This is a genomic window from Bradyrhizobium sp. Ghvi (assembly GCF_900115265.1).
Taxonomy (GTDB): Bacteria; Pseudomonadota; Alphaproteobacteria; order Rhizobiales; family Xanthobacteraceae; genus Bradyrhizobium.
On the sequence record NZ_FOVU01000009.1, the window covers coordinates 1 to 55,385 of the forward strand.

The 55,385-nt window shown below is 63.4% G+C and carries 57 protein-coding genes (1 of these 57 running past the window's edge); 24 read left to right on the plus strand and 33 right to left on the minus strand.

Annotated features, from left to right (window positions below; genetic code table 11):
* The coding region (locus BM374_RS28070) for a helix-turn-helix domain-containing protein (RefSeq protein WP_283807094.1) at nt 1-279 on the minus strand (279 nt) is incomplete at its 3' end.
* 408 nt (nt 280-687) lie between these two features.
* Between BM374_RS28070 and BM374_RS28075 the strand changes: the two genes are divergently transcribed.
* Nucleotides 688-990 carry an HU family DNA-binding protein gene (locus BM374_RS28075; RefSeq protein WP_008139488.1) on the plus strand — a complete coding sequence of 101 codons (303 nt, stop codon included), beginning with the start codon at nt 688-690 and terminating at the stop codon, nt 988-990.
* Between the two features lie 72 nt (nt 991-1,062).
* On the opposite strand, the gene BM374_RS38785 is transcribed toward BM374_RS28075, so the two are convergent.
* From BM374_RS38785 to BM374_RS28090, 4 genes are all read right to left on the minus strand, one after another.
* Entirely contained in the window at nt 1,063-1,218 is a 156-nt protein-coding gene (locus BM374_RS38785) for a hypothetical protein (protein WP_177248575.1), read from the minus strand.
* Between the two features lie 5 nt (nt 1,219-1,223).
* Nucleotides 1,224-3,617: an endopeptidase La gene (lon, locus tag BM374_RS28080; protein ID WP_092299956.1), complete on the minus strand. Its 2,394-nt coding sequence runs from the start codon at nt 3,615-3,617 to the stop codon at nt 1,224-1,226.
* Nucleotides 3,618-3,625: 8 nt separating this feature from the next.
* The gene (locus tag BM374_RS28085) at nt 3,626-4,009 is read right to left on the minus strand and encodes an Hsp20/alpha crystallin family protein (RefSeq protein ID WP_092299959.1); all 384 of its coding nucleotides are present in this window, start codon (nt 4,007-4,009) and stop codon (nt 3,626-3,628) included.
* Nucleotides 4,010-4,194: 185 nt separating this feature from the next.
* A complete protein-coding gene (locus BM374_RS28090) occupies nt 4,195-4,764 on the minus strand; it encodes a YciE/YciF ferroxidase family protein (RefSeq protein WP_092299962.1) in 570 nt (189 codons plus the stop codon).
* 150 nt (nt 4,765-4,914) lie between these two features.
* Between BM374_RS28090 and BM374_RS28095 the strand changes: the two genes are divergently transcribed.
* The 3 genes from BM374_RS28095 (at nt 4,915) to BM374_RS28105 (ending at nt 8,166) form a co-directional block, all read left to right on the plus strand.
* Complete coding sequence (locus tag BM374_RS28095; RefSeq protein WP_092299964.1) at nt 4,915-5,541, plus strand: MarC family protein; 627 nt, start codon at nt 4,915-4,917, stop codon at nt 5,539-5,541.
* Between the two features lie 171 nt (nt 5,542-5,712).
* The gene (locus tag BM374_RS28100; protein ID WP_177248576.1) at nt 5,713-6,366 is read left to right on the plus strand and encodes an L-fuculose-phosphate aldolase; all 654 of its coding nucleotides are present in this window, start codon (nt 5,713-5,715) and stop codon (nt 6,364-6,366) included.
* Nucleotides 6,367-6,378: 12 nt separating this feature from the next.
* Nucleotides 6,379-8,166, plus strand: coding sequence for a chloride channel protein (locus tag BM374_RS28105; RefSeq protein ID WP_092299967.1), 1,788 nt, complete (start codon nt 6,379-6,381; stop codon nt 8,164-8,166).
* A 73-nt stretch (nt 8,167-8,239) separates the two neighbouring features.
* On the opposite strand, the gene BM374_RS28110 is transcribed toward BM374_RS28105, so the two are convergent.
* The gene (locus BM374_RS28110) at nt 8,240-8,497 is read right to left on the minus strand and encodes a DUF2798 domain-containing protein (protein WP_092299971.1); all 258 of its coding nucleotides are present in this window, start codon (nt 8,495-8,497) and stop codon (nt 8,240-8,242) included.
* A gap of 287 nt (nt 8,498-8,784) precedes the next feature.
* Between BM374_RS28110 and BM374_RS28115 the strand changes: the two genes are divergently transcribed.
* From BM374_RS28115 to uraD, 5 genes are all read left to right on the plus strand, one after another.
* Nucleotides 8,785-9,171 carry a hypothetical protein gene (locus tag BM374_RS28115; RefSeq protein WP_092299974.1) on the plus strand — a complete coding sequence of 129 codons (387 nt, stop codon included), beginning with the start codon at nt 8,785-8,787 and terminating at the stop codon, nt 9,169-9,171.
* A gap of 816 nt (nt 9,172-9,987) precedes the next feature.
* Entirely contained in the window at nt 9,988-10,263 is a 276-nt protein-coding gene (locus BM374_RS28125) for a hypothetical protein (protein ID WP_177248577.1), read from the plus strand.
* Nucleotides 10,264-10,352: 89 nt separating this feature from the next.
* Entirely contained in the window at nt 10,353-10,766 is a 414-nt protein-coding gene (locus BM374_RS28130) for a DUF3830 family protein (RefSeq protein ID WP_092299981.1), read from the plus strand.
* Nucleotides 10,767-11,702: an allantoinase PuuE gene (gene puuE, locus BM374_RS28135; protein WP_092299984.1), complete on the plus strand. Its 936-nt coding sequence runs from the start codon at nt 10,767-10,769 to the stop codon at nt 11,700-11,702.
* A gap of 7 nt (nt 11,703-11,709) precedes the next feature.
* Entirely contained in the window at nt 11,710-12,597 is an 888-nt protein-coding gene (gene uraD, locus BM374_RS28140) for a 2-oxo-4-hydroxy-4-carboxy-5-ureidoimidazoline decarboxylase (RefSeq protein WP_177248578.1), read from the plus strand.
* Here uraD and BM374_RS28145 read toward each other — a convergent pair.
* Both BM374_RS28145 and BM374_RS28150 read right to left on the minus strand, forming a co-directional pair.
* A complete protein-coding gene (locus tag BM374_RS28145; protein WP_092299989.1) occupies nt 12,594-15,314 on the minus strand; it encodes a molybdopterin-dependent oxidoreductase in 2,721 nt (906 codons plus the stop codon). The two genes, uraD and BM374_RS28145, sit on opposite strands and share 4 nt — an antisense overlap.
* A complete protein-coding gene (locus BM374_RS28150; protein WP_092299992.1) occupies nt 15,311-16,138 on the minus strand; it encodes an FAD binding domain-containing protein in 828 nt (275 codons plus the stop codon). The genes BM374_RS28145 and BM374_RS28150 overlap by 4 nt, the downstream gene beginning before the upstream one ends.
* Nucleotides 16,139-16,291: 153 nt before the next feature.
* On the opposite strand from BM374_RS28150, the gene BM374_RS28155 reads away from it, so the two are divergent.
* Nucleotides 16,292-17,641, plus strand: a complete 1,350-nt coding sequence (locus BM374_RS28155; RefSeq protein ID WP_177248579.1) for an 8-oxoguanine deaminase — start codon at nt 16,292-16,294, stop codon at nt 17,639-17,641.
* 103 nt (nt 17,642-17,744) lie between these two features.
* On the opposite strand, the gene BM374_RS28160 is transcribed toward BM374_RS28155, so the two are convergent.
* The 4 genes from BM374_RS28160 to BM374_RS28175 all read right to left on the minus strand — a co-directional run bounded on the left by BM374_RS28160 (nt 17,745) and on the right by BM374_RS28175 (nt 22,451).
* A complete protein-coding gene (locus BM374_RS28160; RefSeq protein WP_177248580.1) occupies nt 17,745-18,821 on the minus strand; it encodes a BMP family ABC transporter substrate-binding protein in 1,077 nt (358 codons plus the stop codon).
* Nucleotides 18,822-18,900: 79 nt separating this feature from the next.
* Nucleotides 18,901-19,818 carry an ABC transporter permease gene (locus BM374_RS28165; RefSeq protein ID WP_092300001.1) on the minus strand — a complete coding sequence of 306 codons (918 nt, stop codon included), beginning with the start codon at nt 19,816-19,818 and terminating at the stop codon, nt 18,901-18,903.
* Entirely contained in the window at nt 19,805-20,896 is a 1,092-nt protein-coding gene (locus BM374_RS28170; protein WP_092300004.1) for an ABC transporter permease, read from the minus strand. The genes BM374_RS28165 and BM374_RS28170 overlap by 14 nt, the downstream gene beginning before the upstream one ends.
* Nucleotides 20,880-22,451 (minus strand): ABC transporter ATP-binding protein, encoded by a 1,572-nt coding sequence (locus BM374_RS28175; protein WP_092300006.1) that lies wholly within the window; start codon nt 22,449-22,451, stop codon nt 20,880-20,882. The genes BM374_RS28170 and BM374_RS28175 overlap by 17 nt, the downstream gene beginning before the upstream one ends.
* A gap of 570 nt (nt 22,452-23,021) precedes the next feature.
* Here BM374_RS28175 and BM374_RS28180 point away from each other — a divergent pair.
* A complete protein-coding gene (locus BM374_RS28180; protein ID WP_092300009.1) occupies nt 23,022-24,128 on the plus strand; it encodes a hypothetical protein in 1,107 nt (368 codons plus the stop codon).
* A gap of 83 nt (nt 24,129-24,211) precedes the next feature.
* On the opposite strand, the gene BM374_RS28185 is transcribed toward BM374_RS28180, so the two are convergent.
* Genes BM374_RS28185 through BM374_RS28210 form a run of 6 tightly spaced genes read right to left on the minus strand, consistent with a single transcriptional unit; the run spans nt 24,212 to nt 30,085 of the window.
* Nucleotides 24,212-24,700, minus strand: coding sequence for a nucleoside deaminase (locus BM374_RS28185; protein WP_092300011.1), 489 nt, complete (start codon nt 24,698-24,700; stop codon nt 24,212-24,214).
* A gap of 13 nt (nt 24,701-24,713) precedes the next feature.
* Nucleotides 24,714-26,246, minus strand: a complete 1,533-nt coding sequence (locus BM374_RS28190; RefSeq protein WP_092300013.1) for an ABC transporter ATP-binding protein — start codon at nt 26,244-26,246, stop codon at nt 24,714-24,716.
* Nucleotides 26,243-26,926, minus strand: a complete 684-nt coding sequence (gene biuH, locus BM374_RS28195) for a biuret amidohydrolase (RefSeq protein ID WP_092300017.1) — start codon at nt 26,924-26,926, stop codon at nt 26,243-26,245. The genes BM374_RS28190 and biuH overlap by 4 nt, the downstream gene beginning before the upstream one ends.
* An 11-nt stretch (nt 26,927-26,937) precedes the next feature.
* Nucleotides 26,938-27,864: an ABC transporter permease gene (locus BM374_RS28200; RefSeq protein ID WP_092300020.1), complete on the minus strand. Its 927-nt coding sequence runs from the start codon at nt 27,862-27,864 to the stop codon at nt 26,938-26,940.
* Nucleotides 27,864-28,976: an ABC transporter permease gene (locus BM374_RS28205; protein ID WP_092300023.1), complete on the minus strand. Its 1,113-nt coding sequence runs from the start codon at nt 28,974-28,976 to the stop codon at nt 27,864-27,866. The genes BM374_RS28200 and BM374_RS28205 overlap by 1 nt, the downstream gene beginning before the upstream one ends.
* Nucleotides 28,973-30,085: a BMP family ABC transporter substrate-binding protein gene (locus tag BM374_RS28210; protein ID WP_092300026.1), complete on the minus strand. Its 1,113-nt coding sequence runs from the start codon at nt 30,083-30,085 to the stop codon at nt 28,973-28,975. Before BM374_RS28210 ends, BM374_RS28205 begins: the two co-directional genes overlap by 4 nt.
* A 328-nt stretch (nt 30,086-30,413) precedes the next feature.
* Here BM374_RS28210 and BM374_RS28215 point away from each other — a divergent pair, with 328 nt between their 5' ends.
* The gene (locus tag BM374_RS28215) at nt 30,414-31,787 is read left to right on the plus strand and encodes a hypothetical protein (protein WP_092300029.1); all 1,374 of its coding nucleotides are present in this window, start codon (nt 30,414-30,416) and stop codon (nt 31,785-31,787) included.
* Between the two features lie 80 nt (nt 31,788-31,867).
* On the opposite strand, the gene BM374_RS28220 is transcribed toward BM374_RS28215, so the two are convergent.
* Nucleotides 31,868-32,089 (minus strand): hypothetical protein, encoded by a 222-nt coding sequence (locus tag BM374_RS28220; protein ID WP_092300032.1) that lies wholly within the window; start codon nt 32,087-32,089, stop codon nt 31,868-31,870.
* A 353-nt stretch (nt 32,090-32,442) separates the two neighbouring features.
* Between BM374_RS28220 and BM374_RS28225 the strand changes: the two genes are divergently transcribed.
* Nucleotides 32,443-32,625: a hypothetical protein gene (locus BM374_RS28225; protein ID WP_092300527.1), complete on the plus strand. Its 183-nt coding sequence runs from the start codon at nt 32,443-32,445 to the stop codon at nt 32,623-32,625.
* A gap of 21 nt (nt 32,626-32,646) precedes the next feature.
* On the opposite strand, the gene BM374_RS28230 is transcribed toward BM374_RS28225, so the two are convergent.
* From BM374_RS28230 to BM374_RS28240, 3 genes are all read right to left on the minus strand, one after another.
* Entirely contained in the window at nt 32,647-34,023 is a 1,377-nt protein-coding gene (locus BM374_RS28230) for a vWA domain-containing protein (protein ID WP_092300529.1), read from the minus strand.
* Nucleotides 34,024-34,028: 5 nt separating this feature from the next.
* Complete coding sequence (locus tag BM374_RS28235; RefSeq protein WP_177248581.1) at nt 34,029-34,976, minus strand: AAA family ATPase; 948 nt, start codon at nt 34,974-34,976, stop codon at nt 34,029-34,031.
* Nucleotides 34,977-35,121: 145 nt separating this feature from the next.
* Nucleotides 35,122-35,322: a hypothetical protein gene (locus BM374_RS28240; protein ID WP_092300034.1), complete on the minus strand. Its 201-nt coding sequence runs from the start codon at nt 35,320-35,322 to the stop codon at nt 35,122-35,124.
* A 224-nt stretch (nt 35,323-35,546) separates the two neighbouring features.
* Here BM374_RS28240 and BM374_RS28245 point away from each other — a divergent pair, with 224 nt between their 5' ends.
* Nucleotides 35,547-36,521 carry a quinone oxidoreductase family protein gene (locus BM374_RS28245; RefSeq protein WP_092300037.1) on the plus strand — a complete coding sequence of 325 codons (975 nt, stop codon included), beginning with the start codon at nt 35,547-35,549 and terminating at the stop codon, nt 36,519-36,521.
* A 39-nt stretch (nt 36,522-36,560) separates the two neighbouring features.
* Here the strand turns inward: BM374_RS28245 and BM374_RS28250 are convergent, their stop codons facing one another.
* Both BM374_RS28250 and BM374_RS28255 read right to left on the minus strand, forming a co-directional pair.
* Complete coding sequence (locus BM374_RS28250; protein WP_092300535.1) at nt 36,561-36,836, minus strand: hypothetical protein; 276 nt, start codon at nt 36,834-36,836, stop codon at nt 36,561-36,563.
* A gap of 97 nt (nt 36,837-36,933) precedes the next feature.
* Nucleotides 36,934-37,542: a S24 family peptidase gene (locus tag BM374_RS28255; RefSeq protein WP_092300040.1), complete on the minus strand. Its 609-nt coding sequence runs from the start codon at nt 37,540-37,542 to the stop codon at nt 36,934-36,936.
* A 163-nt stretch (nt 37,543-37,705) separates the two neighbouring features.
* Between BM374_RS28255 and BM374_RS28260 the strand changes: the two genes are divergently transcribed.
* Complete coding sequence (locus BM374_RS28260) at nt 37,706-38,245, plus strand: GcrA family cell cycle regulator (protein ID WP_092300043.1); 540 nt, start codon at nt 37,706-37,708, stop codon at nt 38,243-38,245.
* Nucleotides 38,246-38,287: 42 nt separating this feature from the next.
* Nucleotides 38,288-38,851 (plus strand): hypothetical protein, encoded by a 564-nt coding sequence (locus BM374_RS28265; protein WP_092300046.1) that lies wholly within the window; start codon nt 38,288-38,290, stop codon nt 38,849-38,851.
* A 45-nt stretch (nt 38,852-38,896) separates the two neighbouring features.
* Here the strand turns inward: BM374_RS28265 and BM374_RS28270 are convergent, their stop codons facing one another.
* A complete protein-coding gene (locus BM374_RS28270; protein ID WP_092300049.1) occupies nt 38,897-39,253 on the minus strand; it encodes a hypothetical protein in 357 nt (118 codons plus the stop codon).
* A gap of 192 nt (nt 39,254-39,445) precedes the next feature.
* On the opposite strand from BM374_RS28270, the gene BM374_RS28275 reads away from it, so the two are divergent.
* The 3 genes from BM374_RS28275 (at nt 39,446) to BM374_RS28285 (ending at nt 40,974) form a co-directional block, all read left to right on the plus strand.
* Nucleotides 39,446-39,910 carry a hypothetical protein gene (locus BM374_RS28275; RefSeq protein ID WP_092300052.1) on the plus strand — a complete coding sequence of 155 codons (465 nt, stop codon included), beginning with the start codon at nt 39,446-39,448 and terminating at the stop codon, nt 39,908-39,910.
* 392 nt (nt 39,911-40,302) lie between these two features.
* On the plus strand, nt 40,303-40,488 hold the full coding sequence (locus BM374_RS28280; RefSeq protein ID WP_092300538.1) for a hypothetical protein: 186 nt from the start codon (nt 40,303-40,305) through the stop codon (nt 40,486-40,488).
* Nucleotides 40,489-40,632: 144 nt separating this feature from the next.
* Nucleotides 40,633-40,974 (plus strand): phasin, encoded by a 342-nt coding sequence (locus BM374_RS28285; protein ID WP_092300055.1) that lies wholly within the window; start codon nt 40,633-40,635, stop codon nt 40,972-40,974.
* Nucleotides 40,975-41,166: 192 nt separating this feature from the next.
* Here the strand turns inward: BM374_RS28285 and BM374_RS28290 are convergent, their stop codons facing one another.
* From BM374_RS28290 to BM374_RS28300, 3 genes are all read right to left on the minus strand, one after another.
* Entirely contained in the window at nt 41,167-41,487 is a 321-nt protein-coding gene (locus BM374_RS28290; protein WP_092300058.1) for a c-type cytochrome, read from the minus strand.
* Nucleotides 41,488-41,759: 272 nt separating this feature from the next.
* Nucleotides 41,760-42,590 carry an alpha/beta hydrolase gene (locus tag BM374_RS28295; protein WP_092300061.1) on the minus strand — a complete coding sequence of 277 codons (831 nt, stop codon included), beginning with the start codon at nt 42,588-42,590 and terminating at the stop codon, nt 41,760-41,762.
* A 127-nt stretch (nt 42,591-42,717) separates the two neighbouring features.
* On the minus strand, nt 42,718-44,514 hold the full coding sequence (locus tag BM374_RS28300; protein ID WP_092300064.1) for a ShlB/FhaC/HecB family hemolysin secretion/activation protein: 1,797 nt from the start codon (nt 44,512-44,514) through the stop codon (nt 42,718-42,720).
* Between the two features lie 129 nt (nt 44,515-44,643).
* Between BM374_RS28300 and BM374_RS28305 the strand changes: the two genes are divergently transcribed.
* Nucleotides 44,644-45,858 (plus strand): FecR family protein, encoded by a 1,215-nt coding sequence (locus tag BM374_RS28305; protein WP_092300067.1) that lies wholly within the window; start codon nt 44,644-44,646, stop codon nt 45,856-45,858.
* Nucleotides 45,859-45,917: 59 nt separating this feature from the next.
* Nucleotides 45,918-48,656 (plus strand): EAL domain-containing protein, encoded by a 2,739-nt coding sequence (locus BM374_RS28310; RefSeq protein ID WP_177248582.1) that lies wholly within the window; start codon nt 45,918-45,920, stop codon nt 48,654-48,656.
* Nucleotides 48,657-48,772: 116 nt separating this feature from the next.
* Here the strand turns inward: BM374_RS28310 and BM374_RS28315 are convergent, their stop codons facing one another.
* The 3 genes from BM374_RS28315 to BM374_RS28325 all read right to left on the minus strand — a co-directional run bounded on the left by BM374_RS28315 (nt 48,773) and on the right by BM374_RS28325 (nt 51,448).
* Nucleotides 48,773-49,891: a DUF1236 domain-containing protein gene (locus BM374_RS28315; RefSeq protein ID WP_092300073.1), complete on the minus strand. Its 1,119-nt coding sequence runs from the start codon at nt 49,889-49,891 to the stop codon at nt 48,773-48,775.
* Between the two features lie 159 nt (nt 49,892-50,050).
* A complete protein-coding gene (locus BM374_RS28320; RefSeq protein WP_092300076.1) occupies nt 50,051-51,106 on the minus strand; it encodes a glycosyltransferase family 4 protein in 1,056 nt (351 codons plus the stop codon).
* 132 nt (nt 51,107-51,238) lie between these two features.
* Nucleotides 51,239-51,448 carry a hypothetical protein gene (locus BM374_RS28325; RefSeq protein ID WP_092300078.1) on the minus strand — a complete coding sequence of 70 codons (210 nt, stop codon included), beginning with the start codon at nt 51,446-51,448 and terminating at the stop codon, nt 51,239-51,241.
* 171 nt (nt 51,449-51,619) lie between these two features.
* Here BM374_RS28325 and BM374_RS28330 point away from each other — a divergent pair, with 171 nt between their 5' ends.
* Entirely contained in the window at nt 51,620-52,039 is a 420-nt protein-coding gene (locus tag BM374_RS28330) for a hypothetical protein (protein ID WP_177248583.1), read from the plus strand.
* Nucleotides 52,040-52,222: 183 nt separating this feature from the next.
* Here BM374_RS28330 and BM374_RS28335 read toward each other — a convergent pair whose 3' ends face one another.
* Entirely contained in the window at nt 52,223-52,483 is a 261-nt protein-coding gene (locus BM374_RS28335; RefSeq protein ID WP_092300081.1) for a hypothetical protein, read from the minus strand.
* Between the two features lie 240 nt (nt 52,484-52,723).
* On the opposite strand from BM374_RS28335, the gene rocF reads away from it, so the two are divergent.
* Both rocF and BM374_RS28345 read left to right on the plus strand, forming a co-directional pair.
* On the plus strand, nt 52,724-53,701 hold the full coding sequence (gene rocF / locus BM374_RS28340) for an arginase (protein WP_092300544.1): 978 nt from the start codon (nt 52,724-52,726) through the stop codon (nt 53,699-53,701).
* Nucleotides 53,702-53,921: 220 nt separating this feature from the next.
* Entirely contained in the window at nt 53,922-54,200 is a 279-nt protein-coding gene (locus BM374_RS28345; RefSeq protein ID WP_092300084.1) for a hypothetical protein, read from the plus strand.
* Between the two features lie 6 nt (nt 54,201-54,206).
* Here BM374_RS28345 and BM374_RS28350 read toward each other — a convergent pair whose 3' ends face one another.
* Nucleotides 54,207-55,385: the 3' portion of a mandelate racemase/muconate lactonizing enzyme family protein gene (locus BM374_RS28350; RefSeq protein WP_092300087.1), read on the minus strand. The gene runs 36 nt beyond the window's last position; the window shows 1,179 of its 1,215 coding nt (coding positions 37-1,215); its start codon lies beyond the right edge, outside the window; it ends in the stop codon at nt 54,207-54,209.

Below are 55,385 nucleotides of genomic sequence, written 5' to 3' on the forward strand. Positions count from 1 at the left end.
GTCCTTCAGCCCGTGCAGCGTGAGATGTGGCGTCTGCCTGATCCGCTCCACGATGAACGCTCGATGCGGCTCCAGAACCGGCTTACGGTGACCGCCCATCTTGCCCGGCGCCACCGACCCCGTCGCGCGATAGCGCTGCCGCCACTTCACGACGGACGACACAGCAACATCGAACCGGGCCGCCACAGCATGGCAACTCTCGCCGGATTCCACCGCTTTCACGGCTCGTTCACGAAAATCATTCGAAAGAGGTCGGACCATCCGATGCTGGCCTCCGATCCAGCCAGCATCTTGAATCACAAACCGCCGCCCGACGGAATCCCTCCCGATTCAATCAATCGATGAACCGCTCTAGCTCGCCGCGCCCCGTAAAAACAGGGAGACGGCGCCGCACAGCGACGATCCAGCCTTGTTTTTCAGGGTGAATCGCGCTCCTCGTCCGGCAAAGAGGCCGGTCGTCGCTTGTCGAAACTATCGAATCAGCTTTAGCAAGGCTGCTTGCGGGCCTTTGAAACAAGGCAAAAACCGCTGTCCGAGGCGCTTCCAGCTCGGGAAGCCGCTAAAATGCAGGGTTTTTTGCCACAGGGGCCAAAAAAGCCCGTAAAATCGCGACAAAACTGTGCAGAAGGCTATAGGCCTTCGCCGGTTGGTCTAATATGCAACCGGCAACGAATCAGAGGAGACACGATGCCAGCCCAAATGTCCAAATCGCAGTTGATCGAAAAGATTGCGACCGCCACCGAGCTTTCCAAGCGCGACGTCAAGAGCGTCATGGAGACGCTGACCGACGTCGGCCACAAGGAGCTCAAGAAGAACGGCCTGTTCCTGGTGCCGGGCTTCGCCAAGTTCGTGGTCATCAAGAAGCCCGCGACCAAGGCGCGCAAGGGCACCAACCCGTTCACGGGTGAAGAGATGATGTTCAAGGCCAAGCCGGCCCGGAAGATCGTCCGCGCGCGCCCGGTCAAGGCCGCCAAGGACGCCGTGGCCTGATAACGCAAAGGCTCCCTCAGCTAGGAGGGGGCCTTTTGTTTGGGGCAGCCGCGAGGGCCTGAGACGGAGGGCTCAACCCTTGCGGCGCTTCACCCGGACCGGGATCGGCGCAAGCCGCGGCTCCGGCCCTGCGAGCGCATCGCGCACCCGATCGATGGCTCGATCGAGCAGCCGGCGCAGCCGCTGCGCCTTCCGCGATTTCCTCGCGTCTTCCAGCAGTTTCTTCATCGTATTCACTCCGCCGCTTCGACCTTGGCTTCATCAGGCTCGAGCGCCGCGGCGATGGCCTCGTCGACGCGCTCCAGCCAGATGAATTCGAGGTTGTCCCGCGCGCTCTTCGGGATCTCGTCGTAGTCCCGCTTGTTGCGCGCCGGCAGCATCACCCGCTTCAGTCCGGCGGCGGCCGCTGCCACCACCTTCTCCTTGATGCCGCCAACCGGCAGCACCAGGCCGCGCAGCGAGATCTCGCCGGTCATGGCCGTGTCGCTGCGCACCGTGCGATTGGTGAGCAATGACGTCAGCGCCGTGAACATCGCCACGCCCGCGCTCGGTCCGTCCTTCGGGGTCGCACCCGCGGGAACATGAACGTGGATGTCGCTCTTCTCGAACGCTTGCGGATCGATGCCGAGCTGCGAGGCCCTGCTCTTCACCAGTGTCATCGCCGCCTGGACGCTCTCGCGCATGACGTCGCCGAGCTGGCCGGTCAGGATCATTCCGCCCTTGCCGGGCACCCGCGAGGCCTCGATGAACAGGATGTCGCCGCCGACCGGCGTCCAGGCAAGGCCCGTGGCGACGCCTGGAATGCTGGTGCGCTGTGCGATCTCGCCCTCGAAGCGCGGCTGGCCCAGCACGGTGGTGATGTCCTTCGTCGTCACCACGACCTTGGCAGCCGTGCCCTCGGCGACCTGCACCGCGGCATGGCGGAACAGCTTGCCGATCTCGCGTTCCAGATTCCGCACGCCGGCTTCGCGGGTATAACCCTTGACGACCAGCTTCAGCGCCTCCGGCTCGATCTCGGCCTGCTCGGCGGTGAGGCCGTTGGCCTCGAGCTGCCGCCGCACCAGATAGCGCCGTGCGATCTCCAGCTTCTCGTCTTCGGTGTAGCCGGCCAGGCTGATCAGCTCCATGCGGTCCAGCAGCGGACCCGGGATCTGGTCCAGCATGTTGGCGGTCGCGATGAACACCACGCGCGAGAGGTCGAAGGGCACGCCCAGATAATTGTCCCGGAACGTCCCGTTCTGCTCGGGGTCGAGCACCTCCAGCATGGCGGCAGAGGGATCGCCCTGCACGCCACGGCCCATCTTGTCGATCTCGTCCAGCATCATGACGCAGTTGCGGGCACCCGCCTTCTTGATGCCCTGGATGATGTTACCGGGCAGCGCGCCGATATAGGTGCGGCGGTGACCGCGGATCTCGGCCTCGTCATGCACGCCGCCCAGGCTGACGCGCACGAAGGGGCGGCCCATCGCGCGTGCGATGGATTGGCCGAGCGAGGTCTTGCCGACGCCGGGCGGGCCGACGAAGCACAGGATCGGGGCCTTGCCCTGGGGCGCCAGCTTGCGCACGGCCAGATATTCGATGATTCGGCTCTTGATCTTCTCCAGGCCGAAATGGTCGGCGTCGAGGATGGCGCGCGCCTCCTTGATGTCGATCGGTTTCTCCTCGGGCAGCGCCCAAGGCAGCTCGATCAGCCAGTCCAGATAGGTGCGGACCATGCCGGCTTCGCCGGCGGCTTCCGGCATGCGCTCGTAGCGGCGCAGCTCCTTCTTGGCATGCGCGTCCGCTTCCGGCGGCATGTTGGCCTTGGCGATGGCAGCGGTCAGTTCGGCGACCTCGGCGGCCTTGCCGTCGCCTTCGCCCAGCTGGCGCTGGATGGTTGCCATCTGCTCGCGCAGAATCGCCTCGCGCTGCCGCTCGTCGAAGCTGGCGCGGGTCTTCTGGCCGATTTCATTGCTGATGCGGAGCACCTCCAGCCGCTCGGCGAGGTGCTTCGACACCTTCTCGACGCGCAGAGCGAGGTCGATCGTTTCCAGCACCTCCTGCTTGTCCTGCGGCTTGATGTCCATGAACGAGGTCGCCAGATCCGCCAGCGCGCCGGGCGCGGTCGTGCTCTGGAACATCGCGATCAGCTCGGGCGGCGCCTGCGGCAGCAGCTCGATTGCCTCGATGGCCTGGCGTTGCAGGTTCAGGGCACGCGCCTCGATCTCGGGCGAATTCGTGGTGGGCTCGGGGATCTGCTGGATCCGCGCAGCCAGGAATGGCGTCCCCGGCAGGAAGTCGAGGATCCGCGCGCGCTGCACGCCCTGGCAGACGATATGATGGGTGCCGTCGGGCGCGGTGATGTAGCGCACGATGTTGGTGATGGTTGCGACCCGATAGAGATCGTCCGGACCGGGCTCGTCGATCTCGGGGCTACGTTGCAGGACGATGCCGATCGGCCGCTGCTCGCGCAGCGCCTGCTGTGCCGCGGCGACCGACTTCGGCCGCGCGATCGCGATCGGCGCGATGGCGCCGGGAAACAGCACCATCTCCCGCACGGGGATGATGATCAATGCGTCTTCGGGAATCTTCACGTCGGAGCCGTTCTGGGTGTTGGGCTGTGCGGTATTCATCTGTTCGGTGGCCATGATCGACCTCAGGATTTGGCGAGGCGCAGTGCGACGCAGCCGTCCATCACGAAACGGCTGATGGCGTAGCGGCCAAGAGGCAGCGCGATGCGCCGCTCGAAGCGGCCCTGCGGTAGCTCGAGCCGGTGGATCCGGGCGTTGCGAAGCTCCGGCGGCAATGTCCGCTGGCCGGAGATGATAAGCACGCCGTCATGGATCACCGTCTCGACATTGTCCGGATTGACGCCGGGAAGCGCGACCAGGATCAGGAGCTCATGCTCGGTCTCGAGCACGTCGATCGGCGGCTCCCAGCAGGCTTCCTGGCGACCGAACTGCTGGCGCATCCGTTCGCCGCGGGTCAGCTGGTCCAGGGCCTCGGACAGCATCCAGTCGAAGGGATTTTTGGGTTGCATGGCTAAACTCGGGGAAGGCGCTGCGGTTGGAAAACGGGGATATGGGGATGGTTCCCGCAAATTCCAGCATCGCGCGTTTGCAGCATGCCTGGCCCCCGAAGGCGAGTAGCCCCTTGCATTCAGACGCAGCGACGCCGCGGAGATGTTCCGCGGCGTCGAGGCAGCGGTTGGGCGGGACGCCGCAATCAAGCGGCGGCGCGGTACTCCTCTTCCGCTTCGAGGTTGATAACCGAGGTAGCAAGTTCGGTCAGCGTGTGATCGGTCGCCTCTTCCTCTTCGAGGGTTTCCTGAAGCAGCCTTGCCGCGTCCTGCATGCCGAGCTCCTCGGCCCAGGTGCGCAGCGTGCCGTAACGGGAAATCTCGTAGTGCTCGACGGCTTGCGCCGCGGCGAGCAGGCCGGCGTCGAGGGCAGGGGCGTTCTTGAAGTCCTTCATGATCTCGGCGCCCTCGTCGGTGATGCCATTGATCGCCTCGCACGGCTTGCCGCGTGCCGGCTTGCCCAGCATCTTGAAGACCTGATCGAGACGTTTGACCTGGCCCTGCGTCTCGCGCAGATGCTTGTTGAAGGCGGCCGCGAGATCCTTCGAATGCGCGGCCTTGGCCATCTTGGGCAAGGTCTTGATGATCTTGTTCTCCGCGAAATAGATGTCCTTCAGCGTTTCCAGAAACAGGTCGCTCAGCATCTTGGGCGCCTGACGCGGGCGGCGCGATGCTGTCCTTTTCTTCGGGGCGCGTTTCTTTGCTTGCTTGGCCATAAATCCTCCTCATGAGGCGACACGGGAAGGCATGCCCTTCCTCAATCCTCACGCGATCAAGAGCCGGGACGAGCAAATGTTCCTCGCGAACCGCCGCGCGGGCCGCTATGGCTGGCCGCCAGAGCCACACTCGCCTGAGACGCCTGACCCATGCTCGACTTCGCCCTATCCGCCTTTGTCACGCTGTTGCTGGTGGTCGATCCCGTCGGCCTGGCGCCGGCGTTTCTGGCCGCGACCGGGGGCATGCCGGACAAGATCAAACGGGCCGTCGTTCTGCGGGCGCCGTTCATCGCGGCCTCGATCCTGGTCGTGATCGCGCTGGTCGGAAACTGGCTATTGCGACAGCTCGGGATCGGCATCCCCGCCTTCCAGATCGCAGGCGGGCTGCTGTTGTTCGGCGTGTCCTACCAGATGATCTTCGGTGACCGTCCGCATCGCGAGGCGCGGGAGGCCGACAAGGCGACCGCGGAGCATGCCTCCGACGTCGCCGTGTTTCCGCTCGCCATCCCCATGATGGCCGGTCCCGGGGCGATCGCGACCACGCTGTTGCTGGCCGGCGATGCCGGCTACGGGCCCAGGCTCGCCATCATCATCGCGGTGGTCCTCTCCGTCTGCCTGCTTTGCATGCTCTGCTTCGTTTCGGCGCACCTGATCGCGCGGACGCTGGGGCGAACCGGCAATGCCGTGCTCTCGCGCGTGCTCGGCATGCTGCTCGCGGCCTATTCGGTGCAGTTCGTGATCAACGGGATCGCGGCCGTCCGTGCCAACCTGTCCTAAGGCTGTGACGAACTTTTAATTCATTGATTTTACACTCGATTTCGCAATGCAATGGGGGTGCAGGCAAGGTCGTGCCCGAACCGGTCCGCTTTCGCTTGCGCTGCCATATTGCTTTGACGTACTTCCCCTCTGACGAGCGCCCATCGCGAAGAAGGTGGAGACGAGATCGAGATGTCGATGACAGCGGACGAGCTCGCAAAGAGACAGGCCATCATCGACGCCTGCCGTCGGATGAACGCGCTCGGCATCAACCAGGGGACATCAGGCAATATCAGCGTGCGTTTTGGCAATGGGCTGCTGATCACGCCCACCAGCGTGCCCTATGACGCCATGACGCCGGCCCAGATCGTCTTTATGGCGCTGGATGGCTCCCATGCCCCCGACCAGAAACCATCGAGCGAGTGGCGCTTCCATCTGGACATCCTGAAGGCGCGCGCCGACGTCAATGCCGTTGTGCACGCCCATCCGGCCTATTGCACCATGCTGGCGATCATGGGCATGGAAATCCCGCCAGTGCACTACATGATTGCAGCCGCCGGCGGCGACAACATCCGTTGCGCGCCCTATGCCACATTCGGGACGGCGGAACTGTCCGAGCATGCGGTGCGCGCGCTGGAGGGGCGGCTCGCCTGCCTGCTTGACCATCACGGCATGATCGCGGTCGGCAAGACGCTCGACAAGGCGATGTGGCTGGCCGTCGAGGTCGAGACGCTGGCGCGGCAATATCACGGCTGTCTCCAGATCGGCAAACCGCCACTGCTCTCCAGCGCCGAGATCGAACGGGTTCGTCAGCGCATGGCCGGCTACGGCATGTCTGAAGGGTAGGGCTGGCAGACGGTGTTCGCGCGGATCAGATATTTCGTCGACGGCAAGGGGACCAGCCGGACCATGGTGCGGCTGCGCGCGCTGTTGCGCAGCAACGAATTCTACCTGATCCCGCTCGCGCTCGTGATCGGCACGCTGGCCGGCGCGATCGTGACGCTGATGGCCGAGATCGCGCAGATCGCCCATGTCGTGATCTACGGCATTCCCATCGACGTACGTCTCTCGGCCAACACCTATATCAGTCCGTGGGCGGCGATGATCGCGCCCGCGCTGGGCGGCCTCTCGCTTGGCGTCATGGAATGGTGGCGGCGGCGGCTGAAGATCTCGAGCGCCGTCGACCCGATCGAGGCCAACGCGCTGCGCGGCGGCAATCTGTCGATGCGCGACAGCGTGGTGGTGTCGAGCCAGACGCTGATCTCGAATGGCTGCGGGGCCTCGGTCGGTCTCGAGGCCGGCTATACCCAGATCGGCTCCGGCATCGCCTCGCTGCTCGGAAAATTCTTCAATCTTCGCCGCAACGACCTCCGCCTGGTCGTCGGCTGCGGCGCTGCGGCGGCGATTGCGGCGGCCTTCGGCGCGCCGATCACCGGTGCATTCTATGCCTGCGAGCTGATCGTCGGCGTCTATGCGGTCGGCAGTGCCGCGCCGATCCTGGCGGCCTCGCTGGCTGGCGCGCTCACAGCGCAATGGCTCGGCGGCGCGCCTTACTCGCTCGAAATCCCCAAGGTCAGCGCCGTCGGCGTCGAGCAATATCTGGCGCTGATCGGGCTGGCTCTCGTCACCAGCGGCGTCGGTATCGCGGTGATGCGCTCGTCCTCGATGTTCGAGCGGCTGTTCAAATGGCTGCCGGTGTGGCTGCGCCCGGTGATCGGCGGCCTCATCGTCGGCAGCTTCGCCCTCGTCACGCCGCAGGTGCTCGCGGCCGGCCACGGCGCCATGGTGCTCGATCTCTTCCACGACATGACGATCGGCCTGGTCGCGATCATCATCGCGCTGAAGGTGACGGCGTGCTTGATCTCGCTGGCCTCCGGCTTTCGCGGCGGGCTGTTCTTCGCCTCGCTGTTCGTCGGCAGCCTGATCGGAAAGTTCTTCTCGGCGGTGCTGCTCTTGATCAGCCCGAGCTTTGCGATCGATCCGCTGGTGGCGATGTTGACCGGCATGGCGACGCTGGGCGTCGCCATCGTCGGCGGTCCTCTGACCATGTCGTTCCTCGTTCTCGAGATGACCCGCAATGTCGACGTTACCGCCGTGGTGCTGGCCGGCTGCATCGTCACCTCGATCTGCGTCCGCTTCATGTTCGGTCATTCCTTCTCGACCTGGCGCCTGCATCTGCGCGGCGAGACCATCCGCAGCGCCAACGACGTCGGCTGGCTGCGCAACCTCACCGTCGAGCGGCTGATGCGCTCCGACGTCGGCAAGGTGCCGTCGACCACGACCATCGCCGCCACGCGGCGGGAATTCGCGCTGGGATCGCGGCCCGGCATCGTCATTGTCAACAATGCTGACGAATATGTCGGCCTCGTCCTGCTGCCCGATCTATTCTCCAGCGACCTCGACACCATTGCCGACGACATCCAGGTCATCGAGCTTGCGCGCCTGACCGAGATCGTGCTGATCCCGGAAATGAACGTGAAGAGCGCGATGGCGGTGTTCGACGAGGCCGAGGCCGAAATGCTGGCGGTGGTCGATTCCACCGACAGCCGCAAGGTGGTCGGCTTCCTGACCGAGACTTTTGCCCGCCGCCGCTACGTCGAGGAAATCGACAAGGCCACGCGCGGCGTGCTGGGCGCGTTGTCGTAAGCCGAACCCTCCCTCGAGCGATGAATGATCATGGAAGCCGGACGGCGCGCGTCATTGCCGCCGTCCACGCCTTTTATCGGGCTGGTTGGGGAGGGGCCGCAACGAGGCAGGTCACGATCCGGCGGACCAGTGGCAGCACCATCAGCAGCGTCGGAAAGGCAACGAGCCAGGACAGCCCCCAGGCGCCCGGCCAGGTCATAACGAAGGCCGGCGTTGCGCCGAGGCTTCGCAACGTGGAAATGAGCGACACCACGGCGGTCATGAGGACGGACAGCACGAATGGCATCACGATCGGCGCATAGCGCGCCGGCAGTTTGCGAACCGCAATCATCTGGTTTCTTTCGAGGAAAAGACGCGTCAGTCACGGTGAACCCAAGGTGGCATCGATCCCGACGGCGTCGGTTGATGCGTTGGTTCACGTAAACGCTTACGGCGGCCGGAAAGGCGACGCGGTTGTTCATTAACCGCTCAGGTTGAATGGATCAAGCTGGATCTGACGGATCGGCTTACAATCGTTCAAAGCGCGGCAGATTGCCGCGATCAGGCAACCATTTCAGTGCTTTGCGCATTATGCGTTGTTTCCCTATCTCTTCTTTGGCGAGAGCAGAGGACGGTAAGATGAGTGACAGGTCCGTGAATTCGAGAGCTGGCCGCCGCGCTACGCTGGCCGCGTTCACCAGTTTCGCCCTGGTCGTCGCATCCCTGTCTCCGTCGACCGCCGCGTCTCCGACGCCACTCAGGGCAGCGCCCGCCGTGGCGGCGCGGGGCTCTTCCGACGCAACCGATTTCAGCGCCGCGCGTCGTCACCATTATCGGCACTATCGGCGCGGACCGAACGCTGCGGGCCTCGCCTTCATGGGGCTCGCGGCCGGCCTGATTGGCGGCGCGATCGCCGAGAGCCGCCGCCAGGAATATTACGACAACTATTATTATGGCGGCCCGCGCTATTATGGCCCCGGCTACGGCTATTACGGCGGTCCGGGCTACTACTACAATCCGTACTGATGTTTGCCTGACGGGCAACACACCGCGGATGCGTCAATCCCTTCCGACAAAAACATTCCGCTTTACCGAAATTCGGAAACGGCGTATGTGTCGCCCATCCCGGCTCGAGCTTGAGGGGCGATCGTCCATCGTCACGTTCGCGAGCCGGGGATGCGGTGGACGCGGCAGCGTCGGCACGAGAAGGTGCGGGCAGGGCGGGTAGTCCCTGTGAGCCCGTAACCGCGTGGGGACGAACGAGGCTGTTCAGTTCGTTGCGCCAACATTCCTGCAGCGCGTGTGCACACTGCTGCAAGACCCTGTGGCCGGCGAATGCGCGTACGGCAAAACCGTGTGGTCCTGGCCGTCGTTGCTACGGTCAAGCTGTCGCGGAGGTGCAGGGCGCCCGACCGGGTTAACTGCATCGTCAATTCGCGAGGGCGAGGGAGGCCAGAGAGAAAATCGGCTCCCGGGAGAGCACGGCATAAGCCGTCAAACCACTGCGCAGGGAAGGCCGAGTGATTGGCACCACCTGTATGCTGCTGTGCGGTCTTTTTGCGCTACATCTTCGCGCAGCAGACCGCGGGTGCGAGGTCAGCACCCGGCCTTCCCTGCGCCCTCTTGAATCAGAGGGACACGAGATCAAGCATAGCTCGGGCAAAATGCGCCGCGAGGCCGCGAAGGCGTGTCTGCGACACTCGTCGCCAAGGCTGCAGCGCGTCCGGGACACGCGAGGGGCATTATTGCCGGCTAAATATTCGGCAATCGCCTCGCCGGGTCCGATGGACTTGACCCGCGCCATCAGGTTGAATGGGCAACCGGGGTTTAGGTACGACAATGATGTCGAAATATCTGCTGATTCTGCTTTTGATCGCCTCGCCGGCTGCGGCGCAGGTGAAGCCTGGTCCCAAAGCCTCGGCGGCCCGTCTCGACCCCTGCGCTCCCATCGGGCGCACCGCGGACGGCAAGTTGGTCTATTCCATGAAATGCGAGAGCCTGCCGGCGCCACCAGCGGCCCCACCGCAGGCGGAACTGAAGGAGGCCCCCGCGGCGGCGGAGCCGGAGCCGGAGGTCCGGCGGAGCGGCCTGTTCGGCTGGTCTTACGACCGCAGATAAAGGGGCGAGCGCTACTTGCGCGAAGCGCGCTGGAGTGCTCTTTGCTTGCAAGTCTCCGTGGGCCATGGTTCCGGAGCCAGAGAAATGAGATGAGCAAACTCGCTATCCGTGCCGGCGAATTCGGCTTCGACGCCCGATTCGAGGAGCAGGCGGCGCCCAAGACTGTTGCGGCGTTCCGCAGGACGTTGCCGTTCGAGAGCCACATCATCCATGTGCGCTGGAGCGGTGAAGGCGTGTGGATGCCGCTTGGCGATCTCGACTTCGGCGTTGGATATGAGAATCACACCAGCTATCCCGCGCCTGGCCAGATCATCCTTTACCCCGGCGGGATCAGCGAGACCGAGATCCTGCTCGCCTATGGCAGCGTCCACTTTGCCAGCAAGACGGGCCAGCTCGCCGGCAATCACTTCATCACGCTGACCTCGGGTCTTGAGAATCTGGCGACGCTGGGCAAGAGCGTGCTGTGGAAGGGCGCGCTGCCGATCCGCTTTGAGGAAGTCTGAGTGACCGATATCAACTACCCCCGTGATCTCCGCGGTTACGGCCGCAACCCGCCGCACCCACAATGGCCCGGCAATGCGCGTGTCGCAGTGCAGTTCGTCGTCAATTTCGAGGAAGGCGCCGAGAACAACATCCTGCACGGCGACGGCGCCTCGGAAGCATTCCTGTCCGATGTGCTCGGCGCGCAACCTTGGCCGGGCCAGCGCCACGCCAATATCGAATCCATGTTCGAATATGGCTCGCGCGCCGGCTTCTGGCGGCTGTGGCGGGTGTTCAATGAGCGGAAGTTGCCGACCACCGTGTTCGGGGTCGCCAATGCGCTGAAGCGCAATCCGGAAATCGTCGCGGCAATGAAGGAGTCCGGCTGGGACATCGCGAGCCACAGCCTGAAGTGGATCGAGCACAAGGACATGACGGAAACGCAGGAGCGCGCCGAGATTGCCGAGGCGCTCCGTGTCCATACCGCGGCCACCGGCGCGCGGCCGCTCGGCTGGTACACCGGGCGCTCCTCCATCAACACCATCAGGCTGCTGATGGAGGAGGGCGGCTTCCTCTATCTCTGCGACTCCTATGCCGACGATCTTCCCTATTGGGTCAAGGGCGCGAACGGCAAGCAGCTCATCATTCCCTATACGCTTGACGCCAACGACATGCGGTTCATCAACCCGCAGGGCTTTTCCGAAGGCGAGCAGTTCTTCACCTATCTCAAGGATGCCTTCGACGTGCTCTATGCGGAAGGGCAAACGGCACCGAAGATGATGTCGGTGGGACTGCACTGTCGTCTCGCCGGCCGGCCTGGCCGCGCCGCGGGGCTGATCCGCTTCCTCGACTATATCGGCAAGCACGAGCGCGTCTGGGTGCCGACCCGACTCCAGATCGCGCAGCATTGGCACGACAAGCACGCGCATCTCGCCGCCGACGCGTTCGAGATCAGGTAAAGACGTGATGGCGGAAGTCTCGCTCGCCGATCTCAATGCCGCAAGCAAGGCCGATTTCGTCGCGGCGCTCGCCAATGTCGTCGAATATTCACCGTGGATCGCCGAGCAGCTCGCCGGCAAGCGGCCGTTCGCGGGCATCAATCAGCTGCACGCGGCACTGATGGCGGCGATCCAGGCAGCCGAACCCGACGTGCAGCTGGCGCTGATCCGCGCGCATCCCGATCTCGCCAACAAGACCCAGCGCGCGGCGGGCCTGACGGAAGAATCGATCGGCGAGCAGAACAGCGCCGGCCTCGACCGGCTCTCGGACGCGGAATACGCGACGTTCGAGCGCGTGAACAACGCCTATCGCGAAAAGTTCGGCTTTCCCTATATCATCTGCGTGCGGCGTCACACCAGGGACTCGATCCTGCGCGACTTCGAGACGCGCCTGCGCAATATCGCCAAGACCGAGACGCGGCGCGCGATCGAGGAGATCGGCCGCATCTCGGCGCTGCGGCTTGATCAGCTGGTCGTCGCCAACGACAAGCTGAAAGTGCACGGCCGGCTCTCGACCCATGTGCTGGACAATCATGCGGGCAAGCCGGCATCCGGAATCGCGGTGGAGCTGGTCGAGCTCGCTGCCCTCGGCCAGAGCCGCGTCATCGCTCGTACCGTCACCAATGCAGACGGCCGCACCGACCAGCCGCTGATCGGCGGCCGCCCCCTGCCGATCGGGCGCTACGAGCTACGGTTCGGCATCGCCAAATATTACGTCGAGCGTAACGTCCAGCTCGCGGATCCCCCGTTCCTCGACGAGATCCCGCTGCGCTTCGCGATCAGCGAACCGGAGGGGCACTACCACGTGCCGCTGCTGGTGACGCCTTGGAGTTACTCGACCTATCGCGGGAGCTAGCCGCCAAACTTGTCGTGCAGTGCCGGAAACAGCCGGTCGGGCTTGAAAGGCGGCGCCGTGAAGCGGATGCCGGTGGCATCTGCAATCGCGTTGCCGAGCGCGGCGGCAACCGGATTGTACGGGCTCTCGCTCATCGACTTCGCGCCTAACGGTCCGATGGTGTCAGACGTCTCGGCGAAGAACACTTCGGTGCGCGGCACATCCGCGAAGGACGGCAAATGATAGTCGCGGAACTTGGGATTGGTGACGCGACCCTGCGCGTCGATCACCATCTCCTCGTAGAGCGCCGCACCCAGCGCCTGCGCGACGCCGCCCTCGACCTGGCCGCGGCACTGCATGGGATTGGCGACGACACCGGCATCGGCAGCCTGCACGCTCCGGAGAATCCTGACCTCGCCGGTGCCCTTGTTCACGGCGACGCGAAAGCCCTGCACGTTGAAGCCGACCGAGCGGGGCGAGCCCTCGGAATTGCCGTGACCGGCCAGAGGACGACCGCCTTCGCGCGCGAGCCTGGCGAGCTCGACAAAGGACATTCGCCGCACGCCGCTGACGACGAACTCGTCCTCGAGCGTGCAAGTCGCGGCATCGCAGAGCCACGCGCCGGCGGCCGCCGCCTTCAACTCAGTCGCGAGCTGCGTGGCCGCGGCCTGCGTCGCCTTGCCGGCCACGAACAGGCCGGTGCTGCCATAGGCGCCGGTGTCGTGGCCGCCATGGGCAGTGTCGGACTGGCGCAGGCGGATCCTGTCGACGGTGGTCGCAAGGACAGTCGCGGCGATCTGCCGGTGTACCGTGCTGGTGCCGTTGCCGAACTCGGCGGTGCCAACGGTGAGCTCGAAGCCACCGTCGTCATTGAGTGTGGCCGTGGCATCCGCGATGTGGCCGGCGGGCGGCACCGTGTCGATCATGGTCAGTGCGATGCCGTCGCCGGTCAGCCATTCCGGCGACAATTCAGGTGGCTGGTCCGCCTGCATCGCGTGCTCGACGAGATCAATGCACTGGTCGAGCCCGTAGGAGCCGTAGAGCACGTCGTGGTATTCGGATTCGGGCGGCGACAGCATGGGATCGCCTTGCCTGATGATGTTGCGGCGGCGCATATCGTAGGGGCTGATACCAAGCTGTCGCGCCAGCTCGTCGATTGCAGCTTCCACCGCGATGACGGCCTGCGGCAGGCCGTAACCACGAAACGCGCCTGCGGGCACCGTGTTGGTGTAGACGACGAAGCCGTCGACGCGCTTGTTGGGGCAGTTGTAGACGGCGATGGATTCGGACACCGCGTGGAACATCACGGAGGGCCCGTGATTGCCATAGGCACCGGTGTTGGAGAGAACGTCGAGCTGCAGCGCGGTGAGCTTGCCCTCGGCATCGGCACCAGCCCTGATGTGAACGCGCATCGGATGCCGCGTCGAGGTGGCGATGAACTGCTCCTCGCGGGTGAGCTCGAGCTTGACGGGCCGCCCGGTTTTCAGCGCGGCCAGCGCCAGGATATCCTCGACAAACATCTCCTGCTTGCCGCCGAAACCGCCGCCGACCCGCTCACAGAACACACGGACCTTGTCGATGGGAAGTCCAAAGATGCCCGAGAGCGCGCGCCGGGTCAGGAACGGCACCTGCGTCGACGTGCGAACATTGAGCACGCCTGTCGCGTCGAGCCAGGCAAGGCCGCCATGGGTCTCCAGCGCCGCATGTTGCACACGGTGGCTGTGGAAGGTGCCCTCGTAAGTGACGGCGGAAGCGGCGAGGGCGGAGGCGACATCGCCGAACTCGCCATGGATCTCCGCGACGAGATTGCGCTGCGCGTCGGCGACTCGGTTCGCGGTGGTGCGATCAGGATGTACCCGTGGCGCGCCCGGCATCATCGCCTGCTCCGGGTCGATCAGAGCGGGCAAGATCTCGTACTCGATTTTCAGTCGCCGGCAGGCCTCCTCGGCGGCGGCTTCGCTCTCGGCGACCACCGCGGCGACCTTCTGGCCGATGAAGCGGACCACGTCGTCGAGGACACGGGTGTCCTCGGGATCCATCCAGTCCTTCTCATGCCGCGCTGTCGAGAACAGCACCGATGGCGCGTCCTCATGCGTCAGGATCGCGTGGACGCCTGCTACGGCCATCGCCGCCGATCTGTCGATCGCGACGAGCCGGGCATGCGCATGCGGCGAGCGCAGCAGCTTGATGTGCAGAAAGTTGTCGACCTTGGTGTCGAAGGTGTAGCGCGCTTGGCCGCGGACGACGTCGGGCCCGGCCGGCGCCGGCAGGCTGCGGCCGAACGCGCCGCCGGCTTCGACGCTCTCCTCGACGTTGATCTTGCCGTGGATCGCGTCCTCGATCGATCGATAGCCGGTGCAGCGACAGATGTTGCCTTTCAATGCAGCGTCCAGATCGGTGCGCTGGGCCTGGTTCAGCGAGGCGCAGGTCAGGATCATGCCGGCGGTGCAGAAGCCGCACTGGAAGCCTTGGGCGTCGAGGAACGCCTGCTGCATCTGGTGCGCATGCTCGCCGCCGAGACCTTCGATCGTGGTGATGGGCCGTCCTTCCGCACGAAACGCGGGGATCAGGCAACTATGCACGGGCTCGCCGTCGAGCAGTACGGTACAGGCGCCGCAATCGCCGGCGTCGCAGCCCTTCTTCACTCCGAAATGGCCGAGCTCCCGCAAAAACGTGCGCAGGCATTGGCCGGCGCGCGGCGCTTGCGGGAATGTCGTGCCATTGATTTCAAAGCTCATGGCGGCGCTGCCCCCAGGAGCTCAACGCGAATCTCTTCGGCGAGCCGCAGCGTCATGTGCTTGCGCCAGAGCGGCTTGCCATGAATGTCGGTGTGATAGAGATCGTCGGTAATCTCCTCGACCACAGCGGCGCGAAGCGCGTCCGCGTCCGGCAGCTTTGCAAACGATATCTGGATCGGGCGTATGGTGGAGGCGGTGACCGTCAGCTTCAGCGCACCGTTGCCGTCGAGGCTTCCGATCAAAAGTGCCGCGGAGCGGCCGACCGGCGCGAGCGAGATCTGGCGAAACGCGGAGCGGCGCTTCAGTGCGGGAAGCGGTATATCGATCTGCCGCAGCAGGTCGCCCGGCGACAGGCGATTGCGCTGGTTGCCCGTGACGAATTCGGCGACGGGAATCCTCTGCTCACCGCCGCCGGCTTTCCAGATGGTACAGACGCCGTCGAGCGCGGCGGTGAGCGAGATCATCGGGCCCGCCGGCAGGGACATGCAGAGATTGCCGCCCACCGTCGCCGTCTTCCAGATCTTGAAAGAGGCGAGGAAGGCGCGGCAGCACCGGCTGACCAGCGGCGCTGCGAGCCAACCAGGCGGGCAGGCGAGCGCATCGAGTTGCGAGATCGTGCAGGTGGCCGCAATGCTGAGGTGGCTGTCCGTGATAACCAGGGCCGGCCATTTCAGATCGGTAAGATCGATCAGTCGCGTGAGGTGAACTTGCGGCTCCGAGAACAGCCACGTGCCGCCCGCGAGCCAAGCATCACCTGGCGTCCAAACGGGCAGTTCGGAGCGCGTTTGCGGATGGGAGACCGCTGTGATGGTATTCAAGTCCATGGCTGCGATAGCGCCTGCACCGGGTGAATTGACTCGAGGTAAAGTCTTGCAAGACCAGCGCCAAGTGGCAACAACAAGTCGCGATAATTACGCTCTCGGGCTGGTCCTTGCCTTGCAAGCCTGCCGTCAGCGAATGTGGGGAGAAGCAGGCGCATGAGCGACGTAAAGCCGATCTGGATCAAGGATCCTCTCGCCATACTGGCTGACGGTGCGGGGCGCGGGATCGTCGTGAAGGATGGTCGCATCATCGAACTCGTAGCCGCAGGCGGAACGCCTGTGACCACCGACGTTGCGGTGTTCGATGCGAGCGCGCACGTCGTGCTGCCGGGCCTCATCAACACCCATCATCACTTCTACCAGACGCTGACGCGGGCGCTTCCGGCGGCGATGGACCGCGAGCTGTTTCCCTGGCTCCAGGCGCTCTATCCGATCTGGGCGAAGCTGACTCCTGAAGCGCTCGAACTTGGCGTGACCGTGGCGATGTCGGAACTGCTGCTCTCGGGCTGCACCACGACGACGGATCATCACTATGTGTTCCCGGCGGGTCTCGAAGAGTCCGTTGATATCGAGGTGCGGGTTGCAAAGCGCCTCGGCGCGCGCGTGCTACTGACGCGCGGCTCGATGAACCTGTCGCAGCGCGATGGTGGCCTGCCGCCTGACAGCGTCGTGCAAGACGAGGACACCATCCTCGCCGATAGCGCGCGCGTGGTGGCAAAGCATCACCAGCGCGGGGCGGATGCGATGGTGCAGATTGCGCTTGCGCCTTGCTCTCCGTTCTCGGTGACGACGTCGCTGATGCGTGCCACCGCTGATCTCGCTGACAAGCTCGACGTGCGCCTGCACACCCATCTCGCCGAGACTGAGGACGAGAACAAATTCTGCGAGCAGATGTATGGCTGCCGCCCGCTCGATTATCTCGAGCAGTGCGGCTGGCTCAATGCGCGGACCTGGCTCGCTCATGGCATCTTCTTCAACGCCGACGAGATGAAGCGGCTCGGCAAGGCCAAAACGACCATCAGCCATTGCGCGTGCAGCAACCAGCTGCTGGCCTCCGGCTGCTGTCCGGTCTGCGAGATGGAGGAGGCCGGCGTCGGTATCGGTATTGGCGTCGATGGCTCGGCCTCCAACGACGGCTCGAACCTGATGCAGGAGGTGCGGGCCGCGTTCCTGCTGCAGCGAGCGCGCTATGGGGTATCCAAGGTCAGCCACAAGGATGCGCTGCGCTGGGCCACCAAGGGTTCAGCGGCCTGCGTCGGCCGGCCGGAGCTCGGCGAGATCGCGGTCGGCAAAGCCGCCGACCTCGCGCTGTTCAAGCTCGACGAGTTGCGCTTCTCCGGGCATGGCGATGCCCTGGCCGCCCTGGTGTTGTGCGGGGCACATCGGGCCGATCGGGTGATGGTGGCGGGAAACTGGGCTGTGGTCGACGGCACGATCCCGGAGCTGGACGTTCCGGAGCTGATCCGTCGGCACAGCGCCGCGGCGCGGGTGATGCAGGCGGGATAGCAAATGAGAAGGAGGGGGCGACCACAAGTGCCGGGTGCTTCTGGCCACCCCCTCCAAACCTCCTCCGGGAGGAGCAGGTGATTTAGGGAATGCAAGAAGCGTGCTACTTGCCCGGCAGCTTGTCGTCGATGCCCTTGACATAGAAATTCATGCCGAGGATCTGGCCGTCTGCGAGATTGGCGCCGCCTTTGCACTCGATCTCCTTGCCGTCCTGCCCAATGACAGGGCATTTGAATGGGTGCAGCTTGCCTGCGGTGATCGCGGCCTGGGCATCCTCGGCGATCTTCTTCACGTCGTCGGGCATGTTGGTGTACGGCGCCATCGCGAACATGTGGCTGTCGAGCCCGCCCCAGGTGTCCTCAGACTTCCAGGTGCCGTCGAGCTCGGCCTTGACGCGTTCGATGTAGTAGGGGGCCCAGGTATCGAGGATCGACGTCAGCTGGGTCTTGGGCCCGAACTTGATCATCTCGGAGTCCTGGCCGAAGGCGAGCTTGCCGCGTTCGCTGGCGATCTGCATCGCCGCCGGGCTATCCGTGTGCTGCATGATGACGTCGGCGCCCTGGTCGATCAGCGCCTTGGCGGCATCGGCTTCCTTGCCCGGGTCGAACCAGGTGTTGGCCCAGATGATCTTGACCTTGATGTTCGGATTGATGGTCTGCGCCGCGATCATCGTGGCGTTGATGCCGGAGACGACCTCCGGAATCGGGAACGAGCCGATATAGCCGAGCACGCCGGACTTGGACATCTTGGCGGCGATCAGGCCTTGAATGTAGCGGCCCTGGTACCACTTGGACGAATAGGTCGACATGTTCGCGTTGCGCTTGTAGCCGGTGGCGTGCTCGAAATGCACGTTCGGATATTTCTTCGCAACCTTCAGCGTCGGATCCATGTAGCCGAATGACGTCGTGAAGATCAGCTTGTTGCCGGCGCGGACGAGCTGCTCTATGGCGCGCTCGGCGTCGGGGCCTTCGGGGACGTTTTCGAGATACGTGGTCTCGATCTTGTCGCCGAGCTCCTTCACCAGCGCCTGCCGGGCAAGCTCGTGCTGGTAGGTCCAGCCGAGATCACCGATCGGGCCGAGGTAAATGAAGCCGACCTTGAGCTTGTCGGCGGCGGAGGCTGCACTGACGCTCCCGGCAAGCAGAAGGCCGGCAGCGAGCGCAACAAGTGATTTCCTCATCATCAATCTCCAAACATCAGGGGAAAGCCACAACCCGCAACATGCGCGCCCCATCGCGCACGCCGCGGAAATCAAAACTCTAGCGATCAGGCACGAAGACAGTGCCGAGCGCGGCCGGCGCGGTCGAGCCGCCGGTGCGCGCGCGGGACAGCAGAACCAGCACGATAACAGTCGCGAGATAGGGCAATGCCGACATGAACTGCGAGGGAATGCCGACGCCCCAGCCTTGCGCATGCAGTTGCAGGATCGTGACTGCGCCGAACAGGTAAGCGCCCACGACGAGCCGGCCCGGCCGCCAGGACGCGAACACGACCAGCGCCAGCGCGATCCAGCCGCGACCGGCGGTCATGCCGGGAATGAAGAACGGTGTGTAGGCGAGCGGCAAATAAGCGCCGGCAAGGCCGGCGCAGGCGCCGCCGAACATCACGGCGAAGGTGCGGATGCGCAGCACGGGATAGCCGAGCGCGTGCGCGGAGACGTGATTGTCGCCGCAGGCACGCAGGATCAGTCCTGCGCGCGTGCGGTAAAGGAACCACCAGACGCCGATGATGAGTGCAATGGAGAAATAGACGAAAGCATCTTCGCCGAACAGCACGCGGCCGATCAGCGGAATGTCAGTGAGGCCGGGAATGTAAAGCTGCGCGGCCGGCGTGAGCCGCTCGCCGACAAAGCCGGCACCGATCAGACCGGACAGGCCGACGCCGAGAATGGTCAACGCCAGCCCTGTCGCAACCTGGTTGACGGCGAGGCCAAGTGCCATCAACGCGAAGATCAGCGACATCAGCGTTCCCGCGACGATGCCGAACAGCGCACCGATGAAGATTGATCCGGTGAGCCACGCGCCGCCAAAGCCGCAAGCCGCGCCGACGATCATCATGCCCTCGACGCCGAGATTGAGGACGCCGGACCGTTCGGTGACGAGTTCCCCCGTCGCCGCGATCAGGAGCGGCGTCGAAGCGGCGAGCACCGAGAGGACGATGGCTTCAACCAGCTCCACGGGCCACCTGACGGTTGGGGAAGACCAGCTTGAAGCGGTAGAGGATGAGAGAATCGCAGGCGAGTACGAAGAACAGCAGCATGCCCTGAAAGACCTTGGTGACGTCCAGCGGAATCTTCATTGCGATCTGCGCCTGCTCGCCGCCGATAAAGGTCAATGCGAGGAAAAGACCTGCAATTAGTATTCCAATCGGATTCAACCGGCCGAGGAAGGCGACGATGATCGCGGTGAAACCGTAGCCGGGCGAGATGCCGGGCTGGAGATGTCCCACGGGGCCGGCCACTTCGATGATGCCCGCAAGGCCGGCCAGCGCGCCCGATACCGCGAAGGTCAGGATGATCAGTTGGTTGGCGTTGAAGCCGCCGAACCGCGCAGCCCGCGGCGCGGCGCCGACCACGCGGATCTCGAACCCCTTGATGGTGCGCCCGAGCAGGATTGCTGCGGCCGCGACGGCGAGTAGGGCGATGATCGAGCCGAGATGCAGTCGGCCGCCTTCGATCAGCAGCGGCACCGTTGCGACGGAATCGAATTCGGCCGTCGTCGGGAAATTGAAGCCGTTCGGATCGCGCCAGGGGCCGCGGACGAGATAATCCAGCAGGAGGTCGGCGACATAAACCAGCATCAGGCTAATCAGGATTTCACTGGCGCCGAACTTCACCTTGCAGATCGCCGGGATCAGCGCATAGAGCGCGCCAGCAGCGGCTGCGAGCACAAGCATCGCCGGCAGCACCCAGGCGCCGGCGTCGGTGCCTTGCGTCTTCACCGCGATCCAACTTCCGGCGACGGCGCCGAACAGGAATTGCCCTTCGGCGCCGATGTTCCAGGCGTTGGCGAGATAGCAGAGCGCCAGCCCGATCGCGATCATCACCAAGGGTGTCGCCTTCACCGCGATTTCCTGGAGCGAGTAGCCGTCGGTCAGGGGCGCGATGAAATAGGCATGCAGCGCGAGCAGTGGATTCTTGCCGAGGATCGCGAACAGGATGGTCATGGTCGCAATCGTCAGCCCGATCGCGATCAGCGGCGAGACCAGCGCGATCGTGTTGGAGCGCTCCGTGCGCTTCTCAAGCACCAACTGCATGCGCGGCCTCCTTCGGCTCAAGGCTGCTGCCGCCCATGAGAAGACCGAGCTTTTCGCGCGTGGCCTCGCTGGCGGTAAGTGGCGCCGACAGTCGGCCGTGGAACATCACGGCGATGCGGTCGGCGATCTCGGCGAGTTCGTCGAGATCCTGGCTGGTCACCAGCACGGCGGCGCCGGAGGCGGCAAGGTCAAGCAAGGCCTGGCGGATAACGGCGGCAGCACCGGCATCGACGCCCCAGGTCGGCTGGCTTACCACCAGCACCGCAGGGTTGCGCAGGATCTCGCGGCCGACGATAAATTTCTGCAGATTGCCGCCCGAGAGGGATGCTGCCTCCGGATCGCGTTTGGCCTTGCGCACGTCAAAAGTCTCGGTCGCCTTGTCCACGGTCTTCAGCGTGGCCGCCGTGTCGATGAAGCCGTGATTGACCATGCCGCTGGCGGCGTGTCCCGTCAGCAATGCGTTCTCCGACAGCTTCATGCGCGGCGCGGTACCATGGCCGAGCCGCTCTTCGGGCACGAAGGCGGCGCCTAGCTTGCGCCGCTTGGTGATCGAGAGGTGACCGGCGGCGATGCCTTCGATGACGACCGTGCCGGGATCCTTCGACAGCCTCTCGCCCGACAATGCCGCGAACAGCTCATCCTGGCCGTTGCCGGCGACGCCGGCGATGCCGAGGATCTCGCCGCCCTTGAGCTCGAACGAGATGTGCTCGAGCCGTACACCGTGCGCCTCGTCCGGTGCGAGCGTGAGATCGTTGACGACCAGCCGCGGGATCGTGGTGTGCCGGCCGGCGGCCGACTTCACTTCCCTGATCTCGCCGCCGACCATCATGCGCGCGAGCGAGGCGGCGGTCTCGAGCCGGGGATTGCAGGTCTGGACCTTCTGGCCGCCGCGCAGGATCGTGGCGGTATCGCAGAGCCGCTTCACCTCCTCGAGCTTGTGGCTGATATAGAGGATGGCACGGCCTTCGGCCTTGAGTCGCTCCAGCACCACGAAAAGCTGGTCGGCCTCCTGCGGCGTCAGCACCGCGGTCGGCTCGTCCAGGATCAGGAATTTCGGGTCCTGCATCAGCGCACGGACGATCTCGATGCGCTGGCGCTCGCCGACCGACAGTTGCCAGACCTCGCGCCTGGGATCGAGCGGCAAGCCATAGGTCTTCGAGACCAGCTCCAGCCGCGCCGACATGTCCTTGAAGGATTCCTTGCCGTCGAGGCCGAGCGCGACATTCTCGGCGACCGTGAGATTATCGAACAGCGAGAAGTGCTGGAACACCATGCCGATGCCACGGCTGCGTGCCTCGGCAGGGCCGGACAGCACGATTCGTTCGCCCTGCCAGTGGATCTCACCGGCGCTGGGCTGGATCAGGCCATAGATCGCCTTCACCAACGTCGACTTGCCGGCGCCGTTCTCGCCGAGCAGTGCGTGGATCTCGTTCGGCCAGATGTCGATATCGATGGAATCGTTGGCGAGGAAGTCCCCATAGCGTTTGGTGAGCCCGACCGTCCTGAGCAACGGGGATTCGCCGGAATGCAGGCCGTTGGGCGTTGGATCTAACATTCGCTAATGCGCCTGCTTGGGATGAAGTGCCTCAATACTGGGCTAGTTTGAACCGGCGCGTAAGGTGTGAAAATGCGTCATCCCTTGCTCAACGCTTCGGCAGGGCGCCGGTGTCACGAGCCCAGTTTGCTTTGCGGCCCTCCTGTTCGGTCCCAGGACCATTGCCATCGCGTCGTGAGGTCGGAGATTGTTGCAAATTTGTAACGGTTCAAGCCAAATCGGAACCGGCTATGCAGGCTTGACGCGAAGTTGAGCAAAGCCGCGCCGCGGCTCGTATGCATTGGGCTGTGACGATGGCGATCGTCTTCGACTGCTGTGGTCGGGTCGTTGCCTCAACTCAAAAGGCCAGCATAATCAAACGGGAATGTTTGGCAACGGCGTCCGGGGCGTCGCCGAGCTTCGGGAAATGTCGCCGCACAAACCCCCTCAAATCATATTGCGTCATGCCGCGGCTGCCGAAACACGCGGCATGCCTTGAAAAAAGTTGAGGCTTCTCACCTCGGGACTTCGGCGCAAGTGTCGCCTCCAGGGACGTTCATTTCTACGCGTCCAAACTTGGGGGTATTCAGGATGTCGTTTCGTTTCAAGGCAGTTGCAGCAACGGTGCTGTCACTTGCTACGCTAGCCACCGGTGGTCTGGCGAAGGCTGCGGATCTGCCGGTCAAGGCGGCGAAGAAGGCGCCTGACCTTCCGTTCTTCCTCGTGATCGACGATCGCGTGTCGTTCTCCTGGATGCCGAAGGGCACTGACCCCGGCATGTGGAGCAGGCGTCCGGATGGCAGCATCAACGGCACCACCGCCAAGCAGGTCTACTCGTTCACCCACTTCGATCTCTGGGCCTACGGCACCAACTTCTTCACGATCTCGATGTTCAAGTCGGGTCATAACGACCCTGCGTCGCCCTGCACAGCGCCGGGCGTGACAATCACTGGCGGCGCCGGTGATTGCGCGGGCGCGACCGAGATCTACGGCCTGTTCCGCTCGACCTTCGGGTGGAACGAGCTGTTCAACACCAAGGCCTTCACCGCCGGCCCGCTGCACAACATCTCGTTCGAAGTCGGTATGGACGCCAACACCGAGAACAACTTCCTCGCGCCCGCCAAGCGCGACGTGGTCGGTGGTCTGCAGTTCGCCTTCGACCTGCCCTACAAGGGCTATATCGATGTTGCGCCGTTGGTGTACTGGGAATTCCTGAATCACAATGCGTTCACGCAGTGCGGCCTGTTTGGTGCAGGCGTTGCCGGTGTGACCTGTAACTCGGACGGAAACGTCAGCTATCGTCCGACCTGGGCCGTCGAAATCAATTACTACATGGATCTCGGCTTCCTGCCGCCGAACATGCAGTTCTGGTCGATCAGCGGCCGCGCCGGCTGGTACGGCCCGAAGGGCGACTCGAACGGCCTATCTGCACTCTCAGGCGTCGGGCGGTTCTCGACCGCATCGAAGACCGAGTTCAACAGCGAACCGATCCGCCTGACCCTCGATGCCTCGAAGGCTGTGTGGGGTGACAAGTACTCGCACTTCGTCGATCTCTGGGTCGCCTACCGCTACTGGCAGAACAAGTTCGGCCTCGATCACAACGCCATGCCCGGCGTTTGCACAGTCGCCGCGACTGGCCAGAGCACCAACAGCTGCACCGAGTCGTCTGTCTATGGTGGTGTGACCGTGAAGTTCTAATCGGCTGACCGTCTCGAAGATTCGGATGGCGTCGTGCAGAAATGCGCGCCGCCATTCGTGTTTGCGACAGATAACCGCTGCGCCTATTTTTTCGTCCACACGCCGTCGTGCAGTGCCCCGGCCTCGTCTTCGAGCAAAGGGCCCACAATCTCGGTTGGCCGTTGGCCTCTCGCAAAGACGTCTCGGCAGGGCAGGTCGAGCGTCGGATTCTCCGGATGGTTGCCGGTGATCCCGCGCAGGCGCGCCTCGCTGAGGCCGTAGACCACGCGACCGATGCCGGCCCAGTAGATCGCGCCCGAACACATTGCGCAGGGTTCGGCGGAGGAGTAGAGCGTCGACCGCGCGAGCGCTTCCCGGCTGAGCGTGCGGCAGGCCCGCGTGGCTGCCAGGCGCTCGGCATGCGCGGTGCCGTCATGATCAGGCATGTAGCCATTCTCGGCCTCGATCAGCACTTTGCCGTCGGCATCGACGACGACGCAACCGAAGGGATGGTTGCCATGCCCGAGAGAACGGCGGGCGACCGCAAAGGACAAGCGCAAGAACTGTTCGTCGCGCTCAGCTGCGCCGCTCATTTCCGCTCCCTGGTCAGTGCCCCGCCATGTGCCGGCCGACCACGGTAAGATCGGCCTCGCTGGTTCGTGCTTCATACACGAGTTCGCCGTGGAACATCACCACCAGCCTGTCCGACAATTCGAGCAATTCGTCGAGATCCTCGCTGACCAGCAGCACCGCGGCGCCGCGGTTGCGCGCGGCCATGATCTCGGCGTGGATCTGCGCCACGGCCGCGAAGTCGAGGCCGAAGCAGGGATTGGCCGCGATCAGCACCTCGACATCGCCCGCAAGCTCGCGGGCGAGCACGGCGCGCTGGACATTGCCGCCCGACAGCGCCGAGATCGGCGTCTCCGGCGTGCGGGTCTTGATCCTGTACTGGCGGATCTTCTTCGTGGCGTCGTCGCGGAAGGCGCCGCGGTTGAGCCACCAACCGCCGCTGGCGAAGGGGGCTCGGTCGAACTCGCGGAACGCGATGTTGTCGGCGACGCTCATGCCGCCGACGCAGGCATTCTTGAGCGGCTCCTCGGGCAGCAGCGACATCTTGTGACGCCGCATCTCCTCCCGCCTGGCGTGATAGGGATCGCCGGCGACGCGGATTTCGCCGCCTTCGGCCTCGCGCTGGCCGGCCAGGACCTCGACCAGCTGGCGCTGGCCATTGCCGGAGACGCCGGCGATGCCGACGATCTCGCCGGCGCGCACGGTGAGCGAGATATCATGCACCGCGACAGTGCCGGCATCGTCGAGCGCGCGGACCTTTGCCAGTTCAAGTCGGGCCTGGCCGGCTTCCCCGCTACGCAGCGGCTGGACCGTCAGTTCCTCGGCACCGATCATGGTGCGCGCCATGGCGTCCGGTGTCAGCTCGGCGACCTTGCCACCACCGGCGAGTTTGCCACGGCGCAGGATGGTGACCTCGTCGGCGAAGGCCATGACCTCGCGGAATTTGTGCGTGATCATCAGGATCGTGAGTTCGCCCCTGACGACCATGTCGCGGAGCATGCCAAGCACTTCGTCGGCTTCCGCCGGTGTCAGCACCGAGGTCGGCTCGTCCAGAATCAGGAAGCGGCGCTTCAGATAGAGCTGCTTGAGGATCTCGCATTTCTGCCGTTCACCGGCGGAGATGTCCGAGACCTTTGCGGAGAGCGGCACCTTGAAGGGCATTCGTGCCAGGAATGCCTCGAGCTGCTTCATCTCCTTCGGCCAGTTCACCACGGCCGGCACGTCGTCGCGCGCCAGCACCAGGTTTTCTGCAATCGTCATGGCCGGCACCAGCGTAAAGTGCTGGTAGACCATGCCGAGGCCGAGCGCATGGGCGTCCTTCGGATTGGCGATCGCCTGTTCCCGGCCCCCGATGAGGATGTTGCCCTCGGTCGCGTGGTAATAGCCCATGATGCATTTGACGAGCGTCGACTTGCCGGCGCCGTTCTCGCCAAGCAGCGCATGGAACGAGCCCGGTCGCACCTTCAGCTCGACATTGTCCAGCGCCAGGAAGTCGCCGAAGCGCATGGTCATGGCAATGGCGTCGACCCCGAAGACGCCTGACGGCGGGGGCGTTTCGCCGATAATCACGAAATCGCTCCGATGAACGCGTCTGAGGTTGAAACCGCGCCGAACACGCCGCCCTGCATCTTGATCATCTTCAGCGCGTGCTCGTGATTGCTCTTGTCCGTCGCGCCGCAGCAGTCCTGCAGCAGCACGCATTCGAAGCCGCGGTCGTTGGCCTCGCGCATGGTGGTGTGGACACAGACATCGGTGGTGATGCCTGTGAGCACGATGTTCTCGATGCCGCGCACGCGCAGGATCAATTCCAGATCGGTGGCGCAGAACGAGCCCTTGCCGGGCTTGTCGATAACAGGCTCGCCCGGCAAGGGTGCAAGCTCCTCGATGATGTCCCAGCCAGGCTCACCGCGCACCAGAATGCGGCCGCACGGGCCGGGATCGCCGATGCCGGCACCGATCTGCCGCGAGCGCCAGCGCTTGTTGGCGGGAAGATCGGAGAGATCGGGGCGATGGCCTTCGCGCGTATGGATGATGTGAAAGCCCTGCTTGCGCATCGCCGCGAGCAGTCTTTTGATCGGCTCGATCGGCGCCCGCGTTAGCGACAGGTCGTAGCCCATCTTGTCGACATAGCCGCCGACGCCGCAAAAATCGGTCTGCATGTCGATGATGATGAGCGCGGTGTTTTGCGGGCGCAGATCGCCGTTGTAGGGCCAGGCGTAAGGATCGGACTTGATGTAGCGCTCAGGCATGATTTCGCTCTCTAGCGGGTGATCGACAATTCGGCCGGAGCTCCGGTCAGCGTGCGTTTCGGCGAGCAGGTCATGATCATGATCGCCAGTGTCAGGATGTAGGGCGCGGCGTTGAAGAGGTGATAGCCTGATGTAACGCCGACCGATTGCAGTGCGGGTCCCAGTGCCGCGGCACCACCGAAGGCGAGCGAGGCCCACAGGCAGAGCAGGGGATCCCAGCGCGCGAAGATCACCAGCGCGACTGCCGTGATGCCTTGGCCGGACGAGAGACCCTCGTTCCAGCTTCCGGGATAGAACAGCGACAGGAAGGAGCCGCCGATGCCGGCAAGGAAGCCGCCGACCATTGTGGCGCGCAGGCGGATTAGGAGCACGGAGTGGCCCATGGCGCGTGTAGCGTCGGAGCTTTCGCCAGCGGTGCGGATGAGAAGGCCCCAACGCGTGGTGCGGAAGGCCCAATAGAGGATCGGCGCGAGCGCGACGCCGATCAGGAACAGCACGTTGACCCGCAGCGCCGCGCGTACCTGCGGAATGTCGCTCCACCAGCCGAAGTCGATTGCGGGCAGCCGCGCCGCGGTCGGCTCGATCAGCGGCTTGCCAAGATAGAAGGCGAGGCCGGTGCCGAACAGCATCAAGGCGATACCAACCGCAACGTCGTTGACGCGTGGCAGCGAGCAGATGCCGGCGTGCAAGGCGCCAAGCAAAGCGCCGGTGATGCCCGCGGCGAGCACACCAAGCCAGGGCGATCCAGTGAGATAGGAGCTGCCATAGGCGCTCATCGCGCCCATCACCAGCGTGCCTTCGAGGCCGAGATTGATGCGGCCCGAACGCTCGGTGATGCATTCCCCCAGGCTCACGAACAGGAAGGGCGTGGATACGCGAATGGCGCCGCCGAGCACGGCGAGCGGAACGGTCCAGAGTCCGATCGATCCGTCTGCCATCAGGACTTGCCTTTCAGGAAACCGATGCGGCCGTAGAGTGCATCGCTGGCCAGAACGAAGACGAAAATGATGCCTTGGAGCACCAGCACGGATGCATCGGGGAGGCCCAGGCGGCGCTGCAACAGGCCGCCGCTGGCGCTGATGCCGCCGAGCAGGATCGCGACGGGAATGATCGCAAGCGGATTTTGCCGGGCGAGGAAGGCGACAAGGATGCCGGTGAAGCCATAGCCGGCTGCGAGATTGGCGTTGGTGCGGCCCTGCACGGCGGCGACCTCGACCATACCGGCAAGGCCCGCGGCGCCGCCGGCGAGGAAGCAAATGGTCAAGATGAGTTTGCTGACACCGAGGCCGACGATCTTGGCAGCGCGGATGTTGCCGCCGGCAACGCGCGCGGCGAAGCCGAACACGGTGTGATAGATCAGGATGTAGGCGGCGATTGCGGCGATCAGGCCGAAGACGAGCCCCCAATGCACGTCGGTGCCGGGGATGGAGCCGATCATGTTGGCGGCGCCGATCTCGCGCGTGGACGGCTTGTTGAGACTCGCGGGATCGCGCATCGCACCTTCCACCAGATGATTGAGGACCGCGAGTGCGATGTAGACCAGCAAGAGGCTCGAGATCGTCTCGTTGACACCGCGATACTGTCGCAGCGCACCCGCCAGCATGATCCACAAGCCGCCGCCAGTCACGCCGGCGCAGACCATCGCAATCTGGACCACCAGCGGCGGCAGGCCCTGAAGCGCGAGCGCCGCGCTGGTCGCCGACAATGCGCCGATCAGCAGCGCGCCTTCTCCGCCGATGATGACCATGCCGAGCTGTGCCGGGAGTGCCGTGCAGAGTGCGGTGAGAATGAGGGGCGCAGCACGCGTCAGCGTGTTCTGCCAAGAGAACCAGGTGCCGAACGCGCCGTAGTACATGTAGAAATAAAGATCGAGCGGATTCTTTCCGAACATTGCGACGAAGATGCCGAAGACCCCCAGTGCGCCGACCAGCGCCGCGCCGGGGATCAGGACGTACTCGATCGTTCCGCCATAACGCTGGAGAAAGCCGGGATCAGCAGCCGGGGCAATTGCCCCGACCGCTTCGGCGGAATCCGCAGCTTCCGTCGTCACGAAGTCGCTCCGATCACGCCTTCGACGAGGTAGTCCATCTTCTCGAGTTCGGGGTCTTTCTGGCCGCGATCGGTGCCGGCCGCGATCACCGTCTTGCCCTTGTTGTCGACCAATCCGCCCTTGAAGATGGCGTAGCCCTCGGCCGACAAGAATTTTGCCTTGACCTCGTCGGCGTGCTTGCGCGCCTCGGCTGAGACGGCTTCGCCATAAGGAGAGGTCTTGACGATCTCTTCCTTGAGGCCGCCGCGGTAGAAGTTCGGGATGCTCTCGCCGGCGGCGATCATCTTCACGAACTTCGGATAGAGCGCTTCCCAATTCCATTCCGCGCCGGTGAGGTACGCCTTCGGCGCGAGCGGTGACTGGTTGGTGTGATAGCCACAAACGAAGGCGCCGCGGCGGGCGGCGTTCTCGACCATGGTCTTGGGGCCGTCGACATGGCAGGTAAGGACATCCACACCTTGGTCGATAAGACTGTTGGTGGCCTCGGCTTCCTTGACCGGCATCGACCAGTCACCGGTGAAGATCACCTGGGTCGTTGCCTTTGGATTGGCGAGCTTGGCACCGAGCGCGAAGGCGTTGATGTTGCGCAGCACCTGGGGGATCGGCTTGGCCGCAACGAAGCCGAGCTTGCCGCTCTTGGAGGTGTACCCGGCGACGATGCCCGAGATGTATTGCGCTTCGTCGATGTAGCCAAAATAGCTGCCGGCGTTCTTCGGGTCCTTGTCAGTCCAGAGGCCGCCGCAATGCTCGAAGTGGATCTTCGGGTACTTTGTGGCCATCTTGACCATGTGCGGATTGTAGTAGCCGAACGAGGTCGGGAAGAGCAGGGTCGCGCCGTCGAGATTGATCATGGACTCGATCGTCTTCTCGACCGCGTCGGTCTCCGGCACCTTCTCTTCCTCGACGACCTTGAGGCCGGGAATTTTCTTCAGCGCCGCCGCGCCTTGTGCGTGCGCCTGGTTGTAACCGTAGTCATCACGTGAGCCGACATAGATGAAGCCGATGGTCGTCTCGGCCGCAAAGGCCGGACGGGCGCCGACTGCTGCGCCGAGGGTGAGGGCGGCACCGCCCTGCAACAAGTGACGTCGTGAAATCCTGCCTAAATCCATTGCTTGCTCCCCTTGGCGGAATGGACCGCCTTGACCTCGCGGCGACGCCGGTCTGACGACGCCCGGACAAGATGTCGCAAGCTTTGTGCCAGAGGTTAGGGGAAGAGCATTTTCACATAACCAGCTGAAATACATAATGTTTATCTGGTGGTCGAATCTTGATCAAAGACGGTTCCGATTAAATATTAGGCGCGATAGTCCTATTGTATGCAATTGAGTTGAGCAGCCCTTGTCGCTGCGGGGGGACGTCATTGGGGTGAGACACGAATCAATCACGTTTCGTCCGGTGACCCGCCATTGCCGGGGAGCACGAAATTCCCCGGCCCCTATGAGCAGCGATATTTCCTTGCCGTCACATCGTGGAAATCGGTTTTACCAGGGCGTGGCCGCTACCCTCGTCGCCAACGCGCTTCAGACGGTCAATTTTCTCGGTGATCGGTTCCTGAGGAAGTCGCAACATTCTTCGGCGCTCATCGAGGACCTCTATCGGTACGCGATGGAAAGCGCATTTTCGCTTTCCGAGGCGTTCCTGGTCACAGGTGCGCCGCACGCGTCCGCTTACTATCCGCGCGACTTTGCCTGGTTCTATCCTGACGTTCTCGACCCAGAGACCATCATGGATGCGCAGGACGCAGTGCGACGGGCGCGCCTTCTGGAGAAAAGCGTTCGCCTGCTGCTGGGGGCGGCTCGCGCCGACGTCGTCACGACGACCATCGTTCCGGCGGGGCGTGGTCGGTATCTCGGTGTGAACTATTTCTCGCGGCCCTCGGATACGCTGCTGGGCATTCTGGCCGGTCTCCAGCAGATGCTATCCGCCGAGGAGCGAGCGTCGTCTCATCTGGCGATGTCGCAATGTGCGCATGCTGGTCGCCTGTTGCTGGCCGAATATGGCGGCGATTTGAAGCGCGCAATCCTGAAGCTTGCCAGCGCGCTGGAACCGTTCGACGCTCGGGGCACCAGATATTTGCTCTGTGATGCCAGCCGGCCACGCTCCGCGGCAACCGACACCCGCGCCGAACGACGGCGTTTCGTCACCAATGCCTGTGTGCACACGACTTTCGTGTGGGCCGTGCAACTCGGCGTCGTCGAGGAGCACGAGCTGAAGCGGCTCCTCGGTCGCGACCTCGCGCAGTACAAGCAGGACCTGCTCAGCCTGTTCGGCAGGGACGGCTATATCAGGCATTCGCTGGACGGCCCGGCGGGCGCGCCCTCATCTCAGGTCGCGCTGGATTTCGTCAGCGTGCACCGCGGCTTCTGGAATCTGAACGATCCGAGCGAGCGCGCATTGTTTGCGGCCACGGCGGATCTGATCATTGCCGAGCCACGCTTCCGCATCCCCAGCACGTTCCACTTCCTGGTGTCGGCGGACAATCCGCGAAACAAGATGATCCACAGGATTGCGGCACCGGCCTATCAGGGGCGATCGTCGTGGCCGACGTTCAATGTCGAATTCGCGGATCGCATGCTGGACTTCGACGAGTTCGCCGGGAGCGAAACCTACCGGGCCTGCGCGCAAGCGATCCTGAAGGACATCCGCACCGCGACCGAGGTCCATGGTGGCTATCAGGAATTGATTTCCGAGCAGGGGCTGAAATATCGCACCTGGGCTTATCAGGGCGCAGTGGCCCATTCCTGGTTTCCGCGTTTCCTGTCGGTGTGGAGAAGGGCATACGGAACGCCGCTTCTCCGATGGAAGGACTGATCCCTGGGAGCTATCCCGCGGTCAGGTCCACCAGCTCTTGGTGCAGTTAAGGTTGCCTTGCGCCCTGCGCAGACCAGGTATCATGCCGCGAGGTCGAGGAGCCGGCAAGAGCCGCGCACCAGCGCCTTGCGGCCGGTTGCGGTCATTGCGGGCGTGCCCTCGTGAATCACGACGAGTCCGAGCTTGACGAGATCTTCGAGGAGATAAGTCTTCGAGAGGCGACCGTCTGACTCTGGATTACGAAGCGCACGCAGCGCTGCCCATTGGTCCTGCGAAAGATCGAAGTCCAGGTCGTTGTTCATGTTGCCTCAAGCGATAGTCATGCTCGCGCGCCCCTGTTAGCGGCGCCGCATGAACACCATGCGACGACAATGAGTCGGGAATTCGGTGGGCTGTTTAGAACCACTCTTCACGAATTGCCGCAGTCTGTTGCGCGACAATAGTTAAGATCGCGCGGATACGATTATCGTCCGGGATCACTGATCACTAATTGATGATCTCAATTTGATGTTGCGCTGCGAGGACTGCGCTGCACGGGAAACGCTGCTGTCTCATTCCGCGTCGCAATATGCACAGAAAGGATGAAACGTCGGGCTCGTGGCTCTGCTACGCTGATTTGCGGGGAATGGCTTCACACCACAAGGAGTGTGAGTGCATGAACAGGCTGGTGGAAATTCGCAGTCAGGAATCCCTATGCCGGGAGCGCGCCGCGCGCGATTTTGAACGCCGGGTCTTTTGGCTAGCGCAGGCCCAGGAATGGGAGCAACGCGCGCTCGACGAAATTGCCTATCACTTTCGCGAGTGCAATGTCGCCCAGGCGGAGCTTGTGCGAAGCTGACGTTCGCCGCTGGCCCGAGACTTACTGGTAAATCGCAACGATATCGGAGACCGCGCGCTCGAGTTGCTGCGCGGTGGCGCATTGCCGTACCACACTGCAAAACGTCGCATAGCGCGGCATCTCGGAATCGCCAAAGCCCCAAGCGAGCCGTCCTTCGGGATTGAGCCAGACCAGCCGTTTCGAGCGTTCGGAGATTCGGCGGAGGATGTCGGCGCGCGGGTCGAGATTGTTGCTGCGGGCATCGCCGAGCACGATGACCGTGGTCTGCGGCGTCAGCGTGCTCATGAAGTCCCTCTCGAAATCGACCAGCGAAGAGCCATAGTCGGAGGAGCCAAATCCGACCGTGGACATGATCTCGGCCATCGCCTCTTCGGGCGACTTCTTTTCCAGGATCTCGCTGACCTCGATAAGATGCGAGGAGAATGCGAAGGAGCGAACGTCGTCGACAACTTCATGCAGCGAGTGAATCAGGAGCAGGAAGAAATCCGAGACCTGCGCGACCGAACCGGAGACGTCGCACAGCGCCACGATCTTCGGGCGGTCGCGGTGCTTGCGTTTCCATGCGGTGAGGAAAGGCACCCCGCCCCAGGCGGCGTTGCGGCGCAGGGTTCGGCGGACGTCAAGATGGCCGCGGCGCTGGCGCTTGCGGGGCTTCGAGTAACGCTCGCGCAGGCGGCGCGCGATCTGCCGGATGAGGGCGCGCATCTCCGCCACCTGCCGCCGTTCGATGCGGGCGAGCGGCGCATTGCGTAGAATCTCGTTGCGGAGGTTTTCGGCCTCCTCGCGGGCATAGAGCGCAAGCCCTTGCGAAACCGTATCGCGCACCGCTTCGCGCAAGCCGTCGAGTGCGGCGCGCAGGCGCTCGGCCAGCGCCGGGTTGTTCGCTGTCAGTTCGTCGAGATCGTCGCGCAGGCGCTGGAGACCCATGGCATCGAGAATGCGGCTGGAGAAGATGCCGCGCTGGGTGGAATAGCGGATATCGGACAGTGAAGCTGCACCGGAGGCGCTGGCAATCGCGGCTTGTATTGCGTTGCGATCCTGCGACAGCAGCATCTGTGCAAGCGGGCCAAGTCCTTCCGTCGGCTGGCCTCCGCCCGCTTCGCTGGCCGAGCCAGAAGAGGGAGGCTGATCCGCGTCCTGCGAGGCGTCATCTTTGCTGGCCTGAGGTTGTTCCTGCGGCGGCTCGGGCTGGCTGAAGAACAGATCGAAGCAGTCGCCGAGCGCGAGCTTCTCGTCCTGCGACTTGGCGAGCGTCAGGAGGAGCGCGTCGCGCAAGATGGTGCGGTCTGTGAGGCCGACCTGTGCCACCGCGCGCATCGCATCGATGCTTTCGGCGGGCGAGACATGGACGCCGGCGCCCCGCGCAGCTCGAAAGAAACGATGAAGGTTCTCGCGCATCGGCGTCAACCGAAGACGTTGGACCGTGCTGCCTTGGCAATGAAGGTCGTGACCTGAGGCGTTGCGGCCTCGATGTCGGCCTCATATTTCAGGAGCACGTTGAGAGTGTCCTTGACGATTTCCGTGTCGAGTTCGGATGCCTGCAGTAGCACCAGCACGCGCGCCCAGTCGATGGTCTCACTGACCGAGGGTAGCTTCTTCAGGTCCAGCGAGCGAATCTCGTGGATGAATCCGACCATCTGCCGCCGTAGCGTCTGCGAGATGCCGGGCACGCGGCTCTCGACGATGCGCTCTTCAAGGCGCTGCTCGGGGAAGCCGATATGCAGATGCAGGCAGCGGCGCTTCAGGGCGTCGCCGAGATCGCGCTCGCTGTTGGAGGTGAGGATCACCGTCGGCGGTGTGATTGCAGAGACCGTGCCGAGCTCGGGGATCGTGACCTGGAAGTCGGAGAGAATTTCCAGCAGCAGCGACTCGAATTCGGCGTCGGACTTGTCGATCTCGTCGATCAGCAGCACACAGCCGCCTGGCTGCTCCAGCGCCTGCAGCAGCGGACGCGGTTCGACGAACTCCTTGGAGAAGAACACGTCACCGAAATCATGCAGCTGGTCGAGGGCCGCGTGCAGTGTCTGCGCGCCGCCAAGGACCTCACCGAGCTTATCCTTGAGGATCTGCGTATAGAGAAGCTGCTTGGCGTACTTCCATTCATAGAGCGCCTTGGCTTCGTCGAGCCCTTCGTAGCATTGCAGGCGGATCATCTTCTTGCCGCGCCAGGCTGCGATCGCCTTGGCCAGCTCGGTCTTGCCGACGCCCGCAGGTCCCTCGACCAGGATCGGTTTCTCGATCTGTTGCGACAAATAGACGGCGGTCGCGATCTGCCGGCTCGCGATATAGCCTTGCGCGGCGAGGCCGCTCTCCACTGCCTCGATCGAGGTCGAGGCCTTCTGTTCAGCCACGAAACGGCGCTCCCAAAGCTCTTGCTTGCGGCTTGTTCTGCCTGCGTTCCCGGCAAAGAACAAGCCTCGTTTGGGAGGGGCCAGCCTCGCGTGAACGGCGTTTTTTCCGCTTAGCGCAAATACCTGGCAGCGCCCGGTCGCGCGATCAGTTCCGAAGCAATTCCGGCTTGCGGATTGTCTGCCTGACCTCGGCGCCGCAATCGGCGCACTCATAGACGAAGTCGATCTTGGCAAGGCTCCAATGCGGCTCGACCTCGCGCACATACATCGGCAGGAACCCCATGCAAGCAGGGCAATTCACGGGCGCGATTTCGATATCCTGATGATGCTGGACATAAGCTGGCATCTCGGCTCTCCTTCGCAGGCGACCACTAACCCCGCGCAGAGGCTACCGCTTGACGCTTCAGATGCGGTCATCAACTCTTTCGAACAGAGGCGGAACGGCGGAGGTTTGGTCTCAGCTGTGACATTCTTGTTACGTGTCCGACCTGTAACGGGTGGACCAAATGCCTATTTCACTGGCCGATCCTTTTTTCGGATCTTCACTGCAACGATAAGGGAGCAATGCCCATGACCCGCGCCATTCGTTTTCACAAGACCGGCGGTCCGGAAGTCCTCGTTTGGGAGGAGGTCGTTGTCGGCAAGCCGGGACCGGGCGAGGCGCGCGTCCGCCATACTGCTGTGGGCCTTAATTTCGTCGATATCTACAACCGCTCTGGCGTATATCCCGCACAACTGCCGAGTGGACTGGGCAGCGAGGCAGCGGGCGTTGTCGAGGAGGTCGGGCCGGGTGTCACCGATCTGAAACCGGGCGACCGCATCGCCTATGGCGCTTCGCCGCTCGGTGCGTATTCCGAGGCGCGGCTGATCCCCGCCGATCGGCTGTTGAAACTGCCCGACGGGGTCGACGACAAGACCGCGGCCGCGATGATGCTGAAGGGACTGACCACGCAATATCTGATCCGGCAGACCTATCGCGTGAAGGCCGGCGACACCATTCTGCTGCATGCGGCGGCCGGTGGCGTTGGCCTGATCCTGAGCCAATGGGCCAAGCATCTTGGGGCAACCGTGATCGGTACGGTCAGCTCTGACGAGAAGGCAAAGCTCGCCAAGGCGCATGGTTGCGACCACGTCATCATCTACACCCGCGAGGACTTCGTGAAACGTGTCGATGAGATTACCGGGGGCAAGAAGGTCCCGGTGGTCTATGATTCCGTCGGCAAGGATACGTTCCTGAAGTCGCTAGACTGTCTCGCGCCGCTCGGCGTCGCCGCGCTGTTCGGTGCATCCTCCGGTGCAGTCGAGCCACTCAATCTCGGCCTGCTCGCGCAGAAGGGCTCTCTCTACGTTACCCGTCCCACGCTGTTCACTTATGCCGCGAAACGCGAGAACCTGGTCGCGATGGCGAACGAACTGTTCGACGTCGTCAAATCCGGTGCCGTCAAGATCGAGGTACACCAGACCTATGCGCTGAAGGACGCCGCCAAGGCGCATGCCGATCTCGCCGCGCGCAAGACCACGGGATCAACCGTTCTCACAGTGTGATCGCCTACTGGATGGTGACGCAGGCCGCACGGGCCTGCGTCACGTTCGCTCGTGCTTGCGCAGGTCGCGGGCGTGATCGAGATGGCTCGCCTGGAGATCGATGTCTTCAGACCGGATTTCGGGAAGGGCGGCTTCGGCCAAAATCGCTTCGGTCACGTCCTCGACGGAATCTTCCGCGATTTCGTGAATGAACGAGATGTTTTGGTATTCGCCGGAGCTGACGCGAGAGACGACCTCGCGCCTGGTGATCTCGGGGTCGACGATCGCTTCGCGACCGCGCCGCCCGTAGTCGATCATCACGACGAAATACTGCATGAAAATATCCTGCCGCGCCCCAGGGTCGGTGCGCGGCAGATTATTTCCGAAAAACGGAATTAAGTCAAGCTCGATTTCCAAAAATCAGAAATCCGTCTTACCGCCCCTTCTTGCGCGGGCGGGCCGACTTGGCGCGTAGCCGCTCGAGCTGGCCCTTGGGCATCGACAGGCAGATCTCTCCGACCCAGTCGAGCTTGACGCCGACGATCGGCTTGGCGTTGAAGCTGGTGAGGTTGACGACGGAAGGGGATTTGCCCCGTTCGATGGTCTTCAGATAGCGTTCGCCGGTCTTGAGCCGGACCACGGCCTCCTCGCCGTAGAAGCTCGACAGCGGATGACGCTGGTCCTTGTAGACCACGATCACGTCGCCGCTTTCATATTTGGGCAGCATCGAATCGCCGACGATCTCGAAGGCGACGGTTTCTTCCATGATCGGGAAGGGCAGCGCGACATCGCCGAGCCCCTCCGGCGGAACCTGCTCGTAATCAGGCTCGATCACCGCCCCGGCGCCGACGCGGCCCATGATCGGCGCGAGATTCAGCTCAAGATATTCCATGATCGGAATGATTTCCGAGGCCTTCACCAGGCGTTCGCCGCCGAGGATTTCCGACACCGCGCCCGGGCGCACGCCCATCGCCGCAGCCAGTCCCCCCTTGCTCTTGCCCGTCTTCTCCAGGCCCCGTTCGATCATCGCAACGTCCAACATGGTGATTCCCTCGATTGCCCATGGCTCTCGCCTCTTGTAATCCGAAATTCGGAATTGATGCAATTATGAATATCAGAATTCCGGCTTGACTTGGTCTTCGGAATAACGGAATGTTCGTTCCTGCTCCGGATCGTGGAATCGGGGCGCATCACAGGACAGCAGCATGGAACCGGGCCATTGGCCGTCGGAGCATTCCGACGCGCTTTGCGACTATTTTTTCAAGGGATTGTCATATGCGGAGATCGGAAGGCAGATTAACGCAAGGTTTGGAACGGCTTACACGCGCAATGCGGTGGTTGGCCGCGCCAGGCGGCTCGGGCTCGGGCTCAGCACGCCCGAACGAATGATAAGTCCGTCCATCGTGCCGTCCTTGCCAGGCGGGTCTGCTCCGCTCGCACCGGCCCGTGCCGCGCCACCCGGCCTGAACCTGCCGCCGCCATCGGCATTGAAGCCGGCCAAGCCGATCAAATTGCGTTGCGTAGGCGTCAGCCCGCGCCTGATCACACTGCTGGAGCTCGAGCGAGGCGACTGCCGCTATCCCTATGGCGGTGACAAGGAGGGAGAGGAGATCACCTTCTGCGGTCACCCGCGTCAGCCGGGCTCGAGCTATTGCGCGCCGCATGCGCGCCTGATCCGCGGTCCCGGCACCGCGTCCGGCCGGACCGCCGGTGCCGTGGTGCTGAGGCTGGTCTTCGCCGCCTGACCAGCGAGTCCGTTCTCATCTCAATTCGCAAGGAGTCTCCGAGTGGCACGTGCCAGACGCAACACATCCTACAAATTGACTGCGCTCCACGACCGGCGATCGCGTGACCTGCCGTTCAATGCAGAATTGGTGGAAGTCGAGATCGACAATCCCCTCGCGCTCGATCTGGACGAGAAGATCGTCGCGATGCGCTCGATTCGCAACGATCCGCTCGGCCGGCTGCATTCGCACCACCAGATCGACGAGGCGCAGTACCGGGGTGGTCGCGCCTACCAGAATGACTGGGAGAAGGCGGAGCGCGGTCCTCAGGCCATGGATCCGACCCGTGAATATGTCGACGGCGCGCGCTGCCGCGAACCCGTGACGGAGAGCCAGCGGCAGGCCGTGTTGCGGCTGAACCGGGTCGAGCGCGAGCTTGGCACCGACGGTGCGGCGTTGGTGCATGACGTGCTGGTGCTCGGCCTGACCATGGAGCAAATCGGGCAGCGCCGTGCCGTTCGCACCCAGCGCTGGAACGACTATTTCGCGCGGCGATTTCGCGAATGCCTCGATCGGCTGGCGCTGGTTTACGGTTTTGCGACGGACACATCGGCGCGGCGCCGCTGAACGGGGTGCCGGCGGCTCGACGCCGCCGGCAGCTCCCGCCTTTTGTCACGGATGCGGCATGATCTGATAGGGCGTGGTGTACGGCTCGACGCGGAGCGAGGCGTTGGCCAGCAGGCCGATCTCTGCGGTTGGCGCCTGTTGCATTTCACCGCTCTGTCCTCGGTGCACGCTGTATTGCCAGACGGTGAGATCGCCCTTCTGCGCCAGTGCGTGCGCGACCGCGCTCGCGTCATTGCCGCCGAGCGCCAGAAGTTCGTCGGGCGACAATCCGATGATGATCTCATCCTTGATAGTGACGATCTTGAAAAGGTTCATTTTGATCTCCTGCGCCCATGCGCCCTGTGTCGAGAGTGTGAGAAGCACAACTGCGGCGCCTTTGATGAGATCGCAGCGAGAAAGCATCCCGTCGTCCTTTGCTGACGCGCGCCCGAATCGAACAGTCCATCAGCCAGGCGCCCGTGATCTGCGTGGCCATTTCGCAACCGCTTGGTCGCGGGATCTTGAACACCGGTTCACGGCACGGGAAATATCGGTGCTGATGAACCATGATGCGGAACGACGAGTCCAAGCCGAAAGATCAAGGGGACGCACCCGATGAAATTGACATGCGCTATCTGCTTGTTCGCATCTACCGGCCTCGTCGGTCCTGCCATGGCCGCCGATCCGTTTTATGTCGGAAGTTGGACGTTGACGGCGGCCGTGGTGGCGCCTTGGGCTGATCCTCACCGCAAACCCGACGATGCGGAGCGCGCAGGGCTGATCGGCAAGACGGTCGTTCTGAAAGCCAGGGAAATCTCCGGTCCGCGTCCCTTTGCCTGCGCGAAGCCGCGATACAAGATGACTGCCTCCGATCCCGAGATGATCTTCCAGGGTGCATTCGACGAGATGCAGCATGCCGACGCGAAGGCCGATCCGAAGGCGCTCGCCGCTTCGCTCGGCTTCACGGAGGCCAGTATCAGGACGCTGGAAACTGGCTGTGAGATCGACGTTCATTTCGTCGATGATGCAACCGCCAAAATCGGACTCAACGATTACGTGTATACGCTGAAGAAGCGCTAGTCGATGGTTGCCGATCTCCGTTCACACCGGAAACAAGGCGAAACGCTAGTCTAATTGACAGCGATCGGGACAGTGTGATCATTGATGCTGCTGCTTCTTGACGCAGGTGGGTGACGGCGGCGCGTATTCCTGTTATCCGGAATTGCCGTGGCGCGCTGCCGGCGGAGCATACTGCGACTCACGGTTTGGCTTGCTCGATCGGTTGTTCCTTGCCATAGTTACAACTTCTCGGGTCTGTCGATTCCGTTCAGTTGTGTAGCCCAGCACGCAAGATGCTGGGATGTTCCGACCTGGAGTTTATCGTCGCCGTGGCGTTTGGCGACGACCTCCGGTCCTTGAGCGGGCCTCCGACGTTCGACCTCGAAAAGGCCGAGTCCTGTCATAGGTGCGAGATGAAAAACCTCAATTTCGCGGCTGAACTGCATCTCAAACTCGGCGCACCCGCGAACAATACGGTCGAGAGTCTCCGCCTTCTGCGCGCCTTCCTCAAGCTGGCCCCCCGCCAGCGCTTCGAGGTCATCAAGCTGGTCGAAGACCTCGTCACCGACGAAACCCTCCCCGGACATCCCTTGTCTTGAGCCCGGCAGCGCCGACATTACACTTTGTCCACCTTTCAAGCTTGAGGCAGACCAGCCGGCTGGTCGCCGCGGCCGGAGCTTGGCCGCTGGATGGCAGTGCGGCAAATGTGATAATCAGTCAGGAAAAAGGGGAGGAGTGCGACCATGATCGAACCGAAGCTCGAAGTTCCGGCAGAACTGCGCGATCTGGCAGAGAAAACAATCGATCAGGCGGAGAAGGCATTCGGCATGTTTTTCGATGCCGCCACCAAATCGATGTCATCCGTTCCCGGAGCGAGCGCGGACGTGTCCAAGCAGGCGCTCGCCTTCACCGAGCAGAACATGAAGGCGGCGTTCGAGCACGCCCGCAAGCTGGTTCACGCAACCGATCTTCAGGAAGCGATGCGAATCCAGTCCGAGTTCCTGCGCAGCCAGTTCACCAACGCCGGTGATCACATGCGCCAGATGACCGGGAACTTGATGCAGCCGGGCAAGGGCAAGTCCTGACCGGCAAGCCTTAGTTTGGCGCGCGGCTGCCTGCTTGCAAATCGACCATGCGCGGCGGCGTGATGCGCACTGCGAATCCGGCGCAGGTCCATGATGGGCCGCCGGATGTGCGTATCCGCTGTCCCTCATCCTTTCTGCTGATCCCTGTCGGTTCACCCGGCAGGGATCTCTATTTTGAGGGCCTGGCCCGGCTTACTGGCGCAGCGACCCGATATAGGCGGCAATGTCGGCGGCTTCGATCCGGCTCAAGGGAAAGTTCGGCATCTTCGGATGCGGGTCGAGCAGGAAGAAGGCAAGTCTCTCCGGGCTGAAATCAGGCTTGCGCGCTACCGACGCGAAGGAGGGCACATCGGCGCTGGCCTGGGTCTGGCCGCTCGCGACGACATGGCAGCTCGCGCACCAGCGCCGGGCTAGGTCGCCGCCGTGATCGGCGTCGGCGGCGAAAACAGGCGACACACCGAGGCCGGAGACTGTCGCGAGCAGAAGCCAAATTTGTCTCACGCGTTCGAGCATCTGAATACCTGCCTAAATTTCGCGGATCGTGTACCTAGCCGCAGCACGATCCCGGAAATTGCGAGAGGTCGATGCGGGCAATGATCGACCGCAGTAGCCTGCGGGCGGAACGATAGAGATGCCTGATGAATCCGGGCGCTCTCGCCGGAGGCAGGCCAAGACTCTCCGTATCAAGGCTTTGAGTGCGGTGCGACACGTGCCTCTCCCATGCTGTGCAGCCTTTCTATCGTGGCCGGCTTGGAGTTGCGTTGATCTGCCGCAAAGCGCCCCGGCTAGTAGTCGCCGGGATTCATGAACATCGGAGTGGTCCTATCGGCCGGTGCCAGCGCGCTGCTGGCGCTATCGCGCAGAAAGCGATCAAGGGTCGCCTGGATCTTCTCCTTGACCGCATCGGGACCGCGATCGCTCATCTCGGTGTGCTGCGCACCGGTATGGATGATGTCGATGCCGCGCGCCTTGGCCTCTTCCGGTGTCGGCAGTACGCCCGGGTCGGTCACGAAATGCGGATCCTTGGAGCGGAACGACAGGATCTTCATGCGGTCGTTGAGGACGAAGGGCACCCGGAGATTGTCGAGCGTGATCACCTTCGACACGAGCTCGGGATGCTGCTTGGCGACGTACATGGAGACGTCGCCGCCGTTGGAATGGCCTACCAGTGTGAGGTGGTCGTAGTCGGCATTCTCCTGCCGTGCCTTCAACGTGTTCAGCACGTAGAGAATATTGGCCTCACACCGCATATAGACCTCGCGCCGGCCGACATATTGCTGGCCGACATGGGTCATCAGGGGCGGATCGCTCGGCAGATCCTGCTGGATGCTGGCGACGAGATAGCCGCGCGCCGCAAGCACGTTGGCGAGGAAGGAATATTCGGTGGCCTTGACAGTATTGCCATTGCTGATGATGGCGACCGGAAGCTTCCAGAGCCCAAGATTGGCCTTGGTCTCGTAGTCGCGCCGCACGGCGATCTCGACCGAGATCGGCCGCTGACGCGCAGCATCGAACAAGGACAGCATCTCGTGACGGATCGCGAATTTGCTGACAACGATGTACTGGCCCGCCGCAAGGACGCAGAGAAAGGCCAGAATGGCAAGCACCCTCTTCATGGTTCCGTCTCAATCACTTTTGACTGAAAATGGCTATTGAAAACCCCCGGATCGAGCGATCGTGAGCACGTTACGGGATTAAATTTAGGCAAGTCTGTGAGGAGGGCCCCAAAAAGGGCCGCGCCAGCTAGAGACAGCCGTTTCTGCCCCGTTCGGGGCAGAACCTGAACGCGCTCGACAGGGTGAACAGGAAACGCGGGCTGCGGCGTTCATTGTCCGGCGCTCGGTAGCTCAAGGGAACGGCGACGCCGAAATCTGCTTGGAGATCGTGTGGCAGGAAAAACCGCACGCCGGCGCCCGCCGACGTCAGGGAAAGGCCGTCGCTCAGCCGGTAACCGTCGTTCCAGACGGCGCCGACGTCGCCGAACGCGTAGAGCTGGTAGCCGCTCCAGTAGCGGAAATTGAGCTTCTGGTTGAACCTCAGCTCGAGCGAGCCGGCAAGACCATTGTCGCCGCTGATCTCCGCCGCACCATAGCCGCGGCCAAAGGCTGCGCCGCCAAGGTAGAATTGTTGCGAGGTGAACAGCGGACGCGACGCGGTCTGGCTCGCTGCAGCCAGCTTGAGCGACCATGCGTCGTTGAGGGTCTGGTAGCGCGTGAACCAGAAGTTCAGCACCGAGAAGTTCGAGGACGCACCATCACGCGACAACAGATCGTCGTCGAAATGCGAAGCGCCGAAGATGTCGAGGCCCTGGCGATAGATCATCGTCGCGTAGTTGGTGCCGCCGAAGCCGTCCTGGAGCCGGTAATCGACAGTCAGACTCGCGGTCCTGATGTGATCGTTGTACCAGGGACCGTAAAGATCATGCTCCGACACGTTGCTGAAGGTCGTCGCCGCCGTCAGCACGAGCGAAGAAGATTGCGACTGCAGAGGGACGACGCTGGCACGCAGCTCGAACGCTTCCGTCGTGGTGATGTCGCTGACGAGCCGACGAGCATCGCCGGGCCGGACCGCGCTGTAGAGGACGGATGCACCAAGGCGCACGCCATCGACCCCGACGGGCGTGTCATAGGAGAACCGGCCGAAGCCAAGCTCGCGCGGGTCGTTGGCGATCGTCGACAGGTTGACGGCCAGCGTGTCGCCAGGCGCAAGGTAGGAGTTGAAGGCACCCGTCGCATAGCTCTGCCATGGACCGACCGAAGATGAGCCAAGATTGTCCAGGCCGAACGAGGTGAAGACGTGCCACGTCTTCAGATGGATGGTGAGGCGGAAGCGACCGGTCGCACCGCCGATCTCCTCCAATGCAGTATCGGTGATCCGAACCCCCGGCCGGCCGTTGATGAGGAAGAGCTGGCGTTCGATTGTTGCGAGGCGCGACGGCCGGTCGGCCAGGATCGGCCCCAGCATGGGCTTCACACCGAACTGCTCGGCTTCATCGCCTTTCAGGTTGGCCTCGACGATGGTGCCTTCGATCACCTGGATCCGGACATGGCCGTCAGCAATGTCCTGCTGAGGCACGATCGCGCGGCTCAGATGATAGCCCTGGGCGCGGTAGAGATCGCTGATCGCGCCGGCGATCGCGGCAAGGTCGGCTTGCGAAACCTGCTTGCCGAGATAGGGCTGGTAAATGGCGGCGATGTTATCGGGCGGGATGGCGTGGGCGCCGCTGACGTTGATGCCGCGCAGCACGAACTGTGGTTCGGTGTCTCCGCCGGTTGGGGCTTGGCCGACCGAGGGCAGCTTCACCGGAGGCCGGCTCAAGGATTCCTGCTCGGTTTGGTTTTCGAAGTGTTTCTCCGGTTGGCGAGGATCGAACCCCGGCTGGTGGGCCTGTTGCGCGACCGCCTGTGAGGTTCCCGGAAACATCGGTGCGAGCAGCACGAGCGCGGCAGCTAGATACCGCCCGGCCGCGCCACGCGCGGGCCCTTCCCAGTAGTTCGACGGAGAAACCTGCAGGGGCCGGTAAGGATTTGGTAGCCGCATGATTTTTCATAGTTTTTTATGGTCAATGATTGGTTAACGCGCCCTCGGGACTCCCTGGCTCCTGCTAAGCCAATCTTGAGTGATTTCGGATACGGGTCAGGCTCACTGTCATTCACACTGGGGGCCGTCATGATTGTCCGAATTGGAGTGCGGTGCGTCTTGATGGCCGCGCTGATCCTGGGAACGGCGGCCGGCGCATCGGCTGCGGATGACGGCGTCTGGTCGGTCAGCAAGTCATCGGGCGAGGTCTGGCTCGCCACCAACGGCGCCCAGCAGGTGTCGTTGAGCCAGGAAGAGGCTCTGAAGCCGGGCGATACCATTCGCACCGGTCATAACGGACGCGTCCTGCTCGTTCGCGGCGAAGAGACGATTCTGATCTCGCCCAACTCGGTGGTCGGCGTGCCGGCCGAGAAGAAGGAGGGACTCTCGACCACCATCATCCAGCAGGCCGGCTCGATCCTGCTCGAGGTCGAGAAGCGCAACGTCAAGCATTTCGAGGTCGAGACGCCCTATCTCGCCGCCGTCGTCAAGGGAACGCATTTCAGCGTCACAGTGGGCGCAGGCAGCACCAAGGTCGGCGTGCTCCGCGGCCAGGTTGAAGTCTCCGATTTCAAGACCGGCCAGGTCGCCCAGGTCATGCCGGGGCAGGTGGCCACCGCCTTCGAGCACGGCAAGCCGGGTCTCCGCCTCGATGGCCCAGGTACGCTCAATCCAATCGAGCAGGGCAAGCCGCGCGCCTCGACGATCGAGCGCGTCCCCGTGCCGAAGTCGGGGCTGTCGGCACCGCGCAATGCGGCGGACGGCCACATCATCCATGCGCTTGGAATGATCGACAAGGGCACCAAGACAGCCGGCACGCCGGCGCCATTGCGTCAGGCCGTTGAAGCTCACGCGCCCAAGGCCGGCGTGGTGCGCATTTCGAGCTCGCTCGGCGAGGTCAAGCTCAACGTCAACAAGGTCACGCATGGGCTTGCCCACGAGGCGGTCGCGCCGGGGCGGGTGCGTAATGCGAACGCCAGTACCCACACCGTGTGGAGTGATGGCAGGTCGGCGACGACGTCCCCGACCAACAGCTCGGCCGTCACGGCAAGCACCGAGAGCAGCAGCGCGGGCGCGGCCAGCTCGACTTCGGCGTCATTCGGTCAGTCGACTGCTGCGGCCGCCGCAGGCTCGTCCAAGGACGCGCCGAGCGGAAACAACGGTAACAGTGGCAATGGTGCCAACAGAGGCAACACCGCTAATAACGGCAACGGGGGTGCCACCGGCAACGGCAATAGCGGCAGCGGAAACGCTGGCAACGGCGGCAACCAGCGCGGTCCGGGGCCGGGCAGGGGACATCACTAGGCGCATGCCACGAACATAGGGCGCTTTGGCGGCGAGGGTCGCCGGTGCAGGGGAGCAAGGTGAAACGCTATCGGCCACATATCCTTGTCGTGATCGCGCTGGCGGTCGTGCTGTCCACGGGATGGCACGGCGCGCTTCGCAACGCGCTCGCGGATCTGCGCTTTGCATGGCAATCGCGTTCCGCCAGCGGCGACGTCGTCGTGGTGGCAATCGACGCGTCCTCGATCGATCAGATCGGCGTCTGGCCCTGGCCGCGTCGTCTGCACGCTGACCTCCTGCGCAGGCTCGAGGCCGCCGGCGCTCAAGACATAGCTTTCGACATCGATTTCAGCACGCCGTCGGATGCTGCTTCCGACGAGGCCTTTCTCTCCGCGCTTCGGGAGGTCGGAGGTTCGACGATCCTGCCGTCCTTCAAGCAGCCGACGGCAAATGGTGGCGCGGCGCATATCAATCGTCCCCTGAAGCCCTTCAGCAACCAATCGTGGCCTGCCGTCGTCAATGTCGCGATTGAACCGGATGGGCTCGTTCGCCGCTACCCGGTCGGCGAGAGGCTCGGTGATGCCCGAATGCCATCCATGGCCCTCGTGCTCGCCGGGCAGGATGTCAATCGACGGCCGCCTTTCCTGATCGACTTCAGCATTCGGGCGACATCCATTCCCGGCGTTTCTTACGTCGACGTGCTGCGGGGGGACGCCGCGGTGCTCGACAAGCTAAGAGGCAAGAAGGTCATCGTCGGTGCCACCGCACTCGAACTTGGCGACCGTTTCAGTGTCCCGAACGGCCGTAGCGTCGCGGGGCCGGTTCTCCAGGCCCTGGCGGCAGAATCGGTGCTGCAGAACCGCATGCTGCACTGGACGTCCGACGTCAGCACGATCGCCGGCCTCGGCCTCATCTGCCTGCTGATGATGTATTCGTGGCGCCGTGTCGCTCCTGGCGCCCGCGTCGCGATCCTGATTGCAGCCGGAGCAGGCATCGAACTGACCGCATTTTTTGTGCAGCAACGTTGGCCGCTCGTGATCGATACGTCGCTGTTCCACATCGCGATCGTCGCTTATCTGGCGGCGATCGCGCTGGACGAGATCGATTTCCGCAGCCTGCTCGGACGCATCGCCGAAAGCCGCTTTCATCGCATTGCGATGTCGCTCGGCGATGGTCTGGTTTGCACGGACGAGCATCACCGGATCACGGTTTGGAATCCCGGCGCGAGCGCGATCTTCGGCTATATGCCGGCCGAGATGATCGGACGTCCATTCGAGACGCTTTGTGCGAGTCCTGCGGAACCCGGCACAAAGACGTTCGCCATCCGAGACGCTGCGCGCCAGGCGTTGCTGGTTCCCGGTGGTGCCGTTGTTGTCGAGTTCGAGGGGCGGCGCAAGAGTGGCGAAACCTTCCCGGCCGAAGCGAGCTTCTCGGGTTGGCAGGGAACGGACGGTTTCCAATACGGCGCGATCCTGCGCGATATTTCCGTGCGGAAGCGCGAAGCCGAACGCGTCAGATATCTTGCCGAGTATGATGCGCTAACGGGGCTTGCCAACCGCAACACGCTGCACGCGGGCCTGGCCGGTCTGATCGCTGCGGCGGAGCGGCGATCCTCCGAGGTCGTGTTGCTCGTGTTGGGGCTCGACGGCTTTCAGCAGATCAACGACATGCTGGGACACTCGGCCGGCGACCTCGTGCTGCGAGCAGTGGCCGAGCGCCTGCGGATCGAAGCCGATAGCAAGGCGATCGTTGCCCGGCTCGGCGGCGACGAGTTTGCGATTGCGCTGGATTGCGCCAGCGAGCCGGTTGCCGCGTTCGCCGAGCGGATTGCGCGTGCGTTCGAGGCGCCGCTCGCAACGGGTACGCGCCAGCATCGGGTCAGGATCAGCATGGGTGTTGCCGTCTACCCGGACGGTGGACAGAACGCGGACGATCTCCTCGGCAATGGCCATCTCGCGCTGAGCAAGGCAAAGCTGACGCGGCGTGGCAGTCATGTGATCTTCGAAAGCGCGATCAGGCAGGAGTTGGAAAACCGGCTGAGGCTGGAGAGCGAACTGGCGCTTGCAGCGGATCGCGGCGAGTTCGAGTTGTTCTATCAACCCCAGGTTCGTCTGACCGATGGCGGTCTGGTCGGAGCCGAAGCCCTGATCCGCTGGCGTCACCCGGTGCGTGGCTACGTCTCGCCGGGAGAGTTCATGCCGGTGGTCAACACCTCGGCGCTGTCCGAGCGGATCGCGAGTTGGGTGATGGAGACCGCCGCCCGCCAGGCACGTGCCTGGGAATTGTCGGGCAACGCCGTGCGCGTTGCGATCAACCTCTCGCCGTCGCAGCTCCAATCGGGCGATCTGGCGCATTCGGTCGCGGATTTGTTGAAGGCGACAGCGCTCACTCCCTCGCTGCTCGAGATCGAAGTCACCGAAGATATCCTGCTGCACGACGAGGCCGGGGTGCTCGACATGTTCAAGCGGATCCAGCAGCTCGGGGTGCGCATCCTGTTCGACGATTTCGGAACCGGCTATGCGAGCTTGAGCTATCTGAAGAAGTTTCCGCTCGACGGGCTCAAGATCGACCGCTCCTTCGTGCTCGATCTGCTCGCGGATTCCGACGATGCCGCGATTGTCGGCTCGACCATCGGCCTCAGCAAGCAGCTTGGCCTGACCGTCGTTGCCGAAGGCATCGAAAATCGCGCGACGGCCGACTTCCTGGTCAGCATGGGATGTGAGGAAGGGCAGGGCTATTTCTTCGGCCGCCCGATGCCTGCCGATGCGTTCGAAAAGCAATTTCTGGCGGCCGAGCTCCAAGCTGTCAGCGCAGCGTGAACCTGCCCGGCGAGCAGCTTCACGGTCGCACCGCCGGCATCACAGGCTCTCGTCACATGTGAAGGGCCGCAACGTGCGGCCCTTCTCGTTCGGTCAGGTAGCGCCTTTCGAAAGGATCAATCGATCTCTTCGATCACCCGGCGGTCTTGCGGCTCGACGATGTAGGTGTGGCTGTCCCGGTTGATGTACCGGTACTCGCGAAGGGTCGGAGCATCCCGATACACTTCTTCCGGAAACGCCTCGATCTCCACACCATCCGGCACGCGCTCGCCGGTCCGGATCTCGGTGCGGACTGTGCTGCCGGTGGTCCGCCGCTCGCGCTCGACCGGGCGCGCCTTGGCGTGTTTGCGGATCACCTCGCGGTCGCGATCGCTGAACGTCGTCTTGCGCTTCTCGGTAGGTGCCGGCGCGGCTGCAGTCGACCGGCCGGAGTACGGCAGGACGGCCACGATCTTGTCGCTGGACGGCTCAACGATCACGATCTCGTCCTTCACCAGGACGAAATTGTAGCCCCGGTATTGCGGCACGATCTCGGCGACATCGGCCGGCAACGGCTGCAGCCTCACATCGCGCGGCACGACTGTGCCGACCGACAGCGAGAAGTTCACGTTGGTCAGCGGCTGCACATTCAGGTGCGAAATCGACGAGCTGATGCGGGTCCGCTGTTGATCGTTGATGTTCACGGACGCATTCACATTGGTGTTCGACGAACGATCGGCCGTGGTCTGCTGGCTGTTAGGCTGTTGAGCCGTATTGGTCGACCCGCTGCCCGTCGGTGACTGCGCCTGGTTGGTGCCCGGCGCAGGCGGGTTGGCGCTTTGCGTCTGGGTGTTCGAAGAAGAGGGTGGATTGGTCCGCGCCTGGTTCGAAGGCGTGGCCGTCTGGTTGGCGGGCGGATTGGTCTGTGCCTGGTTGGTCGAAGTGCCCGAAGCCGGCGCCTGCGTCGTGTTGGTGGCGGCGTTTGGGCTCGATGTCTGGCCTGCGGCGGTCTGACCGGTCGAGGACGGAGACTGTGTCTGGGCCGAATTCGTCGAAGGACTGGTCTGCGCAGATCCCGAAGACGAGTTGGATGATGGGGCGGACGTCGAAGACGATGGCGTCGTGGTCGATGTGGAGTCCTGTTGACGCTGCGTAGCCGAGGGACTGGAGCTCGATGTGCTCGGAGAAGATTGCGCGAACGCCGAAGTCGCGATCGCGACTGCAGCGGTGGTAGCGAAGAATAGACGCTTGTTCATTTGAAACCTCCTAATACGGATGCCGATCAACCCTCGGCGCGACGCGTGGTTCCGATTCGGGAAGACTCGGCAACGGCGGGGACGTGTATTCTCGGAGAGACACGGATTGCTGCTGCGGCGAAGTGATCCGGAGCCGCCGCAGCCCGGACGAGCGGAACTTCAGTCGCCGCCTGCCATGGGCAGTGGCGCATGCGCGCGCATCAGTTCGCGATATCGGCCTTCGTAGGCGCGCGCCATCCGGCTCGCGACGAACCGCTCCTCGAAACGGGCGCGGACTCTCGTTCGATCGAGTCGACCAACCTCGCTGACTGCTGCTATCGCCTGCTCCACGCCGTCCACGATGAAGCCCGTGACGCCGTCTTCCACGACTTCCGGCACCGAGCCCGAACGATAGGCGATCACCGGTGTCCCGCACGCCATCGCTTCGATCATGACCAGTCCGAACGGTTCCGGCCAGTCGATCGGAAACAGCAAGGCGGCGGCACCGGCGAGGAACGGCTGCTTGCGGATTTCGTCGATCTCGCCGACCAGCTGGATGTTCTCGCTGTCGATCTCGGGTTCGAGCTTTTTCTTGAAATAGGCCGTTTCCGCGCGGGGGATCTTGGCTGCAATGCGCAGCGGCATTCGGGCGGCGCGCGCGATTTGGATCGCATCTTCCGGCCCCTTTTCCCTCGTGAGCCGTCCGAGAAAAGCCAGGTACGAGCCGCTCTCGTAGCAAGGCCGAAACAGATCCCCGGGCAGCCCGTGCGGAATTGTCGCAATCCAGTTGGCGTCCGGCAGCGGCCGGCGCTGGCTGTCCGAGATTGAGACGAATGGGGCGTTCGGAAAACGTCCAACCACATCGCAAAGACCTGGAAGGTCGAGCCGGCCGTGCATCGTCGTCAGAAACGGCACCCCGGTCCGGCTCAGCACGGGCAGGGGCAGCCAGTCCACATGAGAGTGGATCACGTCGAAGTCGCGCGCATGCTCGGCGATGGCCTCGATCAGCAGCGCGCAGGCGGCGCTCGGATCGACACCTCTGCGTCCCAGGCGCAGCGCCCGTGGCCACACTGCGTGGAGCTTTCCCTTCGTTTTCGAATCGCCGCTTGCGAACAGGGTGACGTCATGACCCAGCGCAACCAGTTCGTCCACCAACCACGCGATCACCCGTTCCGTGCCGCCGTAAAGCTTGGGAGGAACGCTCTCGGCCAACGGTGCAAGCTGGGCGATTCGCATCGAGTTAGGCCCCGAGCACAATCCGCAAACCGACCACGATGACCGCGGAGATGAGAAAGGAAATTGCGGCCAAGGTCCAACTCGGCCTTGTGCTTCCGAGGGCTACGCGCGCGACGAGCATTTTCATGCTCGTCAACATTCGTCTTCAGGAAGCTGGTGCAGGTAGGCTATCCCGAAGCTGGCGAGTTCTTCGGTATCGCTCTCGCGCTCTTCCCCTCTCCTGTGCAGGTGGCGCTCCAGCAGACAGCGCCGGCTGTCGTCAGCGTCGACATCGGGGTGCTGCGCCCGGTACACCGTCCATGCGGTCTCCGCTGCGTTCTTCAAGACGACTTCGTCGACCATGCTCCCTCCTCCGGAGGCAGATCCAGTCGCTGCCAACTCAACGCACTTCGGAAAGTTTCCAGTTTTTCCCGATTTTAGACGAAGAGACGAGACACGCGGCGAGTAGCAACCATCGCTTGTTTTTCCCGTTATCGCCGGGGCGCAAGCAATGTGGATGTGAAAGGAATCTCGATGAACAAGATTGCAATGTCGACACTGATGGTCGGCGCACTTGGTCTGAGCTCGATAGCGACGACGTCTCCCGCCGAAGCTCAGTGGCGCAGCTGGGGACCGGGCATCGCCGGCGGCCTTGTTGCGGGCGCCGTGATCGGCGGGCTTGCCTCCTCGGCCTATGGTTGGGGGCCTGGCTACGGCTATTACGGATACGGTCCAGGCTACTACGGCGCCGGCTACTATGGCGGCCCCTACGCTTACGACTACGATTACGGATACGATGCACCGTACCGTTGGGGCAGCGGCTACGCCACCACCTACTACACGCAGCCTGTTACCTACGGCTATCGCTATCGCCGTGTCGTGCGCCCCGCCTACGCCTATTACCGTGGGTCCTATCCCGTCGTGCGGCACCATTGGCACCATCACCACCGGTGAGCTCCTCGCGCATGATCGCGACATGGCCGCGCTGCGGATGGCGCGGCCTTTCTCGATCAGGGTCCTTGAGGTCGAGCGATGTGTGACGACGAACTAGCTGCCAACATCTTGTCGGCAGGCCAACTCACCTTCGTTGACAGGAGGGCTTGCAACGAGATCAGGCCTTGCTAAGCGTTCAACGTCCTAGCGCCGACGCGCGATCGCAACGCCGAAGAGGAAAGCGACGAACAGGCTGGCGAGGGGCGCTTCGCGTGTGATCGCCGCTACTGTCGCGAGCGGCCGTCCGGGCTTTCGCGCTTCGTCGATCGCGTAGGTGAGACGATCGACGGCGGCTCGCAGGCCACCTGCGACCTCACCGATGGTGTGGGAGACGTCGGTCGCTGCGTCGATGGCGCGTTCGGTCACGCCAGGCTGCGAGTTGGGCTGCGGTATGTCCGTGCTCAAGCGCGATCTCCGGATTAGCGAAGCAACTGAGGCCGGCACCTTTGGCTATCCGCGCGTGCGCTCATGTTGAACAGCGGGCCCGAAGGCCTTTGGCTATCCGCGACAGGCGCCGTCTTGAACGGCGGGTGCCGACCTTGCAGTGGAAATGCGGCGCGCCGGATTTCGTTCCAGCCCCCCGTGAAACGACGGGTGCGAATCTCTGTTACGGTGGTGCAGCCTTTGCTGATTCAGGAGATTGCCGTGACCGATCGAACCATCGCGGATCGAGGCCGGCGCATCGCGCTGCTGGGCGCCCCCATCGACATGGGTGCTTCGCAGCGCGGTACCTTGATGGGGCCCGCGGCGCTGCGGACCGCCGGGCTTGCAACGCTGCTCGAAAGCCTGGATTTCGAAGTCGTGGATTACGGCGACCTGTCGGTGGCCGAAGTCAGCGATCTCGCCGACAGGCCGCCGGAGAAGGCCAATCATTACCGCGAAATCCAGCGCTGGACGCGCGTGCTGAGCCGTCGCGGCTATGAGATCGCGCAAACCGGTGCTCTGCCGATTTTCCTCGGCGGCGACCACACGCTGTCGATGGGATCGGTCAATGCGATGGCGCGGCATTGGCAGGAGCGGGGCCGCGAGTTGTTCGTGCTCTGGCTCGATGCCCATGCCGACTACAACACGCCGGAGACGACCATCACGGCCAATATGCACGGCATGTCGGCGGCGTTTCTGTGCGGCGAGGCAGGCCTCGATGGACTTCTGGGCGACGATGCGCGTGCGTCGATCGAGCCTGACAGGCTCGACCTGTTCGGCGCGCGATCAATCGACAAGCTCGAGAAGGAGCTGATGCGTGCACGTCGGATCAGGGTCGTCGACATGCGCCAGATCGACGAGTTCGGCGTCGCAGTCCTGATCCGGCGCGTCATCGAGCGCGTCAAGGCGAACAATGGCGTGCTGCATGTCAGCTTCGATGTCGATTTTCTCGATCCTTGCGTCGCGCCTGGCGTCGGCACTACCGTTCCGGGTGGCGCGACCTATCGTGAGGCCCATCTGATCATGGAGTTGCTGCACGATTCCGGCGTGGTGGGATCGGTCGACATCGTCGAGCTCAATCCGTTCCTGGATGAGCGCGGTCGAACCGCGCGCACTGCGGTCGAACTGATCGGCAGCTTATTCGGCCAGCAGATCACCGATCGGCCGACACCCAGCAATGCGATCGCACCGGGGGAGTGACGCCGGCCGTTTGTGCATTCCAAGCCACACGCCGGCGCGCTCGATGCGAACTCGCTTGCAGCCATCAAAATGCAAGATCGTGACGGGTTCGCGGGCGATGCGCGGCCGGACGTGAAGATGACGGCGACTTCTCGTTTCGGTGCGGAACCTGGCTGCAGTTGAGGGGAACCGGAGGGGCCGAACGGAATTAACCCGCTGATAGGAAAAAGCGGTCTCTTCGATGATTGATGGACGTTTCGCAAATTCCATGTCTACGGCGCTCCGGCATCCCGGCGTGATTGCGCTGATTGTGGCAGGCGTGACGATTGCAGCGATGCTGATCGTCGACCACGGCCCCTGGAGTCGCGCCAAGACCCAGCCGGCGCACGTTGCGATGTACGCAACCACGGGTGAAGCAGCACGTGCGGCTGGCGCCGTCGTGCTCCCGACTGAGCCGAAGTCGCCAATCGAGCCAGCGCGGCCGAAGACGTCTCCCGCCATCAATCCTGTGACGCCATAGGCTCCGTCAGCTCTTGCGGCCGTAATTCAAGAGCCCGCCGCTCGTTTTTGCCGGGTGGGAGCGAAGGGCCTCCTCGTTCGGCTCGGTACCCCAGCCGGGACGGTCTGGAATGAGCAGATGGCCGTTCACGATCTCCGGTTCATGGGTGAACAGCTCGCGGTCCCAGGCGAGACGGTCGATGTCGATCTCCATGATGCGCAGGTTCGGCACCGCCGCGCAGAAATGCGCGTTCATCATCGAGCAGAGATGGCCATAGAAATTATGCGGTGCGACGTTGACCTCGAAGGCTTCGGCTGCCGAGGCGATCTTCATCGATTGCCACAGGCCGTTCCAGGGCGTGTCGATGATCGCCACGTCCATTGCCTGCTCGTGGAAATAGGGCAGGAATTCGCGCAGGCCCAACAGCGTCTCGCACGATGAGATCGGATGCGGGCTCTGCCTGCGGACATAGCCGAGCGCCTGCGGATTGAAGCTGTCGATCTCGACCCAGAACATGTCGAGATCGGCGATCTCGCGCAGGATCTTCAAATAGCCTTCGGTCTTGGCGTTGAAGTTGCAGTCGAGCAGGATATCGACATCAGGGCCTGCGCCATCGCGGATCGCTTCCAGATGCATGCGCAGGTCACGCAGGATCTTGCGGTCGACATTGATCTCGGGCGCAAAGGGCGAGCCGAAGCCGGGCCGCCAGCCGGTCGGCTTGCCATCGTCGTAGGAGAAGATGTTGGTCTTGAGGGCAGTAAACTTCTTCTCGCGCACCTCCTGACCCATCGCCTTGACGCCGTCGAGGTTTTCGATCGCCGGCTTGTACCAGGCGGGGTGATTGATCCGCCATGTCGCACAATGAGACCAATAAACCCTGACACGGTCGCGGATCTTGCCGCCGAGAAGCTCGTAGCAGGGGACGCCGAGGCACTTCGCCTTGGCATCGAGCAATGCATTCTCGATCGCCCCGAGCGCCTGGGCAACCACACCACCTGCCGCCGGGCGGGTGGCTGCGAACAATTCGGCATGGATGCGCTCGTGCTGGAAGACGTTCTGGCCGATCACGCGCCCCGAGAGCCGCTGGATCGCAGCTCCGACGCCGGGAGAGCCAAAACCCTCGTCAAACTCGCTCCAGCCGACGATGCCGTCTTCGGTCGTCAGCTTGACGAAGTGGTAGTTCCTCCAGCCGGCGTCGCAGGCGAA

What these genes read in the sequence shown, in the direction of transcription:
- BM374_RS28075 (WP_008139488.1), top strand. Translation starts at nt 688, where the DNA reads ATGCCAGCCCAAATGTCCAAATCGCAGTTGATCGAAAAGATTGCGACC.
- BM374_RS38785 (WP_177248575.1), bottom strand. Translation starts at nt 1,218, where the DNA reads ATGAAGAAACTGCTGGAAGACGCGAGGAAATCGCGGAAGGCGCAGCGG.
- lon (WP_092299956.1), bottom strand. Translation starts at nt 3,617, where the DNA reads ATGGCCACCGAACAGATGAATACCGCACAGCCCAACACCCAGAACGGC.
- BM374_RS28085 (WP_092299959.1), bottom strand. Translation starts at nt 4,009, where the DNA reads ATGCAACCCAAAAATCCCTTCGACTGGATGCTGTCCGAGGCCCTGGAC.
- BM374_RS28090 (WP_092299962.1), bottom strand. Translation starts at nt 4,764, where the DNA reads ATGGCCAAGCAAGCAAAGAAACGCGCCCCGAAGAAAAGGACAGCATCG.
- BM374_RS28095 (WP_092299964.1), top strand. Translation starts at nt 4,915, where the DNA reads ATGCTCGACTTCGCCCTATCCGCCTTTGTCACGCTGTTGCTGGTGGTC.
- BM374_RS28100 (WP_177248576.1), top strand. Translation starts at nt 5,713, where the DNA reads ATGTCGATGACAGCGGACGAGCTCGCAAAGAGACAGGCCATCATCGAC.
- BM374_RS28110 (WP_092299971.1), bottom strand. Translation starts at nt 8,497, where the DNA reads ATGATTGCGGTTCGCAAACTGCCGGCGCGCTATGCGCCGATCGTGATG.
- BM374_RS28115 (WP_092299974.1), top strand. Translation starts at nt 8,785, where the DNA reads ATGAGTGACAGGTCCGTGAATTCGAGAGCTGGCCGCCGCGCTACGCTG.
- BM374_RS28125 (WP_177248577.1), top strand. Translation starts at nt 9,988, where the DNA reads ATGTCGAAATATCTGCTGATTCTGCTTTTGATCGCCTCGCCGGCTGCG.
- BM374_RS28130 (WP_092299981.1), top strand. Translation starts at nt 10,353, where the DNA reads ATGAGCAAACTCGCTATCCGTGCCGGCGAATTCGGCTTCGACGCCCGA.
- uraD (WP_177248578.1), top strand. Translation starts at nt 11,710, where the DNA reads ATGGCGGAAGTCTCGCTCGCCGATCTCAATGCCGCAAGCAAGGCCGAT.
- BM374_RS28145 (WP_092299989.1), bottom strand. Translation starts at nt 15,314, where the DNA reads ATGAGCTTTGAAATCAATGGCACGACATTCCCGCAAGCGCCGCGCGCC.
- BM374_RS28150 (WP_092299992.1), bottom strand. Translation starts at nt 16,138, where the DNA reads ATGGACTTGAATACCATCACAGCGGTCTCCCATCCGCAAACGCGCTCC.
- BM374_RS28155 (WP_177248579.1), top strand. Translation starts at nt 16,292, where the DNA reads ATGAGCGACGTAAAGCCGATCTGGATCAAGGATCCTCTCGCCATACTG.
- BM374_RS28160 (WP_177248580.1), bottom strand. Translation starts at nt 18,821, where the DNA reads ATGAGGAAATCACTTGTTGCGCTCGCTGCCGGCCTTCTGCTTGCCGGG.
- BM374_RS28170 (WP_092300004.1), bottom strand. Translation starts at nt 20,896, where the DNA reads ATGCAGTTGGTGCTTGAGAAGCGCACGGAGCGCTCCAACACGATCGCG.
- BM374_RS28175 (WP_092300006.1), bottom strand. Translation starts at nt 22,451, where the DNA reads ATGTTAGATCCAACGCCCAACGGCCTGCATTCCGGCGAATCCCCGTTG.
- BM374_RS28180 (WP_092300009.1), top strand. Translation starts at nt 23,022, where the DNA reads ATGTCGTTTCGTTTCAAGGCAGTTGCAGCAACGGTGCTGTCACTTGCT.
- BM374_RS28185 (WP_092300011.1), bottom strand. Translation starts at nt 24,700, where the DNA reads ATGAGCGGCGCAGCTGAGCGCGACGAACAGTTCTTGCGCTTGTCCTTT.
- biuH (WP_092300017.1), bottom strand. Translation starts at nt 26,926, where the DNA reads ATGCCTGAGCGCTACATCAAGTCCGATCCTTACGCCTGGCCCTACAAC.
- BM374_RS28200 (WP_092300020.1), bottom strand. Translation starts at nt 27,864, where the DNA reads ATGGCAGACGGATCGATCGGACTCTGGACCGTTCCGCTCGCCGTGCTC.
- BM374_RS28210 (WP_092300026.1), bottom strand. Translation starts at nt 30,085, where the DNA reads ATGGATTTAGGCAGGATTTCACGACGTCACTTGTTGCAGGGCGGTGCC.
- BM374_RS28215 (WP_092300029.1), top strand. Translation starts at nt 30,414, where the DNA reads ATGAGCAGCGATATTTCCTTGCCGTCACATCGTGGAAATCGGTTTTAC.
- BM374_RS28220 (WP_092300032.1), bottom strand. Translation starts at nt 32,089, where the DNA reads ATGAACAACGACCTGGACTTCGATCTTTCGCAGGACCAATGGGCAGCG.
- BM374_RS28225 (WP_092300527.1), top strand. Translation starts at nt 32,443, where the DNA reads ATGAACAGGCTGGTGGAAATTCGCAGTCAGGAATCCCTATGCCGGGAG.
- BM374_RS28230 (WP_092300529.1), bottom strand. Translation starts at nt 34,023, where the DNA reads ATGCGCGAGAACCTTCATCGTTTCTTTCGAGCTGCGCGGGGCGCCGGC.
- BM374_RS28240 (WP_092300034.1), bottom strand. Translation starts at nt 35,322, where the DNA reads ATGCCAGCTTATGTCCAGCATCATCAGGATATCGAAATCGCGCCCGTG.
- BM374_RS28245 (WP_092300037.1), top strand. Translation starts at nt 35,547, where the DNA reads ATGACCCGCGCCATTCGTTTTCACAAGACCGGCGGTCCGGAAGTCCTC.
- BM374_RS28250 (WP_092300535.1), bottom strand. Translation starts at nt 36,836, where the DNA reads ATGCAGTATTTCGTCGTGATGATCGACTACGGGCGGCGCGGTCGCGAA.
- BM374_RS28255 (WP_092300040.1), bottom strand. Translation starts at nt 37,542, where the DNA reads ATGTTGGACGTTGCGATGATCGAACGGGGCCTGGAGAAGACGGGCAAG.
- BM374_RS28260 (WP_092300043.1), top strand. Translation starts at nt 37,706, where the DNA reads ATGGAACCGGGCCATTGGCCGTCGGAGCATTCCGACGCGCTTTGCGAC.
- BM374_RS28270 (WP_092300049.1), bottom strand. Translation starts at nt 39,253, where the DNA reads ATGCTTTCTCGCTGCGATCTCATCAAAGGCGCCGCAGTTGTGCTTCTC.
- BM374_RS28275 (WP_092300052.1), top strand. Translation starts at nt 39,446, where the DNA reads ATGAAATTGACATGCGCTATCTGCTTGTTCGCATCTACCGGCCTCGTC.
- BM374_RS28280 (WP_092300538.1), top strand. Translation starts at nt 40,303, where the DNA reads ATGAAAAACCTCAATTTCGCGGCTGAACTGCATCTCAAACTCGGCGCA.
- BM374_RS28285 (WP_092300055.1), top strand. Translation starts at nt 40,633, where the DNA reads ATGATCGAACCGAAGCTCGAAGTTCCGGCAGAACTGCGCGATCTGGCA.
- BM374_RS28290 (WP_092300058.1), bottom strand. Translation starts at nt 41,487, where the DNA reads ATGCTCGAACGCGTGAGACAAATTTGGCTTCTGCTCGCGACAGTCTCC.
- BM374_RS28295 (WP_092300061.1), bottom strand. Translation starts at nt 42,590, where the DNA reads ATGAAGAGGGTGCTTGCCATTCTGGCCTTTCTCTGCGTCCTTGCGGCG.
- BM374_RS28300 (WP_092300064.1), bottom strand. Translation starts at nt 44,514, where the DNA reads ATGCGGCTACCAAATCCTTACCGGCCCCTGCAGGTTTCTCCGTCGAAC.
- BM374_RS28305 (WP_092300067.1), top strand. Translation starts at nt 44,644, where the DNA reads ATGATTGTCCGAATTGGAGTGCGGTGCGTCTTGATGGCCGCGCTGATC.
- BM374_RS28315 (WP_092300073.1), bottom strand. Translation starts at nt 49,891, where the DNA reads ATGAACAAGCGTCTATTCTTCGCTACCACCGCTGCAGTCGCGATCGCG.
- BM374_RS28320 (WP_092300076.1), bottom strand. Translation starts at nt 51,106, where the DNA reads ATGCGAATCGCCCAGCTTGCACCGTTGGCCGAGAGCGTTCCTCCCAAG.
- BM374_RS28325 (WP_092300078.1), bottom strand. Translation starts at nt 51,448, where the DNA reads ATGGTCGACGAAGTCGTCTTGAAGAACGCAGCGGAGACCGCATGGACG.
- BM374_RS28330 (WP_177248583.1), top strand. Translation starts at nt 51,620, where the DNA reads ATGAACAAGATTGCAATGTCGACACTGATGGTCGGCGCACTTGGTCTG.
- BM374_RS28345 (WP_092300084.1), top strand. Translation starts at nt 53,922, where the DNA reads ATGATTGATGGACGTTTCGCAAATTCCATGTCTACGGCGCTCCGGCAT.